Source organism: Seonamhaeicola sediminis (genome assembly GCF_004358095.2).
Taxonomy (GTDB): Bacteria; Bacteroidota; Bacteroidia; order Flavobacteriales; family Flavobacteriaceae; genus Seonamhaeicola; species Seonamhaeicola sediminis.
This window is the reverse complement of record NZ_SMZJ02000001.1, coordinates 1-57671: the sequence shown is the minus strand read 5'-3', so window position 1 is coordinate 57671 and position 57671 is coordinate 1. Positions and strand designations below refer to the sequence as shown.

At 32.7% G+C, this 57671-nt stretch carries 57 protein-coding genes, 5 tRNA genes and 2 pseudogenes (1 of these 64 running past the window's edge); 37 read left to right on the top strand and 27 right to left on the bottom strand.

Features of this window, described 5'->3' with window-relative positions; all coding sequences use genetic code 11:
• From trpB to E1J38_RS00290, 7 genes and pseudogenes are all read right to left on the bottom strand, one after another.
• Nucleotides 1–910, bottom strand: the 5' portion of a protein-coding gene (gene trpB / locus E1J38_RS15240; protein WP_369407147.1) for a tryptophan synthase subunit beta. Its footprint begins 275 nt before the window's first position; only the first 910 of its 1185 coding nucleotides appear in the window; it begins with the start codon at nucleotides 908–910; the stop codon falls past the left edge of the window.
• Nucleotides 911–943: 33 nt separating this feature from the next.
• A pseudogene (locus E1J38_RS15235) lies at nucleotides 944–1531 on the bottom strand (phosphoribosylanthranilate isomerase); the annotation flags it as partial.
• A gap of 17 nt (nucleotides 1532–1548) precedes the next feature.
• Nucleotides 1549–2334 (bottom strand): indole-3-glycerol phosphate synthase TrpC, encoded by a 786-nt coding sequence (gene trpC, locus E1J38_RS00310; RefSeq protein ID WP_133355032.1) that lies wholly within the window; start codon nucleotides 2332–2334, stop codon nucleotides 1549–1551.
• Nucleotides 2331–3323, bottom strand: a complete 993-nt coding sequence (gene trpD / locus E1J38_RS00305) for an anthranilate phosphoribosyltransferase (protein ID WP_133355034.1) — start codon at nucleotides 3321–3323, stop codon at nucleotides 2331–2333. The genes trpC and trpD overlap by 4 nt, the downstream gene beginning before the upstream one ends.
• 211 nt (nucleotides 3324–3534) lie before the next feature.
• Nucleotides 3535–4101, bottom strand: a complete 567-nt coding sequence (locus tag E1J38_RS00300; protein WP_133355036.1) for an anthranilate synthase component II — start codon at nucleotides 4099–4101, stop codon at nucleotides 3535–3537.
• A 2-nt stretch (nucleotides 4102–4103) separates the two neighbouring features.
• Nucleotides 4104–5510, bottom strand: a complete 1407-nt coding sequence (locus E1J38_RS00295) for an anthranilate synthase component I family protein (protein ID WP_133355038.1) — start codon at nucleotides 5508–5510, stop codon at nucleotides 4104–4106.
• Nucleotides 5511–5776: 266 nt separating this feature from the next.
• Nucleotides 5777–6241: a MarR family winged helix-turn-helix transcriptional regulator gene (locus E1J38_RS00290; RefSeq protein ID WP_133355040.1), complete on the bottom strand. Its 465-nt coding sequence runs from the start codon at nucleotides 6239–6241 to the stop codon at nucleotides 5777–5779.
• 123 nt (nucleotides 6242–6364) lie between these two features.
• Here E1J38_RS00290 and E1J38_RS00285 point away from each other — a divergent pair, with 123 nt between their 5' ends.
• The 5 genes from E1J38_RS00285 (at nucleotide 6365) to E1J38_RS00265 (ending at nucleotide 9136) form a co-directional block, all read left to right on the top strand.
• Nucleotides 6365–6889, top strand: a complete 525-nt coding sequence (locus E1J38_RS00285; protein WP_133355042.1) for a TlpA disulfide reductase family protein — start codon at nucleotides 6365–6367, stop codon at nucleotides 6887–6889.
• A 6-nt stretch (nucleotides 6890–6895) separates the two neighbouring features.
• Nucleotides 6896–7516, top strand: a complete 621-nt coding sequence (locus E1J38_RS00280; protein ID WP_133355044.1) for a thioredoxin family protein — start codon at nucleotides 6896–6898, stop codon at nucleotides 7514–7516.
• A 113-nt stretch (nucleotides 7517–7629) separates the two neighbouring features.
• Nucleotides 7630–7947, top strand: a complete 318-nt coding sequence (locus E1J38_RS00275) for a rhodanese-like domain-containing protein (protein ID WP_133355046.1) — start codon at nucleotides 7630–7632, stop codon at nucleotides 7945–7947.
• 4 nt (nucleotides 7948–7951) lie between these two features.
• Complete coding sequence (locus tag E1J38_RS00270; protein WP_133355048.1) at nucleotides 7952–8338, top strand: rhodanese-like domain-containing protein; 387 nt, start codon at nucleotides 7952–7954, stop codon at nucleotides 8336–8338.
• Between the two features lie 510 nt (nucleotides 8339–8848).
• On the top strand, nucleotides 8849–9136 hold the full coding sequence (locus E1J38_RS00265; RefSeq protein WP_133355050.1) for a hypothetical protein: 288 nt from the start codon (nucleotides 8849–8851) through the stop codon (nucleotides 9134–9136).
• Nucleotides 9137–9148: 12 nt separating this feature from the next.
• On the opposite strand, the gene E1J38_RS00260 is transcribed toward E1J38_RS00265, so the two are convergent.
• Complete coding sequence (locus E1J38_RS00260) at nucleotides 9149–9793, bottom strand: hypothetical protein (RefSeq protein WP_133355052.1); 645 nt, start codon at nucleotides 9791–9793, stop codon at nucleotides 9149–9151.
• An 85-nt stretch (nucleotides 9794–9878) separates the two neighbouring features.
• Between E1J38_RS00260 and E1J38_RS00255 the strand changes: the two genes are divergently transcribed.
• Entirely contained in the window at nucleotides 9879–10061 is a 183-nt protein-coding gene (locus tag E1J38_RS00255; protein WP_186525788.1) for a hypothetical protein, read from the top strand.
• A gap of 218 nt (nucleotides 10062–10279) precedes the next feature.
• On the opposite strand, the gene E1J38_RS00250 is transcribed toward E1J38_RS00255, so the two are convergent.
• The 4 genes from E1J38_RS00250 to E1J38_RS00235 all read right to left on the bottom strand — a co-directional run bounded on the left by E1J38_RS00250 (nucleotide 10280) and on the right by E1J38_RS00235 (nucleotide 13549).
• Nucleotides 10280–10708, bottom strand: coding sequence for a hypothetical protein (locus E1J38_RS00250; protein ID WP_133355054.1), 429 nt, complete (start codon nucleotides 10706–10708; stop codon nucleotides 10280–10282).
• Nucleotides 10709–10909: 201 nt separating this feature from the next.
• On the bottom strand, nucleotides 10910–11566 hold the full coding sequence (gene msrA / locus E1J38_RS00245; protein ID WP_133355056.1) for a peptide-methionine (S)-S-oxide reductase MsrA: 657 nt from the start codon (nucleotides 11564–11566) through the stop codon (nucleotides 10910–10912).
• 105 nt (nucleotides 11567–11671) lie between these two features.
• Nucleotides 11672–12451, bottom strand: coding sequence for a zinc ribbon domain-containing protein (locus E1J38_RS00240; protein ID WP_133355058.1), 780 nt, complete (start codon nucleotides 12449–12451; stop codon nucleotides 11672–11674).
• A 3-nt stretch (nucleotides 12452–12454) separates the two neighbouring features.
• Nucleotides 12455–13549 (bottom strand): Nif3-like dinuclear metal center hexameric protein, encoded by a 1095-nt coding sequence (locus E1J38_RS00235; RefSeq protein ID WP_133355060.1) that lies wholly within the window; start codon nucleotides 13547–13549, stop codon nucleotides 12455–12457.
• 53 nt (nucleotides 13550–13602) lie between these two features.
• Here E1J38_RS00235 and lpxK point away from each other — a divergent pair, with 53 nt between their 5' ends.
• Nucleotides 13603–14610 (top strand): tetraacyldisaccharide 4'-kinase, encoded by a 1008-nt coding sequence (lpxK, locus tag E1J38_RS00230; RefSeq protein WP_133355062.1) that lies wholly within the window; start codon nucleotides 13603–13605, stop codon nucleotides 14608–14610.
• On the opposite strand, the gene E1J38_RS00225 is transcribed toward lpxK, so the two are convergent.
• From E1J38_RS00225 to E1J38_RS00195, 7 genes are all read right to left on the bottom strand, one after another.
• Nucleotides 14607–16844, bottom strand: a complete 2238-nt coding sequence (locus E1J38_RS00225) for an ATP-binding protein (RefSeq protein ID WP_133355064.1) — start codon at nucleotides 16842–16844, stop codon at nucleotides 14607–14609. The two genes, lpxK and E1J38_RS00225, sit on opposite strands and share 4 nt — an antisense overlap.
• Before the next feature lie 28 nt (nucleotides 16845–16872).
• Complete coding sequence (gene gap, locus E1J38_RS00220) at nucleotides 16873–17889, bottom strand: type I glyceraldehyde-3-phosphate dehydrogenase (protein ID WP_133355066.1); 1017 nt, start codon at nucleotides 17887–17889, stop codon at nucleotides 16873–16875.
• A 2-nt stretch (nucleotides 17890–17891) separates the two neighbouring features.
• Complete coding sequence (lipA, locus tag E1J38_RS00215) at nucleotides 17892–18770, bottom strand: lipoyl synthase (RefSeq protein ID WP_133355068.1); 879 nt, start codon at nucleotides 18768–18770, stop codon at nucleotides 17892–17894.
• A gap of 63 nt (nucleotides 18771–18833) precedes the next feature.
• Nucleotides 18834–20063 carry an NRAMP family divalent metal transporter gene (locus tag E1J38_RS00210; protein WP_133355070.1) on the bottom strand — a complete coding sequence of 410 codons (1230 nt, stop codon included), beginning with the start codon at nucleotides 20061–20063 and terminating at the stop codon, nucleotides 18834–18836.
• The gene (locus E1J38_RS00205) at nucleotides 20060–20608 is read right to left on the bottom strand and encodes an RNA polymerase sigma factor (protein WP_133355072.1); all 549 of its coding nucleotides are present in this window, start codon (nucleotides 20606–20608) and stop codon (nucleotides 20060–20062) included. The genes E1J38_RS00210 and E1J38_RS00205 overlap by 4 nt, the downstream gene beginning before the upstream one ends.
• Nucleotides 20599–21711: a glycosyltransferase gene (locus E1J38_RS00200; RefSeq protein WP_133355074.1), complete on the bottom strand. Its 1113-nt coding sequence runs from the start codon at nucleotides 21709–21711 to the stop codon at nucleotides 20599–20601. Before E1J38_RS00200 ends, E1J38_RS00205 begins: the two co-directional genes overlap by 10 nt.
• A gap of 6 nt (nucleotides 21712–21717) precedes the next feature.
• On the bottom strand, nucleotides 21718–21921 hold the full coding sequence (locus E1J38_RS00195; RefSeq protein WP_133355076.1) for a membrane or secreted protein: 204 nt from the start codon (nucleotides 21919–21921) through the stop codon (nucleotides 21718–21720).
• Between the two features lie 141 nt (nucleotides 21922–22062).
• Between E1J38_RS00195 and aqpZ the strand changes: the two genes are divergently transcribed.
• Nucleotides 22063–22749 (top strand): aquaporin Z, encoded by a 687-nt coding sequence (gene aqpZ, locus E1J38_RS00190; RefSeq protein ID WP_133355078.1) that lies wholly within the window; start codon nucleotides 22063–22065, stop codon nucleotides 22747–22749.
• Nucleotides 22750–22824: 75 nt separating this feature from the next.
• Here the strand turns inward: aqpZ and E1J38_RS00185 are convergent, their stop codons facing one another.
• From E1J38_RS00185 to E1J38_RS00170, 4 genes are read right to left on the bottom strand one after another with little or no spacing between them, the layout of a single operon-like run.
• Nucleotides 22825–23613 carry an anti-sigma factor gene (locus E1J38_RS00185; protein WP_133355080.1) on the bottom strand — a complete coding sequence of 263 codons (789 nt, stop codon included), beginning with the start codon at nucleotides 23611–23613 and terminating at the stop codon, nucleotides 22825–22827.
• Nucleotides 23614–23624: 11 nt separating this feature from the next.
• Nucleotides 23625–24155, bottom strand: coding sequence for an RNA polymerase sigma factor (locus tag E1J38_RS00180; protein ID WP_133355082.1), 531 nt, complete (start codon nucleotides 24153–24155; stop codon nucleotides 23625–23627).
• A 48-nt stretch (nucleotides 24156–24203) separates the two neighbouring features.
• Nucleotides 24204–25217 (bottom strand): UDP-N-acetylmuramate dehydrogenase, encoded by a 1014-nt coding sequence (gene murB / locus E1J38_RS00175; RefSeq protein ID WP_133355084.1) that lies wholly within the window; start codon nucleotides 25215–25217, stop codon nucleotides 24204–24206.
• Nucleotides 25217–26407: a pyridoxal phosphate-dependent aminotransferase gene (locus E1J38_RS00170; protein WP_133355086.1), complete on the bottom strand. Its 1191-nt coding sequence runs from the start codon at nucleotides 26405–26407 to the stop codon at nucleotides 25217–25219. The genes murB and E1J38_RS00170 overlap by 1 nt, the downstream gene beginning before the upstream one ends.
• A 125-nt stretch (nucleotides 26408–26532) precedes the next feature.
• Here E1J38_RS00170 and E1J38_RS00165 point away from each other — a divergent pair, with 125 nt between their 5' ends.
• Complete coding sequence (locus E1J38_RS00165) at nucleotides 26533–27873, top strand: PDZ domain-containing protein (protein ID WP_133355088.1); 1341 nt, start codon at nucleotides 26533–26535, stop codon at nucleotides 27871–27873.
• A 143-nt stretch (nucleotides 27874–28016) separates the two neighbouring features.
• Here E1J38_RS00165 and E1J38_RS00160 read toward each other — a convergent pair whose 3' ends face one another.
• Nucleotides 28017–28442, bottom strand: coding sequence for a DUF1573 domain-containing protein (locus E1J38_RS00160; RefSeq protein WP_133355090.1), 426 nt, complete (start codon nucleotides 28440–28442; stop codon nucleotides 28017–28019).
• Between the two features lie 264 nt (nucleotides 28443–28706).
• Here E1J38_RS00160 and E1J38_RS00155 point away from each other — a divergent pair, with 264 nt between their 5' ends.
• A complete protein-coding gene (locus tag E1J38_RS00155) occupies nucleotides 28707–31340 on the top strand; it encodes a valine--tRNA ligase (protein ID WP_133355092.1) in 2634 nt (877 codons plus the stop codon).
• A gap of 142 nt (nucleotides 31341–31482) precedes the next feature.
• Here E1J38_RS00155 and E1J38_RS00150 read toward each other — a convergent pair whose 3' ends face one another.
• Nucleotides 31483–32343 carry a hypothetical protein gene (locus tag E1J38_RS00150; protein ID WP_133355094.1) on the bottom strand — a complete coding sequence of 287 codons (861 nt, stop codon included), beginning with the start codon at nucleotides 32341–32343 and terminating at the stop codon, nucleotides 31483–31485.
• A 173-nt stretch (nucleotides 32344–32516) separates the two neighbouring features.
• Between E1J38_RS00150 and E1J38_RS00145 the strand changes: the two genes are divergently transcribed.
• The 24 genes from E1J38_RS00145 (at nucleotide 32517) to E1J38_RS00030 (ending at nucleotide 54370) form a co-directional block, all read left to right on the top strand.
• Nucleotides 32517–33788, top strand: coding sequence for a DUF2851 family protein (locus E1J38_RS00145; RefSeq protein ID WP_133355096.1), 1272 nt, complete (start codon nucleotides 32517–32519; stop codon nucleotides 33786–33788).
• 36 nt (nucleotides 33789–33824) lie between these two features.
• Nucleotides 33825–34049, top strand: a complete 225-nt coding sequence (locus tag E1J38_RS00140; protein WP_133355098.1) for a PspC domain-containing protein — start codon at nucleotides 33825–33827, stop codon at nucleotides 34047–34049.
• 3 nt (nucleotides 34050–34052) lie between these two features.
• Nucleotides 34053–35087, top strand: coding sequence for a potassium channel family protein (locus tag E1J38_RS00135; protein WP_133355100.1), 1035 nt, complete (start codon nucleotides 34053–34055; stop codon nucleotides 35085–35087).
• A gap of 94 nt (nucleotides 35088–35181) precedes the next feature.
• Nucleotides 35182–36804: an alanine/glycine:cation symporter family protein gene (locus tag E1J38_RS00130; RefSeq protein ID WP_133355102.1), complete on the top strand. Its 1623-nt coding sequence runs from the start codon at nucleotides 35182–35184 to the stop codon at nucleotides 36802–36804.
• 17 nt (nucleotides 36805–36821) lie between these two features.
• Nucleotides 36822–37694, top strand: a complete 873-nt coding sequence (locus E1J38_RS00125) for a ComEA family DNA-binding protein (protein WP_133355104.1) — start codon at nucleotides 36822–36824, stop codon at nucleotides 37692–37694.
• A gap of 12 nt (nucleotides 37695–37706) precedes the next feature.
• A complete protein-coding gene (locus E1J38_RS00120) occupies nucleotides 37707–38876 on the top strand; it encodes an acyl-CoA dehydrogenase family protein (protein WP_133355106.1) in 1170 nt (389 codons plus the stop codon).
• Nucleotides 38877–39030: 154 nt separating this feature from the next.
• Nucleotides 39031–39225 (top strand): 30S ribosomal protein S21, encoded by a 195-nt coding sequence (gene rpsU, locus E1J38_RS00115; protein WP_116524139.1) that lies wholly within the window; start codon nucleotides 39031–39033, stop codon nucleotides 39223–39225.
• A 96-nt stretch (nucleotides 39226–39321) separates the two neighbouring features.
• A complete protein-coding gene (locus tag E1J38_RS00110) occupies nucleotides 39322–40209 on the top strand; it encodes a tyrosine-type recombinase/integrase (protein WP_133355108.1) in 888 nt (295 codons plus the stop codon).
• A gap of 37 nt (nucleotides 40210–40246) precedes the next feature.
• Nucleotides 40247–40552 carry a ribosome hibernation-promoting factor, HPF/YfiA family gene (hpf, locus tag E1J38_RS00105; RefSeq protein WP_133355110.1) on the top strand — a complete coding sequence of 102 codons (306 nt, stop codon included), beginning with the start codon at nucleotides 40247–40249 and terminating at the stop codon, nucleotides 40550–40552.
• Between the two features lie 109 nt (nucleotides 40553–40661).
• A tRNA-Thr gene (locus tag E1J38_RS00100) sits at nucleotides 40662–40735 on the top strand.
• A gap of 45 nt (nucleotides 40736–40780) precedes the next feature.
• Nucleotides 40781–40863 (top strand) — tRNA-Tyr (locus E1J38_RS00095).
• A gap of 146 nt (nucleotides 40864–41009) precedes the next feature.
• Nucleotides 41010–41082 (top strand) — tRNA-Gly (locus tag E1J38_RS00090).
• Between the two features lie 60 nt (nucleotides 41083–41142).
• A tRNA-Thr gene (locus E1J38_RS00085) sits at nucleotides 41143–41214 on the top strand.
• 68 nt (nucleotides 41215–41282) lie between these two features.
• Entirely contained in the window at nucleotides 41283–42470 is a 1188-nt protein-coding gene (tuf, locus tag E1J38_RS00080) for an elongation factor Tu (protein ID WP_133355112.1), read from the top strand.
• Between the two features lie 115 nt (nucleotides 42471–42585).
• A tRNA-Trp gene (locus E1J38_RS00075) sits at nucleotides 42586–42658 on the top strand.
• A gap of 14 nt (nucleotides 42659–42672) precedes the next feature.
• Entirely contained in the window at nucleotides 42673–42867 is a 195-nt protein-coding gene (gene secE, locus E1J38_RS00070; RefSeq protein ID WP_116523928.1) for a preprotein translocase subunit SecE, read from the top strand.
• Nucleotides 42868–42878: 11 nt separating this feature from the next.
• Nucleotides 42879–43433, top strand: coding sequence for a transcription termination/antitermination protein NusG (gene nusG / locus E1J38_RS00065; RefSeq protein ID WP_133355114.1), 555 nt, complete (start codon nucleotides 42879–42881; stop codon nucleotides 43431–43433).
• 73 nt (nucleotides 43434–43506) lie between these two features.
• On the top strand, nucleotides 43507–43944 hold the full coding sequence (rplK, locus tag E1J38_RS00060) for a 50S ribosomal protein L11 (protein WP_133355116.1): 438 nt from the start codon (nucleotides 43507–43509) through the stop codon (nucleotides 43942–43944).
• Nucleotides 43945–43961: 17 nt separating this feature from the next.
• Nucleotides 43962–44651: a 50S ribosomal protein L1 gene (gene rplA, locus E1J38_RS00055; RefSeq protein ID WP_133355118.1), complete on the top strand. Its 690-nt coding sequence runs from the start codon at nucleotides 43962–43964 to the stop codon at nucleotides 44649–44651.
• Nucleotides 44652–44674: 23 nt separating this feature from the next.
• Complete coding sequence (rplJ, locus tag E1J38_RS00050) at nucleotides 44675–45196, top strand: 50S ribosomal protein L10 (RefSeq protein WP_133355120.1); 522 nt, start codon at nucleotides 44675–44677, stop codon at nucleotides 45194–45196.
• A gap of 64 nt (nucleotides 45197–45260) precedes the next feature.
• Complete coding sequence (gene rplL, locus E1J38_RS00045) at nucleotides 45261–45641, top strand: 50S ribosomal protein L7/L12 (protein WP_133355122.1); 381 nt, start codon at nucleotides 45261–45263, stop codon at nucleotides 45639–45641.
• 125 nt (nucleotides 45642–45766) lie between these two features.
• The gene (gene rpoB, locus E1J38_RS00040) at nucleotides 45767–49579 is read left to right on the top strand and encodes a DNA-directed RNA polymerase subunit beta (protein WP_133355124.1); all 3813 of its coding nucleotides are present in this window, start codon (nucleotides 45767–45769) and stop codon (nucleotides 49577–49579) included.
• A gap of 30 nt (nucleotides 49580–49609) precedes the next feature.
• Entirely contained in the window at nucleotides 49610–53911 is a 4302-nt protein-coding gene (gene rpoC / locus E1J38_RS00035; protein WP_133355126.1) for a DNA-directed RNA polymerase subunit beta', read from the top strand.
• 141 nt (nucleotides 53912–54052) lie between these two features.
• Nucleotides 54053–54370, top strand: a complete 318-nt coding sequence (locus tag E1J38_RS00030) for a DUF3467 domain-containing protein (RefSeq protein ID WP_116523920.1) — start codon at nucleotides 54053–54055, stop codon at nucleotides 54368–54370.
• Between the two features lie 39 nt (nucleotides 54371–54409).
• Here E1J38_RS00030 and E1J38_RS00025 read toward each other — a convergent pair whose 3' ends face one another.
• Both E1J38_RS00025 and E1J38_RS00020 read right to left on the bottom strand, forming a co-directional pair.
• Nucleotides 54410–54643, bottom strand: coding sequence for a (4Fe-4S)-binding protein (locus E1J38_RS00025; protein WP_133355128.1), 234 nt, complete (start codon nucleotides 54641–54643; stop codon nucleotides 54410–54412).
• Between the two features lie 140 nt (nucleotides 54644–54783).
• Nucleotides 54784–56373 carry a peptide chain release factor 3 gene (locus E1J38_RS00020; protein ID WP_133355172.1) on the bottom strand — a complete coding sequence of 530 codons (1590 nt, stop codon included), beginning with the start codon at nucleotides 56371–56373 and terminating at the stop codon, nucleotides 54784–54786.
• A 119-nt stretch (nucleotides 56374–56492) separates the two neighbouring features.
• On the opposite strand from E1J38_RS00020, the gene idi reads away from it, so the two are divergent.
• The 3 genes and pseudogenes from idi to E1J38_RS15285 form a co-directional block, all read left to right on the top strand.
• A complete protein-coding gene (idi, locus tag E1J38_RS00015; RefSeq protein WP_133355130.1) occupies nucleotides 56493–57035 on the top strand; it encodes an isopentenyl-diphosphate Delta-isomerase in 543 nt (180 codons plus the stop codon).
• On the top strand, nucleotides 57016–57426 hold the full coding sequence (locus E1J38_RS00010; protein WP_133355132.1) for a 6-pyruvoyl trahydropterin synthase family protein: 411 nt from the start codon (nucleotides 57016–57018) through the stop codon (nucleotides 57424–57426). Before idi ends, E1J38_RS00010 begins: the two co-directional genes overlap by 20 nt.
• Nucleotides 57427–57553: 127 nt before the next feature.
• Nucleotides 57554–57671: pseudogene (locus tag E1J38_RS15285) on the top strand (IS200/IS605 family transposase); the annotation flags it as partial.

The window sequence follows — 57671 nt, the reverse complement described above, 5'->3', positions numbered from 1 at the left end:
TAGAATAGGGTTCTGTAATTTGACCATCGGCTGTTTGCATTAATAAGGTTTTACATCCGTGAATGATACCTTCTTTACCTAAAACAGAAGTAGCGGCACTTTCACCTGAGTCAACACCAAGACCAGCCGCTTCAACCGCAATAATTTTTACATCTTCTTCATGAAGAAAATGATAATAGGTTCCTGCTGCATTACTACCACCGCCAATACAAGCAGCAACATAATCTGGGTTTTCTCTACCTTCATGTTCTTTTAATTGCCATTTTATTTCTTCTGAAATCACCGATTGAAATCTTGTTACCATATCCGGATAGGGGTGTGGCCCGATAGCAGATCCAATAATATAGTGTGTATTTACAGGGTTGTTAATCCAATCGCGAATAGCTTCATTGGTAGCATCTTTTAAAGTACGACTTCCTGACAACGCAGGAATAACTTTAGCGCCTAACATTTTCATTCTAGCTACATTGGGTGCTTGACGAGCAATGTCAATTTCACCCATATATACAATGCACTCCAGCCCCATTAAAGCACAAACGGTAGCCGTAGCAACACCATGTTGTCCTGCTCCCGTTTCGGCAATAATTCTGTTCTTTCCTAAACGTTTTGCCATCAATATTTGCCCAATGGTATTATTAATTTTATGAGCTCCTGTATGATTTAAATCCTCTCGCTTAAGGTATATTTTTGTGTTATATTTTTCCGAAAGTCTTTTGGCAAAGTATAAAGGTGACGGTCTACCTACATAGTCTTTTAAAAGTTGGTCAAACTCTTTTTTAAATTTAGGTTCAGCCATGACCTTAAGGTAGTTTTCCCTTAATTCTTCTACATTTGGGTATAACATTTCGGGGATAAATGCTCCACCAAAATCACCGTAATACCCTCTTTCGTCTACGTTATATTTTTGCATTTCTTTGTTATTACTAAGTTTATTTATAAACTCTCTTAAAACTCCTACATTTTTAAGTCCAGGTTCTAATTCAAATTTACTATTTACATCTAAAGCGTAGCAATATTTTGAAACTTCACTTTCCTTGAACTTCTTAATATCATTTATTTGGTCTATGCCAATACCTCCACTTAAAAAGAAAGGTTTTGTTGATGGGTAATCATTTAAAAGACTCCAATCAAAAGCATAGCCATTACCACCGGGAAGTTTTCCTTTGGTATCAAACAGATAGTAATCACAAACGTCTTCATATTCATTCAATACCTTAAAATTGAAACCATCCATTACTGAAAATACTTTTATAACTTCTATAGGCTTTTTTAGAAGTGTTGTGGTTCTAAGCATATTGCAGTAGAAAGGAGCTTCTTCACCATGTAGTTGAACAGCTTGTAAATTGAATTCGTTTATTTTTTGAATAACCGTATTTAGATCCTCATTAACAAAAACCCCCGTTTTTTTAATATCATTGGAAATTTCAGGAATTTCAGTATCAAAATGCCGTGGTGTTTTATCATAAAAAATAAAACCAAGATAATCTGGTTGCAGTGCAGCAACTTGCTCAATATTATCTTGATATTTCATTCCACAAACCTTTATTTTCATAGCTCTAATTCTTTTATAAATTTTTTGGCGCTTGCACCTGGGTTATCTGTTTTCATGAAGTTTTCTCCAATTAAAAAACCTTTGTATCCATAGGGTTGTAATTCTTTAATGGCATCTATATTACTAATACCGCTTTCTGATACTTTAACGAAGTCATCTGGAATTATGCTGCTTAATGATTTGCTGGTTTCCAAACTAACCTCAAAAGTCTTGAGATTTCTATTGTTCACACCTAACATATCTAAACTTGGCATGATAGATTTATGTAATTCTTCTTCGTTATGAACCTCTAAAAGAACATTAAGGTTTAAGTTTTGTGCAAATTCTGAAAATTGCTTTATTTCTTCTCTAGTTAGAATAGCAGCAATTAATAAAATAACATCAGCTCCATAAGCCTTAGCTTCAAGAATTTGATATTCATCAATAATGAACTCCTTTCTAAGCAAAGGCAAATTACAACTAGCACGAGCAGTCAATAAATCATCTAAAGAACCTCCAAAATATTTTCCGTCTGTTAAAACAGACATGCCACAGACCCCAGCATTTTCATAACCGGCGGCAACATCTTGGGTATTTAAGTTGTTGTTTATTACAGATTTTGAAGGGGAGCGTCTTTTATGCTCTGCTATAATTCCAGATTTACTATTTTTTAATTTTTCTGCTAGAGATACTGTTTCTCTTGAAAATAAAATTGATTGCTCCAATTGAGAAGTGGGTATTAACCCTTTTCTTAAATCAACTTCTTTGCGTTTATCAAATACAATTTTATCTAAAATATTCATTTACTCAATTTAATTAAGGTGTCTAAACTTTGTTTTGCTTTACCAGAGAATAAGGATTCTTTGGCCATTTCAAATCCTTCTTTGTGAGATATTTGCTTAGATGTTGCAATAGCTAAACCAGCATTGGCACAAACTACATTGTTCTGAGCCTGGGTTCCGTTACCACTAATAATATCCATAAAAATTTTGGCTGCATCTTCAATGGTGTCACCGCCATAGATGGCTTCTTGTTTTATTTTGTTAAGTCCTAAGTCTTCAGGAGAAAATAGTTTTTCTGAATTATTAGAAACTATTTTAGCTTCACCAGTTAATGAGATTTCATCGTAGCCATCTAATGCATATACAATACTGTAATTTTTGTTAGTATTTTGATATAGAAAGCTATACAAGCGTAATACTTCTAAATTAAAAACACCAAGTGATTGGCTTTTTGGAAATGAAGGGTTTACCATGGGGCCAAGCATATTGAAAAAAGTTTTAACGCCTAATTCTCTTCTTATTGGGGCTACATTCTTCATAGCGGGGTGAAATAACGGCGCGTGTAAAATACATATGCCAGCTTTGTCTAAACAACGCTTTAAAAAATCTTCATCATTTGAAAACTTTACACCCAATTTTTCCATCACATTAGATGAACCCGATGTTGAAGATACTCCGTAATTTCCATGTTTTGAGACGTTAACGCCAGCTCCTGCGGTAATGAATGAGGACAAAGTAGATATGTTGAATGTATTTTTTCCGTCTCCACCAGTTCCAACAATATCAATAGCATTAAAGTCTTTCAAGTCAACAGCAACACACAACTCCAAAAGGGCATCCCTGAAACCTTGCAATTCCTCAATAGTAATACTGCGCATCATGTAAACAGAAAGGAAGCATGCAATTTGACTTGGGTTACACATATCATTTGATATGTTGAAAATAACCTGTTTAGCCTCCTCTGTAGAGATGGTCTCATGGTTTATTAATCTATTAAGTATATCTTTCATTCTTGTTATTCCTGTAAAGACAGGAATCTATTTTAAATTACACTTTATTACTTCCCATTCATTTTTTGCTTGTCAAAATCTAACTTTGTTCTCCTGATTTCGGAGCTTTTCTTCATCTATTCTTCGCCTTGGCTATCAATTCTACGAATTGAATTGGGAGTTGACTTTCTGTAAGTTTATTTTTCATTCAAACTATTTAAACTTTCTTCAGCTAACTATTAACCCAATTTTCTAATATTTTCTTTCCGTCTGGTGTTAAAACAGATTCGGGGTGATATTGAACACCTTTTACATCATATAGTTTGTGTCTTAAAGACATTACTTGTCCGTTGTGATCAAAAGATGTGGCTTCTAGACTTTCAGGTAGAGCAGCATTAACAACCCAAGAGTGATAACGACCAACCAGAATTTCTTTGTCTAGATTTTTAAAAATAGGTTCATCATCTACACATATTTCAACTTTGGTGGCTACACCATGGTAAACTTCATCAAGGTTTACTAAAGTACCTCCAAATACTTCACCAATAGCTTGTTGGCCTAAACAAACGCCTAAAATACTTTTAGTTGGTGCATATTTTTCTATAATGGCTTTCAACAAACCTGCTTCATCTGGTATACCTGGTCCTGGAGATAATACTATTTTATCAAAAGGTTCTACATCTTCCAATTCTAATTTATCATTTCTGTAAACCGTTACATCACAGTTTAAATCCTCTAAATAATGAACTAGATTATATGTAAAACTATCGTAATTATCTATTACTAAAACTCTTTTCATCACTAAATATCTTCTGCTAATTGAATAGCTTTGTTTAACGCTCCTAATTTGTTGTACACTTCTTGTTTTTCACTTTCAGGATTTGATTTTGATACCAATCCTGCTCCAGCTTGCCAGTTAAGTTTGTAATCTTTACTTAAAAATGTTCTAATCATAATGGCATGATTAAAATTACCTTCAAAATCCATAAAACCAATGGCACCGCCGTAAAAACCTCTGCTTGTCTTCTCATATTGTTCAATAAGTTGCATAGCTCTATGTTTAGGGGCGCCACTTAAAGTTCCGGCAGGAAATGTATCTGCAACCACCTGCATAGTTGAGGTAGTGTCATGTTTTTGTCCTGTTACCTTACTTACCAAATGGATAACATGTGAAAAGAACTGAACTTCTCTGTAGGTTTCTACTTTTACATTGCTACCATGACGACTTAAGTCATTTCTTGCTAAATCAACAAGCATAACATGTTCTGCATTTTCTTTTTCGTCTTTAACCAATTTATCAGCTAAAATGGCATCCTTTTCATCGTCTCCTGTTCTTTTAAATGTTCCTGCAATAGGGTGGATTTCAGCTAAACCATTGCTAACTATCAACTGAGCCTCAGGTGAACTTCCCATAATTTTAAAATTGCCATAATCAAAATAGAATAAGTAGGGTGATGGATTGATGCTTCTTAAAGCACGGTAAACATTAAAATCATCACCTGTAAATTCTTGAGAAAAACCTCTAGATAATACCAACTGGAAAACATCACCTCTGGCGCAATGTTTTTTAGCGTAATCTACATGTTGAAGAAATTCATTATCGGTTAGGTTAGACACTATTTCTCCTTTGGAACTAAAACTGAATGAAGCAAAGTTTTGGACGTTAATTAACTTATCTATCTCATCAATATTACTTTCAATACCTTCAAAGCAATGAGCAAATATGTAAGCTTCATTTTTAAAATGATTGATAGCAATGATATTTTGATAAACTGCATAATAAACATCTGGTATTTCAACCGAGTTTTCCTTTTTACCAATTTCTATATCTTCAAAATAACGTACCGCATCATAAGCTGTGTAACCAAAAATTCCGTTGTTGATAAACTTAAAGTTTTCTTCTGATGATACTTCAAATTGCTTGGTAAACTTGAAGATTTCATCAACAACATCAACATTGTTAGTGATATCTAATTTTGTTGAAGAGCCATCAGGAAATGTTTTATCGATAACTTCATTTTCAATTTTAATAGATGCAATAGGATTAAAACAGATATAAGAAAAGTTTTTATGATTTCTGTGATAATCACCACTTTCTAGTAAAATACTATTTGGGTATTTGTCTCTAATCTTATAATATACCGTAACAGGTGTTATGGTATCTGTTAGGATACGCTTATAATGGGTAAAAAGGTTAAATTTTTTCATTGTTAACAGAAAAAAGGCTTGTCGTGAATGACAAGCCTTTTTGATATTTTTTTAAATTTTAAATATACTAGGATTTTACTTCACGAATTTTAGTTTCGAGAGCACCACCACCAAGTATTGTTTAAAAAATTATTCATTGATTTTTAATTCTGATGGGTCAAATATAAAAATGAAAAAATAATTATACAACAGTTTAGATTATAAATTAAAAAAAACTGCCATATAATTTATATGGCAGTCTTGTACGATTATTAGTTTTAAGAGAATTATTTGTTTGCTATTAACCTAATCTTGTCTAATAATCTAATCATATTATAAGCCTCATCTTTAGTTAAAGAACTTATAATGTCTTTTTCGGTGCTATCAATCAATTTACTTATTTCTTCTAAAAACAATAAACCTTCATTGGTTATTGAAATATCAATTTTTCTTCTGTTGTCTTTATTTATTTTCTTTTCAACGTATCCTTTTTTAGCCAGCTTATCAATCAACCTAGTTGTATTACTCATTTTTGCAATCATTCTTTCTTGCACCGTAGCAAGAGTGACTGGAACTTGCTTTTGTCCTCTTAAAATCCTTAAGACATTGAACTGTTGTAAAGAAATACCATATGGTTTAAGAACGTTATTTAACTTACTATTTACTATACAAGTAGTATAAATAAGGTTTATTACAACTTCTTTAGATACTGGAAGATTGCTATTTACTTTAAGAACCTTCTTAATTTCCATACACCACTGTTGTATATACAAATATATAAAAAATATCTAATATTTAAATAATTGTTAAATAAAAGGCTATATATTATTGATTAACTAAATTTATATCTTAAATAATATTGAATTATAAACTTGATGAAATTATCAACCATTAGAATAGTATTTTTAGTTGGAATGTTGTTAGTTTTTGGTTGTTTAAACAAAAAGAAAGCACAGCTTATTGATGTTGCTGAACAAAAGACCCAATTGGAAATTTATGATTTTGATGGCCTAGAACCTATTTTAAAAAAAGAGGATAATACCGTTTATGTTATAAACTTTTGGGCTACGTGGTGTGCGCCTTGTGTTAAAGAGTTACCTTATTTTGAAGATTTATATGCTAGTTATAAACATAAAAATGTTGAAGTTATTTTGGTGAGTTTAGATTTTCCACATCAATATGAATCTAAACTTAAACCGTTTATTAAAGAACATGATTTAAAATCTAAAATAGTGGTTTTAGATGATGTAGATTCTAATAGCTGGATTCCTAGAGTAAACAAAGATTGGTCTGGTTCAATACCGGCAACCATTATATACAATAAGAACAAACGACAGTTTTATGAGCAATCATTTACATATAATGAGTTAGAGGAAGCGTTAAAGAAATTTTTAAACTAAAATAAAATGAGTAAAACAATTAAATTATTTACTGTAGCATGTTTGGTGCTAATTATTGGAGCATTTACCACTCCTGAAAATAATTTGGGAGAGGGTTATAAAATTGGTGATATCGCAGAAGATTTTTCACTTGAAAATATTGATGGTAACATGGTGTCCTTATCTGATTATAAAGACGCTAAAGGTTTCATTGTTACCTTTACTTGTAATACATGCCCTTATGCAGTGATGTATGAAGACAGAATTATTGCATTAGATAAAAAGTACGCGCCAAAAGGATATCCAGTTATTGCCATTATGCCCAATAACACCTCTATTAAACCAGGAGATAATATGGATGCTATGAAAGAAAGAGCAAAAAGTAAGGGCTTTACTTTTCCTTATTTAATTGATGCTAAACAAGAAGTGTTTCCAAAATTTGGAGCAACAAAAACACCACATATTTTTGTGCTTGATAAAACAGAAAGCGGATTAATTGTTGAATACATTGGCGCTATTGATGATAATTACAAAGATGCTTCTGCAGTAAATACAAAGTATGTAGAAAACGCAGTTGATGCTTTAATTGAAGGAAATGAGGTGCTGCAAAAAGAGACTAAAGCCATTGGATGCACCATAAAAGTTTAATAGATATTTCTCAAGTAAATTTTATTAAATCTGAGGTGTAATGCTTCAGATTTTTTTCGTCTATAAATTATTTAAGCACTAACTTTGTAATCATAATTAATTTAATTTTTTAAATGGAAGATTTAACACAAGAAGAGTGGGCAGAACAGTTGGCTAATGATGATAATGCCATTATACTAGATGTAAGAACTGATGCCGAAGTAGCAGACGGAATAATCCCAAACGCGATACAAATTGATTTTTATTTAGGCGAAGAATTTATAGATAAAGTTGACGAGCTTGATAAAAGTAAAAACTATTATGTGTATTGTCGTTCAGGTAATAGAAGCCATAAAGCTTGTGTGATTATGGAAGAATTAGGGTTTGATAATGCCTATAACCTTGAAGGTGGCATGTTGGATTGGACAGGTGATGTGGTTGACATAGAATAAAATTATGAAACATTTTTTAATTATTGGTTTTTTAGTTTTTGCGGCTTTTTTAGCATGTAATAATACTTCGCAGAGTAAAGCACTTATTTCTGCTGAAGAGATGAAAACAATGATAGAAAAAGAAACCCCTTTATTAATTGATGTTAGAACACCAAAAGAGTTTGAAGAAGGTCATATTAAAAATGCTAAGAATATAGATTTTTATTCAGAGACATTTAAAGAAGAAATGGCAAAACTAGACCCAAATGAAACCCTCTTATTGTATTGCAGAAGTGGAGGAAGAAGTGGTAAAACTGCTAAAATACTTCAAGAGATAGGTTTTAAAAAAGTGTATGATCTTGAAGGCGGTATTATAGAGTGGAAGAAAAAAGGTTTTAAACTTATAAAATAGAAAAGCTCTCAATTTTGAGAGCTTTTTTTATGACCTTATTCAAATAATAGTTTATTAGCTTCATTTTCAGTATTGTTTAAAAATTCTTATATTTGATAGGGTCCAAATAATTAAGCTTCTGTCTTAGGAAGTTTTTATAATGCATGTAGACAAGGTGACTTGGAAGATACATAGCGAGCAAAAATTGAGTAGATTTTGATGCTGTAGAAAACTTTATTAAAAACATTTGAAATGGGAGGAGGAGAAGATAATTGATAATCTTTTCTAGATATGGTCAAAGCCACTTTTTCAAAGCCATTGTACAAGAGGAGTAAGCCTACTATATTTGCATAAGTGGAAATTAAAAGGTTTGTAAAAAGAAATAAAGGATACTTAACCGCTTGTCGATGATTATTTCAGTTTTTTATCCTTTGTCTTGTTTTTGAGTTATTTAACTTAGAATTTTTAAGAGTAATAGTCTTTTCTTTAAGTTTATACTAACTAAACTGTTAATATTAAAACTTTTGAATTATGAATATGATGAATGGTTGGCTCATTTTGAGTATAGTTGCTTTGCTTTTTTTAAGCATGTATATTTATGCTTATATTTTTGTGTATTTCGAAAAAATTAAAAACAAAAAGTTTAAAAAACGAGAAGCTAAAAGAGCAGAAATAGAACTTCAGGAAAAAGTTAAGAAAGAAGAACTTAGAGCAGCTAAATTTGATAAGCTAAAAACGCGTAGTAAAGAAATAAAAGCGCAGCTTAAATGGCTAGAACAAATGAATAAAAATATAGCTAAAGAGCACAACATTAATTAGTCTGTTTTTTATTTAAAACTTTAGCTGAACACTTGTAAATTTTACACCCCCTTTACCATTAATTCTTTTATGGTCTAAGGCTAGTTTAATACCTTTGAAATCTTGGTAGTTTTCAAAAGTATTAATTAAAGAGGGCTCTTGTTTGTTGCCTTTTCTAAATACCCATTCTTTTATTATTAGGTCTTTGTCAAAATAAATATCATAAGCATCTCCTGGTGTATAACCACCTTCTTTTGGATATGTAATAGTAATTTTATTCATCATATTTTTACTAATTGGAGCTAATTCTTTAATAGGTTCTGAGATAGAAGCTGAAGTATCCCAAACCAATTGAAAAGGGATTAATAACCAAAACTTATCATTAATAAAAGCACGGTCTGTTTTTATATAATTAATATCTATGGACTTTCTATTATAAATTATGGTATCCTTATCTGTAATAAGCTTAATATCATCGGTTTTGGGATTCCAGTTCCAAAGTCGGTTTTTCCCAAATTTAAATTGAATTTCTTTAACCTTATCCCAATTTTCAAAACCATGGGCGTTAGCAATTTGTTTGGCAATAGATAATTTAGATGTTTCTTTAGCTTTTTCATCTATTTGTTTGCATGAGAAACAAAGTACTAAGAGACATAAAGAAAATACTGATTTTTTCATACATTGAAGTTTTAACAAAGATAGGTAACTTAAAAATGAGTAGTAACAAAATCTATTTTAATACCAACAAGGTTACCTGGAAACCATGGCATGGGGGGAAATAATATCGGCGCTAACTGAAGCAGGTTTGCACATTGAATACTTAAAAGAACATCATGAAACACCTTATAACGTATTGCCTAGATTAATTAAAACCGAAAATGGCCTTTTTGAAACTAAAGCTAAATTATCTCCACTTATTTTTGAGGTAAAGGTAGTAAAGTTATAAAAGGTGATTTGTTTAACGATTTGTGTATGGTTTTGTTACGCGAAAATCCACAAGAATTTTCTTCAGTAAACTGAAGATAGCAAATTTTCGAGGACTTTCTGATTAGTAAATTCAGCCGTTATTGTGCTTACACGTTGTTAGCTGTAGTTTTTATTTATTTTCAAATAGAAAAAGCTATCAATTCTGGCCTTTACAATACTTTATTTGTCAATTCGTTATTAGTTGCCAGCGCTTAAAGAATAACTTCCATCCCCGTTAAATGAAGTAATTGTAATTGTTACAGTCCAATTCCCAGGTTCTCCAGCTTGTGTAACTCCGTCAATACTGTCAGGTTCAGTTCCGCCATTCAAAGTTCTGTCTAGTACTACAGTTCCTTCGGAATCAGCAATTTCTATATTAAATGTTCCAGTTGCTGTGGCAGTAATGTCTGCATTATAATCGGCAGTTGCTAAATTATTAGTCCAATTAACTGTTCGGGAAGAATTTCCACCATTTCCAGTAAAATCACCACCAATATCGCCTGATGGTCCTTCGTTAACAGTTATGCTCGCATTTGGTCCGTTATCATCAGAACAGGATGTAAATGTTCCAACAAACAATACCATTGCGGCTAGAATTGTAAGTAATTTAAAATTTGGGGTTTTCATTGTAAATAATTTATGTTAATAATTCTAAGATGAAACAATTGAATTGTTATAATTCCCAGTTTGTAAAGATAAAATATTTTTAAAATTCAGTTAATCAGTATGTTATATTATCGTTCTTCAAATTACAGCCAACTTAGGGATAAGCGTCATTTATCCAATCTAAACTATAGTAATAGAAAATTTTTGTAGACAAAATGTGCGTTAGTGACTTTTTTTAAGTAACTCCTCAGAAAATTTAGTCTTAAACCTATTTAATCTTGGAATGGAGATACGCTGAATATAGGGGTGATTGGGGTGTAGTCTTTCATAATTTTGATGGTAATCTTCGGCAATCCAGAACTTTTGAAAAGGATATACTTCGGCTGCGATTTTAGCTTTTAACTGTTTTGCTAAAGCTGCTTTTTTCTCTAAAATGATTTGCTTTTGCTCATCGTTTTGATAAAAAATTATGGAACGGTACTGTGAGCCGTGATCTGGACCTTGGCCATTTATCTGAGTTGGGTTTTGCGAGGCAAAATATACATCAACCAAGGTTTCAAAATTTACAACTTTTGGGTCATAAATAACCTCAACCGCTTCGGCATGACCTGTGCGTCCTGTATTACTGGCTTCATAGGTTGGATTTTTCGTATATCCACCAGAATAGCCATTAATAACTTCGTCTACACCTCTAACACTTTCATATATAGCTTCAACACACCAAAAACAACCGCTTGCAAAATAGGCTCTAGCTTTACCATTTTCTAAAGGTACTTGGGTAGCCCTAGCGTTTTTAATGTTTTCTTGTTGTTTTGATTGCGCTGAGTTTTGACAACTAAATAATAAAGTAATAAATAAAAGTGTAATGATATTTCTCATAGTGTTTTATTATTAAGACGTATAAAAATATGAAACCTTAATTTATAAAATAAAAAAGCCTTCACAACATTTGTAAAGGCTTTCAAAATATTTACTTAAATAGATTTATAGTTTTGCAAACAGTTTTTCCATTTTAGTTTTTTGTTCTTCAGCAAGAACAGCATCTACTAAAATTCTTCCACTATGCTCATCTGTTATCACTTTTTTACGAGAGGCTATTTCAACCTGTACCTGAGGTGGTATAGTGAAAAAAGAACCTCCTGAAGCTCCACGTTCAATAGGAACAACCGCTAAACCGTTTTTAACACTGCTTCTAATTCTAGTGTAAGCAGCTACTAGACGGTCTTCTATCTGCTCTTTATAAGCCTCAGATTTCTCAATAAGCACTTGTTCTTCTTTTTCTGTTTCTGCTAAAATAGCATCTAACTCACCCTTTTTATGTTTTAAATGTGTTTCACGTTCTTTTAAACGCTCTTTAGTTTCAGAAATAACTTCTTTTTTCTGCTCAATTTGTGCTTTAAACTCTTTAATGTGCTTTTCAGCTAACTCTATCTCTAACTCTTGAAACTCAATTTCTTTTGATAAAGAATTGTATTCCCTGTTATTCCTAACATTTTTCTGTTGCTCGTTGTACTTTTTTATTAAAGCTTTAGACTCTTCAATAAGATTTTTCTTGGCATTAATATCATTATCAATAACCTCTAAACTTGCAACAAGTTTTTCAAGTCTGATGTTTAACCCTGCTACTTCATCTTCTAAATCGCGAACTTCTAAAGGAAGTTCACCTCTTACATTTCTAATCTCATCTATGCGAGAATCTATAAGTTGTAAATCGTATAAAGCTCTTAAGCGCTCTTCTACAGTTACTTCTTTCTTTTTAGCCATACTTTAAAAATACTTAACGGGATTGGTATTGGTGTTTGATAAAACGACTGCAAAATTAGTAATTTTTTTTGTAAGATACGTTACTAAAAGATTTTTTGTGAATTGTTCACTTTCATAATGTCCAATATCTGCCAAAAATATGGTGTTTTCTGCCATAAAAAAGTCGTGATACTTTAAATCAGAAGTCACATAAGCATCTGCACCTGCAGCTTTTGCTGCATTTATTGCAAAGCTACCAGAACCGCCTAAAACAGCTACTTTTTTTATGGTTTTATTTAAAAACGACGAGTGCCTAATACATTCTGATTTCATTTGTAACTTTATGTAAGCTAAAAAGTCTTCTTCACTCATTGGGTCTTTGAACTCTCCAATCATTCCTATACCAATATTTTGGTTCTTGTTTTCTATAGTCACCACTTCATAGGCAACTTCTTCATAGCTATGTGTATCAATAAGCGCTTTAATAACATCATGTTCTAAATGTTTTGAAAAAATAACTGATACTTGTGTTTCTGCTTCTTGATGGGTTTTTCCTTTTTCACCAAGTGTTGGATTAGAATTTTCATTTCCTTGATATGTTCCAATTCCATCTGTATTAAAGCTGCAGTTACTATAATTACCTATATTACCAGCACCAGCATTAAATAAAGCATTTCTTAATTGTTCTGCTTCATTTTTTGGAACGTATGTAGTTAATTTTTTTATAGTTTTAGATTGAGGTATTAAAATCTTTTTATTTACTAAATCAAGTTGATTGCATATCATATCATTTACTCCTTGTGAGGCATTATCTAAGGCAGTATGGATAGCATAAATGGCAATATTGTGCTGAATAGCCTTAAGAACTACACGCTCAACATAAGTATTACCCGTTATTTTTTTTAGTCCTTTAAAGATAATAGGATGAAAACTCACTATTAGATTACATTTTTTTGTAATGGCCTCATCTACCACACTTTCAAGCGTATCTATAGTAACTAAAACCCCTGTTAACTTTTGTTTTTTATCCCCAACCAAAAGTCCAACGTTATCAAAATCTTCGGCGTAAGCCAATGGTGCTAATTCCTCTAAATGATTAATGACATCTTGAATAATCATAATATTTACTGTATTTGATTATTAAACAAATATAAAATATTTACTTTGCTGTAATGAATTTAATTAGATACATTCTTTTTCCATTTGTACCCTTATACCATTTTATCACTTGGTTGAGAAATAAGTTATATGATTTGGGTGTTAAAAAATCAAGTTCTTATCCGTTTCCTGTTATCTGTGTTGGAAATTTAAGTGTTGGAGGTACTGGTAAAACCCCAATGATAGAATACCTAATAAATTTGTTGAAAAAGGACTATAAAGTGGCAACCTTGAGCCGAGGTTATAAGCGAAAAACAGAAGGTTTTCAATTAGCTAATAAAACTTCAAATGCTGAAACAATAGGAGATGAACCTTTTCAGTTCTACAGTAAATTTAAAAATGACATTCTTGTGTCTGTAGATGCTGATAGAAATAATGGTATTAAAACTCTTGAGTCTATTAAAAATCCACCAGAAGTTATTTTGCTAGACGATGCCTTTCAGCATAGAAAAGTAAAGGCAGGTATTAATATTTTACTGAGCACTTATAGTAACCCTTATTTTAGTGATTTTACCCTACCAACAGGTAATTTAAGAGAACCTAAAAGTGGTGCAACACGTGCTGATATTATTATTATAAGTAAGTGTCCACATAATTTAAGTGATGAAAAAAAGCAGGCTTTCATAAAGAAAATACATCCCAAAAAACATCAGCAAGTGTTTTTTAGCTCTATTGAATATTCAAATAGAGTTTTTTCTGAAACTGACTCAAAGAATATTAAGGAGTTACCAAAATTTACTTTGGTTACTGGAATTGCAAACGCATTACCACTGGTGAAATTTTTAAAATACAAAAACCTAGACTTTGAACACTTAAATTTTAAAGACCATTATAACTTCACTCAGAATGATATTGACGAACTTAACAATAAAGCGCTAATTATAACTACAGAGAAAGATTTTATGCGTTTAAAGCAATATGAACCCTTAAAAAGGAAATTGTACTTTTTACCAATTGAAGTTAGTATTGATAAAGAAACGTTATTTAATAATAAAATAAAAAACTTTTTACAAAACGCTTAAGCAGATTGCTCTTCTTTTGAAACTAATGCATTGTATAATTTTTTCTCAAATTCTTCTTGCTTGAATGGTTTTGGGATGATATCTGTAAACCCAGCTTCTTCAAACTCATGCATTTTATCTTCAATGGTTACGGCCGTTAACGCAAATATGGTAAGTTCTTTATCAAATGTTCTAACAATTTTAGTTGCCTCAATACCACTTATGCCTGGCATATGAATATCCATTAAAACAATATTGTAGTTGTTAGTTTTAATCATATCCACAGCATCAGTTCCATTGTCTATAATATCACATTTTAGATCCATTTTAGTGAGGATCTTTTTGGTAATCATCTGGTTAATTTTGTTGTCTTCAACTACCAAAATCTTAACGTTGGTTAAGTCTAATTTGTTGGTTTTTTTATCAAAATAAGACACTTTAGATTCAGCTTTGGTAGCTTCTTTAACAGTCGTGTGTTCCATTGGTATTTCAAAGAAGAAAGTAGTCCCTTTTTCTAATTCACTTTTTACATGAATCTGTCCTTTAAGAATATCAATAAGTCCTTTAACAATTGAAAGCCCTAATCCAGTACCACCATATTTTCTGTTTATTTGAATAGAACCTTGAGAGAAACTCTCAAACATTTTGTCTTGCTTTTCCTGACTTATGCCAATACCATTATCTTCAACTTCAAATCTAACTTTATATATATTGTCTTTTACTTCTAGTTTGTATATCCTAATCCAAATATCACCATCCTTAGTAAACTTAATGGAGTTACCTATTAAATTTATTAAAATCTGTGATATCTTAATTTGATCTGCTATGAAGTTCTCTGGTAAATCTTTATCAAACTCAAAATGAATTTTAACATTATTATCTTCTGCTGAATTATTTAAAGCTAAAATAATGTTGTTTATTTTTTTCTTAAGATTGAAAGGTTCTGGTTCTAAATCAACTTTATTGGCTTCAATCTTATTAATTTGAAGAATGTCATTAATAAAAGTTAGTAGATAGTCTCCAGAAAATTTTAATGATTTTAAATGCTGAATTTGGGAAGGTTTAGGATCTTCTTCTAATAACATATTACTTAGGCCAGTAACTGCATAAAGCGGCGTACGGAGTTCATGTGTTACTGTAGACAGGAAATTGGCTTTTGTTTTGGATGCTAATTCAGCCTTTTCTTTTGCAACAATAAGTTCACTGTTTTTTTTGTGAAGCATATTATTGGATTTTAATCTTATATTGTTGTTTTTGTATAGTGATAAGGTTAGAAGTGATAGAATTGTAATTAAGGCTACACTTAATATAGAAATCAAATTTCTTACACCATCATCTTCTTTTTCTTCTTGAGCTTTTTCTTTTAATATTTTAATTTCTTCATTGGCTTTATTTAAAAGAAATTCTATCTCTTGGTCTTTTGTATAGCTTACTCTTGTTAGATTTCTTATAGAATCTGATAGCGTTAAATGACTTTGTAAATACTCTCTGGAGAGTTGGTAATTACCAATCTTATTATGTAATTCACTTAACACTAAATAGGCATTATTTAAAATAGAAGTAAAGTTGTTCTGTTTTGCAATTATTAAACCTTGCTCAGATAACTCTATGGCTTTTTCTTTGTCTCCTAATTTATGATAAACCAAGCCCTGATTTACAAAGGCTTCACTTTGAGTTTTTAGCAACCCAGTTTTTTTTGCCAAAGCAGATGCTTGTTCTAATACAGATCTGGCTTTCCTGTAGTTTTTTAACAACATAAAGGTTTTACCTTCTAATAAGAGGGTTTCAGCAATACCTTCATCTAATTCTTCTTGTTCGAAAAGGCTTTTTGCAGATTTAAAATAATCAGAAGCTTGGAAGTAATCTTCTTTGGCAATGAAAACTTCACCCAAGGTTTTATACGAGTAAGCTAAATTAAGGTTATCATTAGTCTCGGTTTGTATTTTTATAGCTTTTCTTAATGAAGTTATGGCGTTATCTTCTTCTTCAATAATAAGTTGAAGTTTACCTTTTCTTGCACAAATAATGCCTATACTCTTTTTATTATCTGTTTTTAGCGCGAGTTTTAAAGCTTCATCAAGCTGATTTTGAGCTTCGTAATAATCGAATTTTTCTAAGGCAGTCTGGGATTGTTCAATACGAAAGTTTATGTTATTTTGCTGAATCTCAGGGTCATCTTCCATGGTTTTTTGAGACCATGCTAAGACATTTAATAACAAAGTACATGTTAATATATATTGCTTTATTTGGGACATTTTAATTCAATATTACTGACAAATATAATTATTTTATCGATAAAATACGTTTTTTTACCGATAAATTGCATAATAAATCAATAATTCGTTTAGAATATCCAGTTTCATTATCGTACCAACCAATAATTTTTACCATATTTCCAATCACTGAAGTCATTTGAGAATCAAACACACAAGAATTTGTATTGCCAATAATATCGATAGATACAATAGAATCTTCAGTGTATTCTAAAATATTCTTATAACTATTTTGAGCAGCTTCTTTAAAGGCTTTGTTTATATCTTTAATTGTAACTGTTTTTTTTACATTGAATGTAATATCAGTTAACGATCCATTAATTACAGGAACTCTAATCCCACAGCCACCAATAACATCAGATAATTCTGGAAAAATTTTAGTTAAAGCCTTGGCGGCACCAGTGGTAGTTGGAACAATAGATTGCCCTGCAGCACGAGACCTACGTAAATCTCTATGGGGTTGATCGTGTAAACTTTGATCTGTGGTGTAGGAATGTACCGTTGTAATATAGGCTTGATCAATACCACAAAGTTTATTGATAATATCAATCATGGGGGCCGCATTATTAGTAGTACATGATGCGTTTGAAATGATTGTTTCAGAGCCATCAAGACTCTCATCATTAACCCCTAAAACAATCGTTTTAATATCATCATCAAGAGGAGGAACACTTAAAATAATCTGTTTTGCGCCATTTGCTAAATGATGATTTAAGTCTAATTTTGTTTTAAATTTCCCAGTAGATTCTATAACAAAATCAACATTGTAAGGAGACCAATCAATATCTTTTGGATGTTTTTGGTTTAAAAGCGGAATGTTTTCAGTATTAACAATAATATGATTGTCACCAAACGAAACAGTACCGTTAAAAAGCCCATGAACACTGTCGTATTTAAGTAAATAGCTCAATGTTCTAGCGTCTGCTAAATCATTTATAGCAACCACTTTTATGTTTTTATAGTCTTGTAGTAATCTAAAAACACGTCTACCAATTCTACCAAAACCATTAATGGCAACCGTAATCATTTTTAATGAATATGTTTTTGAGCTCTATACGATGAACGCACTAGAGCGCTACTTTCTACATGACGGAAACCTAGTTTTAAGCCAATTTCTTCGTACTCTTTAAACTGATCCGGATTTATAAATTGCTTAACAGGTAAATGTTTTTTACTAGGTTGTAGGTATTGACCTATAGTAACAACATCCACGTCATTATCTTTTAAATCATGAAGTGTTTCTATAACTTCTTCTCTAGTTTCTCCTAAACCAAGCATGATACCAGATTTGGTACGCCTTTGTCCTGACTGTTTTAAATATTTAAGAACTCCTAGACTTCTATCATATTGTGCTTGAATTCTAACTTCTCTGGTTAATCGTCTAACCGTTTCAATATTATGCGATACTACTTCAGGAGCAACATCTACAATCCTATCTATATGCTGTTCTATACCTTGAAAGTCTGGTATTAGCGTCTCAAGTGTTGTTTCAGGATTCATTCTTCTTACTGCTTTAACAGTTTCAGCCCATAGGATACTTCCCATATCCTTTAAATCATCTCTATCAACACTGGTTAAAACAGCATGCTTAATATTCATGATTTTAATAGAACGAGCCACCTTTTCGGGCTCGTCCCAATCTACAGATTCTGGTCTACCGGTTTTAACACCACAAAAACCACATGAACGTGTACAAATATTACCTAAAATCATAAAGGTAGCCGTTCCCTCACCCCAGCACTCGCCCATATTAGGGCAACTACCCGAAGTACAAATAGTGTTTAATTTGTATTTATCTACTAATCCTCTTAATTCGGTATACTTTTTACCCGTAGGAAGTTTTACACGAAGCCATTTTGGTTTCGGTTTTCTTTCAGGTAATATATTAGAAGCGGTTTCCTTTTGCATAGTCAAAAAAATCAAACGCAAAAATACGTGATTTTTTTCAGAAGAAAGATATAAAGTATTCTTTTATAAAGTATAGAGATACCAAACACTAAAACCTATTAAAAAGATAATGCCACTCCAACTTAAAATATGCATTTTTTTATTAGGATGCCATTCTTTGGGTGTATGCTTTCCAGAAATTAATTTATAATTAATTATGGCATAAAAGGGCGCTGTTATGAATGAAAGAATGGTAGCAATTTCTATTAATAAACCCATTTCTGATGCGAAGAAGAAAAAAATACAAACAGTTCCAACAGTCAAGAGGAGTATCCACGCTAAATAGCCACGTTTATAGCTTTTGTTGAATATAAGCTCCAAAGTTTTGTCCATAGCTCTTGGAGAGGCATCTAAGCAGGTAAGCGTAGTACTGAACATGGTTGTAAAAGCCGCAATACCAATTAAAATGTAAGCCCAATCACCTAAGCTGCTAGTGTACATTTGTATAAGCTGACTTGAAAAACCTCCTGCAGAATCACTAAATGTTTCCCCACTTCCAAACATGACCAGACAACCTAATAACACAAAACCAATACCTAAAATAATAGTGCCAATATAGCCAACATTAAAATCGAATAATGCCGATTTAGATTTATACTTTTTATCACCTTTTTGCTTTTCAACCGACCATAACGAATGCCAAATAGAAATATCTAACGGTGCTGGCATCCAACCCATAAAAGCAATTAGAAAAGCAATTTGAGTTGTTTCCTTGGGCAAAACTTGCGTTAGTGAAATACGAGTATTATTTCCGTAAAGAGCCATAACTACAGCAGAAATTGTACTAATGGATAACAAAATAATTATAAGTTTTATTAGGTTATCCAGTAACTTATATTTTCCAACAACAAGCAATCCTAAACAAATAACTAATACTATTATCGTCCATATCTTTAAAGCTAAAACAGAATCAAAACCTAAATTCCCAAAGATAGAAGACGCTAAACCTGCTGTGACTATGGTGACTGCCGTTTGAATGGTAAACATAGTGGCAAATGTTAGAATAAAATATGTTGCCAATACTACTTTACCCATTTTTTTATAACCATCTAACAAACTTTCTCCTGTTGCAGCTGCATATCTGGGGCCATATTGAAAGAAAGGATATTTAAACAAATTAGCTAATAATAAAGCCCATAGCAAACCTAGACCAAAATCAGCTCCAGCTCTTGTGGATTGTACCAAATGAGACACTCCTATGGCGGCTCCAGCAAATAATAATCCAGGGCCTAAGTTTTTTAGTTTAGCTATCATTTTGATTTCTGAATGATTTCAGCTAATAATTTTTTAGCTCGCAACAATTTCACCTTCACATTGTTAATGGGTTCATTAAGCTCATCTGAAATTTCTTTATAGCTCAATTCTTGAAAGTAACGTAGATTTATAACTTTTTGATAGTGTGGTTTTAGTTTTTTTATATCGCGTAAAAGTTTTACCAAATGCTGTTCTGTAATTAATTTATCTTCGGCAGAAGGAGATTCATCTAAAATTTGAAGCACTGACTTTTCATCATTAGTAATAGTTTGCCTAATAGATTTTTTCTCTTTTCGTAATAAATCAATATGAATATTTTTAGAAATAGTAATTAGCCAGGTTTTAAATTTATAAGAATCATCAAAGGTTTCAATTCTGTCAAAAGCCCGAGAAAATGTTTGGATAGTAATATCTTCAGCATCATTTTCGTTTTCAATTCGTTTTAACTGAAATCCATAAACATCATCCCAAAAAGTATCTAGCAAGAAGTTAAACGCCTTCTGGTCGTTTTCTCTGGCGCGCTTAATAGCTTCGTTTATTTCCAATGGTTTGGTTTTGAAATAAGATTATTTATAAATATAACTAATTGTGTAAAAACTAAAAAAAATTCCAAAAAAGGTAATATCCGTAGTAAATCTTTCTCATCTAATTTTTTAGCTGAAAAACCATAAACCAAATACTGGACAAAAATTCTAGAAAAAAACAGTATTATTACAATCCTCCAATTGAATAAAGTAGGTAGCAATATTAAGGCTAATACCCAAAATAGTAGTGTAAAAGTATAAATAATACTGAGAAGTAATTTGTGTTTTACTTTGTAAAGTTTTGCGGTAGAAATGTGCCTTCTTTTCTGTTTAAACCAGTCTTTAAATGTAGTTTTGGGGATAGATTCAGTAAAACTATGTTTTGAGTAACAAATAGCTGTATTGTTTTTTGAGGCAACCTGATTAATAAACAAATCATCATCACCAGAACGCACTTGAATGTGATTGATGAAACCATTAGCATCAAAAAACTCTTTTTTGGCATAAGCCAGATTCCTGCCAACTCCCATATATGGTATACCTAATTTGGCAAATGAAAAATATTGAATGGCCGTCACCAAAGTTTCAAATCTAACTAATTTATTAAGTAACGAATTTTTAATTTTTGAATATGCTCCATACCCTAACACAATAGTCCTCTGATTGCTAAAATGAGCTGTCATATCTTTAATCCAGTATTTAGAAACAGGTTTACAATCTGCATCCGTGAATAAAAGATAATCATTTTTAGAAGCTTTAATGCCAAGTGTTAAAGCGTATTTTTTATTACCCCAAAAAGCTTCCACATTTTTTACATCAACTATTTTAATATTGTTGTATTCTTTTTTGAAAGCTTCCATGACCTTTAAGGTATTGTCTGTAGAAGCATCATTTATAAGGACAATTTCAAAATCTGGATACTCTTGTGAAATTATTGACGGAAGAAAGGTTTTTAAGTTTTTTGCTTCGTTTTTAGCACAAACAATCACTGAGACAGCAATTTTTTTAGCAGATTGCTTTTTTTGTTTTGAAAACGAGAACTTTCCAAAGAGAACAATATAAATAACTACTTGAATACTAACTACACTAAAAAATGCATAGTATACAAAATCAAGTAAGCTCATACAGGTTTATGAGTGTTGAGGTTCGTTACAATCGGCATATTGGTCTGGAGTTCTGCCACAAAATCCACAAGTTTCACCTTCCTTGTTTAACATGGGATTTTGGCTTGCGCAAGTACCAGCAAATTTACCATCTTTTTTTGCCCAAATTTTAATAGCTATTCCAGCAATGGCAAGCCCCAAAATAAGAATTGTAATTAAAAAAAGTTTCATGCGAATTATTTTGTACAAAGTTAACACTTTTATCAATTTTATAAGCTAATTACTTGTAACAAAACAAAAGTGACTAAGTATTTATTTCTGTGTCACATAAATAATTCTTAAATTGATTTGTTAACCAATTAAATTAAAATCATGAAAAAATTATTCGCAGAATTTTTTGGAACTTTTTGGCTCGTTTTTGGTGGATGTGGTAGTGCTGTTTTTGCTGCTGCATTTCCAGAATTGGGTATTGGATTTGCTGGTGTTGCACTGGCTTTTGGACTTACAGTACTTACAATGGCATATGCTGTTGGTCATATTTCGGGTGGACATTTTAATCCAGCAGTATCTTTTGGCTTATGGGCAGGTGGAAAGTTTGAAGCTAAAGATTTATTAGGTTATGTCATTGCACAGTTAATAGGGGCTTTGGCTGCAGCAGGATGTTTATATTTAATAATAACAAACAAAGCAGATTTTGATTCTGTTGGAGGTTTTGCAGCTAATGGATATGAGAACCTTTCTCCTGGAGGTTATTCTATGCCGGCTGCTTTAATTGCTGAGTTTTTATTAACAGCTTTCTTTCTTTTAATCATTTTAGGAAGTACCAATGAAAGAGCGCCCAAGGGGTTTGCTCCAATAGCTATTGGTTTAGGTTTAACACTAATACACTTAATTAGTATCCCAATTACTAATACGTCGGTTAACCCAGCTCGTTCAACAAGTCAAGCATTATTCGCTGGAGGAGAATATACTGTACAGTTGTGGTTGTTTTGGGTAGCACCAATTGCTGGAGCCATTGTTGCAGGAATTATTCATAAAGCTTTATTTGATAAAGAATAACTTTTGTTAAATACGTAAAAAAAGCCTCGTTTCTAAAGTTGAAACGAGGCTTTTTAGAATCAATAGATTTATGATTTATTGCAGGCTAACTTCTGCTACTTTATTCTCTAACGAGGCTATTTCATTACCTCCTTTAGGCTCAATGGTGATGTTTAATGCTAAAGCATCTTCTGCATAAGGGATGTTTATCAGCTGCCTATCAGCTTCATTTAAAATACCCAAACTAACCATTTTACCTTGTAATTCAGCCCAAATCTGGTAGCATTGTTCCTCTGGTAATTTTGGTAAAGACACCACATCTATCATGGATGTTTTTTCCTTGGGGTTAATATATGCAACCGTTTTTAGGTCTTTTGCTCTTTCATTACCATTAATGATGTATTTTGCTGTTTCAGGGTTATTAAGCTTTAATAATTGACGCATTACATTATCAAGCATTTTATTGTTTTGCGCTATATCACTTCTCAAATCAAATATTTCATCAACAACCACTTGATTTTCTTCAGCTAATTTCTGGTTTTGATTATAGAAAAGATATGCTGTACATGCAAAAATTAATGCGGCAACACTTGCTGCAATACTATACTTGTACCACTTTTGATATTTTTTAGAGCTACTCATTCTTATTACAGGAGTATCATCTAATTCTTCTAAAATATTATTTAAAATATGTTTTGGAGCTTCAGTAGCATTACTTTTGGCTACAATTTCCAGGTTATGCTGTAAAGTGTTATAAGCATTCTGTACTTCTGGGTATTTTGAAATATAAGTCTCAACCATTTCTGTTTCTACAGAAGTAGTTTCTCCTATTAGATATTTTTCTAAAAGGCCAGAATTTAAAAAAGTAGTTGTTTTCTCATTCATGACTTTGTTTATTAAGGATTGTAAATCTTTTTTAATTCACGCAATCCAATTTTTAATCTCGATTTTATAGTTCCTAGTGGAATATCTAATTCATCACTAGCTTCTTGTTGGGTCATGCCCTCAAAAAAGAGCGCATTAATAACAATCTGATATTTTTCATCAAGTGTTTTTAGATGTTTTTTTATATCTAATACATCTTGATTTATACTATCTGCTGTAAATGTATATACGACTGAAGTCTCAATTTGGACTTCTTTACCGCTTTTGTTTTTTAATGATCTTACTTTGTCAATAGCAGTATTATATGCAATTCTGTATAACCAAGTAAATAACTTAGCTTTTGTAGCATCATATTTCTTGGCGTATCTCCAAATTTTCACAAAACTTTCTTGAAGTACATCTTGTGCGGTTTCGTCATCACTAATTACCTTTTTTATAACACCATACAGAGCATCTGCATAATTCTCATAAAGCAAAGAAATAGCCTTTTTATCGCCTAACTCCAGAAGTTTTACTATTTCTTTTTCAATGGGTGCTATCAAGGATGGTTAGATTTAAATATGATGTCAAAGTTAGAAATTTCTCCGAGATTATAAGATATTTACTTCGGCTTCAATTGTAATACTGAATAATCTCTTTATGGTCTTTTGTATTAACTTAGATAGCCTTAAAATGTCTTCTCCTTTAGCATTGCCATAGTTCACCAAAACTAAAGCTTGATTTTTATGAACACCATAATCATTAAAACGCTTACCCTTAAAACCTGCTTTTTCAATAAGCCAACCTGCAGGAATTTTTACGTCATTTTCTGAAACAGGATAACTTGGGATATCACGGAAGTTTTCTTGCAGTGTTACATATAATTCCTTTGATATGACTGGGTTTTTAAAGAAACTACCACTATTACCAATTTCTTTGGGGTTAGGTAATTTGCTTTCGCGAATAGCTATAACAACCTTTGACACATCTTTTATTGTTGGACTCTTAACCCCCATGTTTTGTAATTCTGATGTTATAGCACCATAATTGGTGTTTAGTTTGTGATTTTGTTTAGTTAATTTAAAATCTACACTTGTGATAACATACTTTCCTTTGGCTTCGGTTTTAAAAATAGAATTTCTATATCCAAAGTTGCAATCTAACTTAGTAAAAGTTTTCATTGCCTGGCTTTGTATGCACATGGAATCACAAGACACAAATGCATCTTTTAGCTCAACACCATAAGCTCCAATATTTTGAATGGGAGCTGTTCCTACATTACCAGGAATGAGCGATAAATTTTCAATACCACCAAAATTGTTTTCTAAACACCAAAGTACAAACTCGTGCCAATTTTCACCTGCATTGGCCCTAACGATTACGTGTTGGGATGTTTCAGAAATTATTGTAATTCCTTTTAAATTTATATGTACTACTAGTCCATCAAAATCTTTTGTAAGTAGTATATTACTGCCACCACCAAGTATTAATTTATTTGGGAAATCTTGAAGCGTTAAAACATATTTTAAATCATCAATACTAGAAACTGAAACGAAAAATTTGGCATTAACATCAATACCAAATGTATTGTATGGTTTTAAAGATATGTTTTGATCAATATGCACTAGTATTTATAAACTTTTAAAGCTTCTTTTAATATGTTGGCCGCCTTTACTAAGCTTTCCTTATTAAGTACGTAAGCAATTCTTATTTGGTTTGAACCTATTCCTTCAGTAGAATAAAATCCACTAGCAGGAGCTACCATGACTGTTTCGTTATTTACATCAAAAGATTCTAAAAGCCATTGCGCAAAATGATCGGCATTTTTGACGGGTAATTCTGCAATGCAGTAAAATGCTCCCTTAGGTGTAGCTATTTTAACACCATCAATTTTATTTAACTCTGCAATTAACACATCACGTCTGTTAATATACATTTTCTTTACTTTGTTAAAATAACTTTGTGGCGTTTCTAAAGCCGCTTCACTAGCTATTTGGGCATAAGTTGGCGGACTCAACCGTGCTTGTGCAAACTTTAAAACGGTATGTCTCACGGTCTCATTTCTTGTAACCAGGCAACCTACTCTGGCTCCACACATGCTATAACGTTTAGAAACAGAGTCTATCATGATAGTATGCTCATCTAATCCCTTTAACTCAAGTATGGAGTAATGAGAATTACCATCATAGGTGAACTCACGATATACTTCATCTGAAATTAAAAATAAATCATGGCGTTTTACAATATCTGCCAATTGTTTAATTTCTTCTTCAGTATATAGACATCCGGTAGGGTTTCCCGGATTACAAATCATAATAGCTTTTGTTTTTGGTGTAATTAGTTTTTCAAACTCTTTAATAGGTGGTAATGAAAAATTATCATCTATTTTTGAAACAATTGGCACCACTTTTACACTAGCTGCTGTGGCAAAAGCAATATAGTTAGCGTAAAAAGGTTCACAAATAATAACTTCATCATTAACATCCATAATACTTCCAAAAATAAAAGCTATGGCTTCACTGGCACCAGTGGTAACAACAATATCTGTGTGAGATACATTAATATTATGATAATTGTAATAAGCGGCAAGCTTTTTTCTGTAAGTTTCTGAACCTTCAGAACGCGAATAAGACAAAACCTCTACGTCATTCTCTTTTACTGCTTTTAACGCTACCTCTGGAGTTTTGATATCAGGCTGACCAATATTTAAATGATAAATGTGTTTACCATTTTTCATAGCTTCTTCGGCATACGGAACCAATTTTCTAATAGGAGATTCCGGCATTAATTGTCCCTTTTTAGATATAGTAGGCATCAAATATAAAATTAGGGTGCAAAGTTGAGAAAATTATCTTAAAGTTTTTTTAAAAAACACCCTTAAATACTTTTACCAATTAAAAGATTTGTAAATTGATTAATATAAATAGTAAGTATTTCTTGATGAAAAAGTTCTTCATTTTTTTATTATTACTTTTCTATGGATTTTATTTTTTAGGTGCCCAAAATAAATTTCTAATTCAAAACAAACGTAAGACTGATAAAATTAACTTCAGGTTAATTAACAATTTAGTGGTAATCCCAGTTGAAGTGAATGGAGTGGAACTTTCATTTATTTTAGATACAGGTGTAAGTAAACCAATTATTTTTAACTTCTTAAACATCTCTGATAGTCTAAAAATAAAGAACACTGAAAAAATCTTTATTCGAGGTTTGGGAGAAGGGGAGCCTATAGAGGCTTTAAAATCATCTAATAATATTTTTAAAATAGGAGATGCTATAAAGTTAAATCAAGACTTATATGCAATTCATGAACTTGGTTTAAATTTTGCTCCTCGATTGGGGGTGTTGGTAAATGGGATTATAGGATTAGACTTGTTTAGAGATTTTGTTGTAGAGATTCATTATTCGTCTAAGTTTATCAAATTAACAGAGCCAACATATTATAATTACAAAAAATGTAAAAGTTGTGAGCGTTTTAGGTTAGAATTTTATAATGATAAGCCTTACATAAATGCTCAAGTTAGCTTAAACAATAAAAAGATTCCTGTAAAATTACTCATAGACTCAGGGGGTAGTGATAGTTTATGGCTTTTTGAAGATGATTCTCTGGGGATAATTTCAGGAGATAATTTTTTTAGAGATTTTCTTGGGCATGGTTTAAGTGGTAGTGTATATGGAAAGCGAGGAAAGACAGAGTCATTTTCCTTAAAAAGTTTTACTTTAAAAAAAGCCAACGTGGCTTATCCAGATGCCAACTCTGTGTTTTTTGCCAAAAAAGTAAAAGATAGAAACGGCACTGTGGCAGGTAATATTTTAAAACGATTTAACCTTACAATAGATTATAAAAACTCGTTAATCACATTAAAAAAAAATAAGTATTTCAAAGAAAAGTTCAATTATAACAAAAGTGGTATTGAGTTAGCTCACGATGGTGTTAGATTTGTAAAGGAGTATGAACATTTTATGTATAGGTTGAATGAAAATGAAGGCAATAATATTAATAGTAAAGGAGGAATAAAACTAGTTTTTGATAAAAAATATAAAATGAGTTTAAAACCAGCTTATGCTATTGTAGAGTTAAGAAATGACTCTCCTGCAGAAAAAGCTGGATTAAAAAAAGGAGATATCATTTTAACTATAAATGGTAAACCAACTCACCATCTTAAATTAGAGCAAATAATGTCTATGTTTTATGGTAACGCTGGCAAACAAATTAAGTTGAAAATTGAAAGAAATGAACAAGTTTTTAATTATAGTTTTAAACTAGAAAATTTATTATAATAAAAAAGAGGCTGTCTGAAAAGTCAAGACAGCCTCTTTTTTATTCGGGTAGGTGTAGGAGAGATTTTTCAAATACCCGATTCTCAAGGACTTAAAAAAACTTTTCAGACAGCCTCTTTAATTTTTTACAAAGTGTTTCTTCTTTATTTTTGTACTATACTTTTGTCCTTTTTTTCAAGAACACTAGCTTTACTTGAGTCTACTACCAAGCCTTTGATTTTAAGAGCTATAGTTGGCGTATCAGCATTGGAAATCACAGTAATAGTCTTTCTAATAGGATTTACTCTGTTAGTATCATATTTTACCTTAATTTCTCCAGTTTTACCGGGTAAAATTGGCTCCTTTGGTTTTGAAGGTATGGTACATCCGCAAGATGATTTAACATCAGAAATTATAAGAGGGGCATCACCTGTGTTAGTAAACTCAAAAACTCTTACACCATCCGATCCCTTTTCTATGGTTCCGTAGTCTATGGTTTCAGTTTTAAACTCTATTTTAGCTATTTTTTCTTGGGCATTTACAGAAAAACTGATTAATCCTATAAATAAAATTGTAATTAATTGTTTCATGGTTTTATTTTTTAATTACTGTTTTTACAATTTAAAAATGAACAAATAATAAAACTATTTGTCATAAATCTATGTCAAACATACTCACTTTTTGTACAATTGACAAAAAAATTAGACGTAATGCACACATGTTAACATAGTAAACTTAATTAAAGTATCAAATAAACGCTTCATTTTTATAAAAAAACCAATTAATATATAGTTTTCACAGAAAAAGAAATATAAGTACTTTTGCACATCAAAGTTCAAAAACTGTTCCAAAGTATGCAAATTCCGTCTAAATATGATGCCAGTAAGGTAGAAAGCAAGTGGTATGATTACTGGATGAAACATAATTATTTTCATTCAGAACCAGATGAAAGAGAGCCTTATACCATAGTAATCCCACCTCCAAATGTTACTGGGGTGCTACATATGGGGCATATGCTCAATAATACTATTCAGGATGTGTTAATTCGTAGGGCCCGTTTACAGGGTAAAAATGCTTGTTGGGTACCAGGAACAGATCACGCTTCCATCGCCACTGAAGCAAAAGTAGTAGCCAAATTAAAGGAACAGGGAATTGATAAAAATGACTTAACTCGAGACGAGTTTTTAAAACACGCTTGGGATTGGACGCATGAGTATGGCGGGGTAATCCTTGAGCAATTAAAAAAGTTAGGGTGCTCATGCGACTGGGAACGTACTAAGTTCACTATGGATGACGATATGAGTGAAGCGGTTATTAAGGTGTTTGTTGATTTGTATAATAAGGGCTTAATTTATCGTGGCTATAGAATGGTGAATTGGGATCCAGAGGCTAAAACCACTTTATCTGATGAAGAGGTTGAATATGTTGATAAACAGGGTAAATTATATCACATAAAATATCAGGTTGAAGATTCTAATGAATTATTGACCATTGCTACAACAAGACCAGAAACAATTTTGGGTGATACCGCAATCTGTATTAACCCCAATGATAACCGTCATTTTAGCCTAAAAGGTAAAAAAGCCATAGTTCCTATTTGTAATAGAGTTATTCCTATTATTGAGGATGATTATGTTGATGTAGAATTTGGTACAGGGTGCTTAAAAGTAACGCCAGCACACGACGAAAATGACAAGATTTTAGGTGATAAGCACAATCTTGAAGTGATTGATATTTTTAATGAAGATGCAACACTAAATAGTTACGGACTGCATTATGAAGGTCTAGATCGTTTTGAAGTTAGAAAAGCTATTGTAAAAGAACTAGAAGGTTTAGGATTAATTGCCAAAATTGAAGATTACAACAACCGTGTTGGTATTTCTGAGAGAACAAAAGCTATCATTGAGCCAAGGTTATCAGATCAATGGTTTCTTAAAATGGAAGATTTGGTAAAACCAGCTATTAAAGCAGTGTTAGGTAAAGAAAAAGATATTCAGTTATTTCCAAAGAAGTTTGAAAACACCTATCGCCATTGGATGGAAAACATCCGCGATTGGAATATTTCCCGTCAGTTGCTTTGGGGGCAACAAATACCAGCTTACTATTACGGTGATGGAAAAGAAGATTTTGTGGTTGCAGAAAATATTGAGGACGCAGTAAAACTAGCTCAAGAGAAAACCTCTAATCCACAGCTTCAATCTTCAGATTTAATTCAAGAAACAGATGCTCTAGATACATGGTTCTCTTCATGGTTATGGCCTATGAGCGTATTTGATGGTATTAGAAATCCAGAAAACAAAGATATTCAATACTACTACCCTACCAACGATTTGGTTACAGGTCCAGATATTTTATTTTTCTGGGTAGCCCGAATGATTATTGCTGGCTACGAATATAAAGGTAAAGAACCTTTTAAAAATGTGTATTTAACAGGTTTAGTTCGTGATAAGCAACGTAGAAAAATGAGTAAATCTTTAGGAAATTCTCCCGATGCCCTAAAATTAATAAGTGATTTTGGCGCGGGTGGTGTTCGTGTTGGTTTGTTATTGAGTTCTGCAGCAGGGAATGATTTATTGTTTGATGAGGCTTTATGTCAGCAAGGTAAAGCCTTTGGTAATAAAGTATGGAATGCCTTTAGACTAATTAATGGCTGGGAAGTAGCAGATGTAGCACAACCAAAATATGCCAAAGTTAGTGTTGACTGGTATACCAATAAATTTCAACAAAGTTTAGCGCTTATAGAAGATCATTATAGCAAGTACCGCATTAGCGATGCTTTAATGGAAACTTACAAATTAATTTGGAACGACTTCTGTTCTTGGCTATTAGAAATGGTAAAACCAGGCTACCAACAACCAATAGATAAAACTACCTACAATGCGGTTATTGGTTTATTAGAAGATAACCTAAAGATTTTACATCCGTTCATGCCTTTTTTAACCGAAGAAATTTGGCAATATATTTCAGAAAGAACATCAGAAGAGGCCTTAATAGTTTCTAAGTGGCCTGAATTAAAACCAGTTAATGAAATTTTGATTTCTGAATTTGATTTTGCTTCCGAAGTGGTATCTGGTATTAGAACCATCAGAAAAGAGAAAAATATTGCGTTTAAAGATACTATTGCTTTTTCAGTTGTCAATAATGAAAATACTACTAATACTTTTAATGAGGTAATAATAAAACTGGGCAACCTTGAAAGTATTCAAAATATAAACAGCCCTATTGATGGAGCGTTGACTTTTAGAGTAAAATCTAACGAGTATTTTATACCCATGGCTGGTGCCATTGATGTAGATGCCGAAATTGAAAAACTTAAAGATGAATTAATTTATACTGAAGGTTTCTTAAAATCGGTACAGAAAAAACTATCCAATGAACGTTTTGTAAACAACGCACCAGAACAAGTTGTTGCTAGTGAAAAGAAAAAAGAAATAGATGCTTTAGCTAAAATTGAAACTTTGAAAGCTAGTTTGGCGAGTTTGAAGTAAGTTTTGAAATTTGTGTATTTCAATAGTTGAGTCTCTTTTTTTTTTTTTTGATTTTTGAATTGTTTTCTTTTCATTTCCATAACTATAAAACTTAAAACATTATTAGTTATTATTTTTTTTGAAAAAGAAATAGAGTATTAGTTTAAAGACGAATTCGGTAAGATGCACTTAGTTTTACAAAAGGTCCGTCTCCCCAATTTATAGTAGAAAAATAGTCTTTGTTATTAATACCTTTTCGCATTTGTCTAAAAAGTCCATAACCAGGTTCAAAGGAGATACAGATTGTTTTAGTGAGATAGTAATCTAAATACAGTGAAATTTGGTTATCGTCAAGCCTAATGAATTCTGAATTAATAAGTTTGTAACTATTTGTTAAAGACCTAAATGTTGCACCTATATAAATCTTACTATTGTATTGATATTCATAACTAAGTCTTCCTGGTAAAATTCCAAAAAGATAATGCTTCTCTTTAATCTTCCAGTCAATTCCTATAAGTGGAACAACAAAAAGGCCAAAAAATTCTTTATTAGCGTATATGCCTAAACGAAATTTTTGTTTGGGATTTAACGTATATGAAGCAAAAGCAACGCTACCAAATTGCATGCTATCACTTTGAAAAAAATACTCACCATTCCATCGTAAGATTGGTAGCACAGTTATAGACCATTTCTGGTTTTTTAAAGGAAATACGATACCAGCAGCTAGAGCAAGGGATTCTAAGTTTGTTGAAATTTCATTATTGGTGTCAGATTCAATTTGCCAAAATTCAAAAAAGGGACTAAAAACCAAGTAGGTGTTTTTTTTAATCTCAATAGGAATATCGCTTCCTACCCATATATGTGTAAAAGGCGTTGCTTCTGCATTCCTGTTTTTCAAAGCATAGTTGTATCGTAATTGTAGTGGATCAACATAGGGTTGCGCAAAAACCTCCGAAGTAATTAATACTAGAAACAGAGCCGGTAATAGTATATTTTGTCTTAACCAATATTTTCTGAAAGTCACAATTTTAAGCATTTAAAATTAGTTACTTTAATTATGTTGCAAAGGTAGATTGTTGTATGCAAAAATCTGTTATACAGAAGAATGCAATATTACAACTAATATAGTTGAAAAATGGAGTTAAATCAAATCATATGTTTTTAAGGACTTTAGTAAGAATTTACTACCTTTAGTTTATGCAAGAAGACTTTTTACATTATATCTGGAAATACAAAAAGTTTCAATTCAATAATTTAAAAACAACTCAGGGAGAATTAATACAGATTAACTCGGTTGGACATCCAAATCAAAATTCTGGACCAGATTTTTTTAATGCTCAAATAAAGATAAACGACCAGTTGTGGGCCGGTAATGTTGAGGTACATATAAAATCATCTGATTGGTTTTTACATAACCATGAAACCGATAAAGCTTATGACAACGTTATTTTGCACGTAGTTTGGGAAGATGATACCGAAATATTCAGAAAAGATAACACGGTTATTCCAACTCTAGAACTAAAAGGATTGGTAAAAAACGATGTTTTAAATAATTATGGAAGGCTATTTTCAAAGCAAAACAAATGGATTAACTGTGAAAATGACTTTGCCAAAGTAGAAAATTTTATTTTAAGCAATTGGTTAGAGCGTTTGTATCTTGAACGTTTGGAAAGAAAATCCAAAGAGATAGACCAATTACTTCTACAATCTAAAAATGATTGGGAATCTGTGTTGTTTAAAATGTTAGTAAAAAACTTTGGATTGAATGTTAATGGCGAATCCTTTTTAAGTGTAGCGCAGTCTATCGATTTTTCAATTATAAGAAAAGTGCAATCCCATCAACCAACTTTAGAGGCCTTATTATTTGGACAAGCAGGTTTATTAAATGAAGACATTGAAGCCACTTACTTTTTAAGTTTAAAAAAAGAGTATCACTTTTTAAAACAAAAGTTCACTTTAAAAAATCATGGTATTATACCTTTAAAGTTTTTTAGGTTACGTCCGTTAAACTTTCCCACCATTAGGTTGTCTCAAATAGCAAGTTTATACCATAAGCAACAAGGACTGTTTTCAAAAATTATAGAAACCCAAGCTCTTGATGATTTTTATGAGTTGTTTAATGTAGCAACTTCAGAGTATTGGAAAAATCATTATACTTTTCAAAAGGAATCTAAACCAAGTACAAAGTGTCTAACAAAACCCTTTATAGACTTACTTTTAATAAATACCATTTTGCCAGTAAAATTTGCCTATTCAAAACAAAAGGGCGGCAATACCGAAAATATTATTATTGATATTTCTAACGCTATAAAATCAGAAAAAAATAGTATTGTTTCAACATTTAATAGCCTAAAACAAGTTTCAAAAACCGCATTACAATCGCAAGCCCTTATTCAACTTAAAAGTCAGTACTGTAATAATAATAAGTGTCTTCAATGTGCTGTAGGAAATACAATTTTAAATAAATAAACTTTTAAACTTGTGAAGTAAAGTTTAAATTGCAGCATGAATGTTTACAGACCATTATATTTTTTTCAAAAACATGGGTATTACGTATGTCAGCGAATAGCAGATAGGTTAGGAATTAGAGCAAAAGTGGTGCGTACTACTTTCATGTATTTAACTTTTGTTACAGTTGGTTTTGGATTTGCTTTGTATTTGTTTTTGGCGTTTTGGATGCGTATTAAAGATTTGATTTATACAAAGCGTTCATCAGTTTTCGATTTATAATTTATGAATAATCCGTTAATAAGACTTTTTAGGTCAAAAATATATGCAGCTCTAACACTATTAGTTGTTTTGATGCTGATTGGCATTGTGGGTTTTATGGTAATATCAGATTATTCATGGATTGACGCCCTTTACATGACCGTAATAACAATGACTACTGTTGGTTTTGGTGAAGTAGAACCACTAGATGAACAGGCTAAAATATTTACCATATTCTTAATTCTAGCAAGTGTCGTTATTGTAGGTTATGCCATATCAATCATTACAGAATACATTTTGAGTAAAAATGATATAGAAGAAATAAAACAAAAAAAGATGCAAAAACAAATTGATGGTTTTAATAATCACGTGATAATTTGTGGTTATGGAAGAAACGGCAAACAAGCTGCAAGAAAACTTACGGCACATAAAAAATCTTTTGTAGTAATAGAAAGAGATAAGGAAGTTGAAGAGCGTTTACGTTCTGATGATGTACCTTACGTAATTGGAAATGCCAATGAAGATGAAACTTTGTTGTTGGCTGGTGTAGACAGGGCTTCTAGTTTTATCTCAGCCTTACCTAATGATGCCGATAACTTATTTGTAGTATTATCTGCAAGACAGATAAACAATAAAATAAATATAATAAGTAGGGCATCTCAAGAATCGTCGTATAAAAAATTGAAGTTTGCTGGTGCCAATAATGTTATTTTGCCTGATATGATTGGAGGAGACCATATGGCCTCATTGGTTGTTGTTCCTGGATTAATGGAGTTTATTGATAATTTATCCATTGTTGGGGAGTCCAACATTAATATTGAGGAGGTAGCTGTTGAAAAGTTGTATAACTCTAGAAGAGCTAGAACCATTAAGGATCTAGATTTAAGAAGAAGAACTGGATGTACAATAATTGGGTATAAAGACTCAAAAGGAGAATACATAGTTAATCCAGAACCAGATATTATTTTAGAAACTAATTCAAAAATTATTGTTTTGGGTCGCCCCGAGCAAATAGAAGAGTTAAATACTGCCTTCGATATCGATATTGAAAAAGGTTAATTTTCCAACCTAATTTTATATAGTCAATTATTTTTAGCATCTTGCTAGTTTTACCAATAACTTTTTAAAAGAAAATTACAGAACCTTAAATATTATGAAGAAATATATTCTTTCTGTTTTAACACTCATTTTGCCACTTTTAACTTATGCTCAGGAAACAACTTCCGAAAAAATTGATAGAACTTTCAAAGATTATACTGGGTGGTTTGTTGATGCAATTTTTTACGAAATCCCATTTTCTGAAGAGTATCAAATACCATGGGTACTAATTGTGTTAATTGGAGGTGCTATATATTTTACAATATATTTTCGTTTTATAAATGTTTCGGGTTTTAGAACTGCTTTAAGAGTGGTTCAGGGTAAATATGAAGATATTGAAAAACACGGAGCCGATACCTTGTATGGAGACCCTACAGATAATGTTGATCATAATATTATTGAAACATTAAGAGATGATAGTGCTCATGGAGAAGTTTCACATTTTCAGGCTTTAACTGCAGCTTTGTCTGCAACTGTTGGCCTAGGTAATATTGCTGGTGTAGCTGTTGCTCTTTCTATTGGTGGGCCTGGAGCTACATTTTGGATGATATTAGCAGGACTTTTAGGTATGGCTTCAAAGTTTGCTGAATGTACTTTAGGTGTAAAATATAGAGATGTTGGTGAGGATGGGACGGTTTACGGAGGACCTATGTATTATTTAACAAAAGGTTTTGCTGAAAAAGGAATAAAGCCTCTTGGCAAAGTGCTTGCCGTGTTGTTTGCCATTTTTGTAATTGGAGGATCATTTGGTGGTGGAAATATGTTCCAAGCTAATCAGGCAGCAGCTCAGTTTATAAAACTTTTTAATTTTGAAAGTGATAATGCTGGTATGTATTTCGGAATTGTAATGGCAATAATTGTTGCAATTGTCATCATTGGGGGTATCAAACGTATAGCTTCGGTAACCGAAAAAATTGTTCCGTTTATGGCAGGGATTTATGTTTTAGCAGCTTTAATAATTCTTGGAGCTAATTGGAGCCTGATTGATGATGCTTTCAAACTGATATATGAGGGAGCTTTTTCAGGATTGGGAATAGCTGGAGGTTTAGTAGGTGTAATGATTCAAGGTATAAGAAGAGGCGCTTTTTCCAATGAAGCGGGGGTAGGTAGTGCTGCCATTGCGCACTCTGCGGTACGTACAAAGTATCCTGCTAGCGAGGGTATTGTTGCTCTACTAGAACCTTTTGTTGATACTGTGGTTATTTGTACTATGACAGCTTTGGTAATAGTGATAACTAATTTTGATGGTAGTTTTATGGAATACGGTGTGCCAATTAAAGAAGGTGTAGAACTTACAGCAATCGCTTTTGATAGTGTAATTCCTCATTTTTCAATCATTTTGACCATAGCTGTAATATTGTTTGCATTTTCAACAATGATTTCATGGTCTTATTATGGTATGCAAGGTTGGGTGTTTTTGTTTGGTAAAGGAAAAGTGAGCGATTTAATTTATAAAATATTGTTCTTGTTTTTTGTTGTTGTGGGTTCATCCATTAGTCTTGGTGCAGTTATAGATTTCTCTGATGCCATGATTTTTGCTATGGTAGTTCCAAACATAATTGGGGTAATTGTCTTGTCTCCAATTATTAGCAAAGAACTCAAAAAATATATGAAAGCCATAAATGTAAAGCATGATGCTCTAGATGAAGGTGCTGAGGATCTTACCAAACATATGTAACAATAATTTTGAAGGCTATGAAATCCCATTTCACGTTTACTAAAGAGCAACGAAAAGGGATTTTATTTTTGCTATTAATTATTGTTTTGTGTCAATGTGCTTATTTTTTTATAGATTTTGCTTCCAATGATATTGTAATAAATAAAGAAGAATTAGCAAGATTCCAAGAGGAGATAGATTCGCTTAAAAAAATTGAAATAGAGGCGAGAAAGCCAAAAGTATTCCCTTTTAATCCAAATTATATTACAGACTATAAAGGTGCTAATTTAGGAATGAGTACTGAAGAAATTGATAGATTAATCACGTTTAGAAATCATGGTAACTGGATAAATTCTGCAGAACAATTTCAACAAGTAACCAAAGTTTCAGATTCACTATTAAATATTATTGCACCTTACTTTAAATTTCCGGATTGGGTCTTAAATCCAGTTAGAGCTTCAAGTTGGAATGGTGAAATAAATGAAAACAGACCTCGGACGTTCGCTCAAAAGCAAGATTTGAATAAAGTCACAGCTCTTCAGCTTCAGAAAATAAGTGGTATTGGAGCGATTCTTTCTGAAAGAATTATAAAGTACAGAAACAAGTTTATTGGCGGTTTTATTGCGGATGAACAATTACAAGATGTTTATGGTTTAACTCCTGAAGTTATTGAGCAATTAACCAATGAGTTTACAGTAAAAACACCAAGGCAAATAAAAAAAATAAATTTAAATAAAGCTACGGTTGATGAACTTGTAACCATTCAGCATATAGACTACGAGATTGCCCACAATATAGTTGAACAGCGTGTGTTAAGAGAAGGCTTTGAGTCCATTAACGATTTAACAAAAGTTAAAGACTTTCCCTCAAATAAATTAGAGATAATTAAATTATATTTGTTGCTTGAATAAAAAACAATTGTTATGAGCAGTATGTACTTCACTGAAGAACATCAACTTTTTAGAGAAAGCCTGCGTAATTTTTTAAAAAAGGAAGTTGTTCCACACATAGATGAGTGGGAAAACAAAGGTGAAATTGACTTTAAAACTATTTGGAAAAAAATAGGAAATATGGGCTTTTTTGGTATTCATTATCCAGAAGCTTATGGGGGGTCAGACCTTGATATCTTTTACACAGTAATACTTCAAGAAGAACTACAAAGAATAAATTCAGGAGGGTTTGCAGCCGCTGTTTGGGCGCATGTTTATTTAGCAATGACTCATCTTAACGCTGAGGGAAGTGAAGCAATAAAGCAAAACTATTTAGTACCAAGTATTACTGGAGACAAGTTAGGTTGTCTTTGTATCACAGAACCTTCTGGAGGAAGTGATGTGGCAGGAATGAGAACTACTGCTGTTAAAGATGGAGACTCTTATATAATAAATGGTTCAAAGACTTTTATAACTAATGGGTTTTATAGTGACTATTTGGTATTAGCTGCGAAAACAAACCCAGAGATAGGTAATAAAGGGATAAGCATTTTTGTTATAGATAGAGATACACCTGGAATATCTGCAACAAAATTAAATAAGTTAGGATGGAGAGCCTCAGATACCGCTGAAATTGCTTTTGATAACGTAAAAGTACCAGCGATTAATTTGTTAGGTGAAGAAAATCAAGGTTTTTCGTATATAATGCAGCATTTTTCTATAGAACGTTTGGTAATGGGTATTAATGCACATGCCAGAGCAGAATTTGCTTTAGAATATACTTTAAATTATATGTCTGAAAGAACTGCTTTTGGTAAAGAATTGAATAAGTTTCAGGCGTTACGCCACAGATATGTAGATATGTATGCCGATATGGAAATTTGTAAAGCATACAATTACTCAATTGCGGCTAGATTAGATAAAGGTGAGTATGTGGTAAAAGAAGCTTCAATATCAAAACTGAAATCTACTAAAATGGCTGATGCAGTCATTTATGAATGCCTACAATTTTTAGGGGGCTATGGTTACATGGAAGATTACCCATTAGCAAGAATGTTAAGAGATAGTAGATTAGGACCAATAGGAGGCGGAACTTCTGAGATTCTAAAAGAAATCTTATCTAAGATGGTTATTGATAAAAAGGAATATAGACCCCAAATATAATTTTACTTTGGGCAAATTATGTATATGATGATAATCGCACTTTTGTAAACCAATAAATAAAATTGGTTTTTAATTGTTAATTATTAATTAGTTTTTATATTTGCAGCCCGTTTAGGAAATAGGCGGAATACTAAAAGAGAGGAGGTTAAGAACTATGTTAATTATACCAATAAAAGAAGGAGAAAATATAGATAGAGCGCTAAAGCGTTACAAAAGAAAGTTTGATAGAACTGGTACAAAAAGAGCATTACAAACTCGTAAGCAGTTTACTAAGCCTTCAGTAGCTCGTAGAGCACAAATACAAAAAGCGCAATACATCCAAAGATTAAGAGACGCAGAAGAAATTTAATTTCATGCAGCTTTATAAAATTGAATCCCGCATCAAGCGGGATTTTTTTTGTTCTTAAAACTTCGTATTTTTAACATTATTCATTTCATTCACAACATGCCTCTTAAATCATTTATAGATTATCTACTACTAGAGAAAAAGTATTCTCAGTTAACTGTAAATGCATATAAGAAAGATTTAGAAAGCTTTTCAGAATTTGTGAGTAAGGAATATCAAAATACTAACTTAGAAAGTGTAATCTACCCACAAATAAGAAGTTGGATTGTTTATATGGTAGAAAGTGGTATTACAAATCAAAGTATTAATAGGAAAATATCAGCACTAAACACGTTCTATAAATTTTTATTAAAAATAGGTGACTTAAAAACAAACCCACTGGCAAAACACAAAGCCTTAAAAACAAGTAAAAAAGTACAAGTACCCTTTTCAGAAACTGAAATAATTAATGTTTTAGATGAATTTCAAGAAAACGACTTTGAGAGCCTTAGAGATAAATTAATAATAGAGTTGTTCTATTCTACCGGAATTAGAAGAATTGAGTTGGTAAATTTAGGTCTGTCAAGTATAGATTTAAATAATAAAATGTTAAAAGTCTTGGGTAAAAGAAATAAGGAACGTCTAGTGCCATTATTAGGCTCAGTACATAGTACATTGCTAAACTATTTAGCAGAAAGAAAAAAGCTGGAAAATATTAAAGACAGAAATAACTTATTTCTAACAAAAAAGGGAGTAAAAATATACGAAACACTTGTTTACAGAATAATAAATAACTATTTTAGTAAGGCATCTTCTAAAGTCAAAAGGAGTCCGCATATTTTGCGACATTCTTTTGCAACACATTTGCTAAACCAAGGTGCCGATATTAATGCTGTTAAAGAACTTTTAGGACATTCCAGTTTGGCTGCCACACAAATATACACCCACAATAGTATAGCCGAATTAAAAAAAGTGCATATTAAATCGCATCCTAGAAGCAAAAAATAGCAGCAAGAAATTATTGTCTAACCAAAAAAAGAAACGTATGAAGGTAAACATGCAATCAGTTAATTTCAATGCAGACAAAAAGCTTTTAGATTTCATTCAAAAAAGAATGGATAAGTTAGATTTATTTTATGACAAAGTAATTAAATCAGATGTTTATTTAAAGGTGGAAAACACAAGTGATAAAGAGAACAAAATTTTTGAAGCTAGGCTTAGTGTTCCAGGAGATAGTCTTGTTGTTAAAAAGCAATGCAAAACCTTTGAAGAAGGTGTTGATATGGCAACTTCATCGCTAGAAAGACAACTTAAAAAACGAAAAGAAAAATTAAGAGCACATTTGAAGTAAATAATTAGGTAAAATTTTTTAAAAAATGTTTTGAATACAAAAATAAATCAATACATTTGCAGTCCGTTAGAAATAGCGGACTTTTTTTATGCACAAAAATGTATAAAAAGCCGATATAGCTCAGCTGGCTAGAGCAGCTGATTTGTAATCAGCAGGTCGTGGGTTCGAGTCCCTCTATCGGCTCAAAAGAAGAAAAAAAGTTCTTTAAAATATTGACAAACTTAACAAGGGAAGATACTCAAGCGGCCAACGAGGACAGACTGTAAATCTGTTGGTTTTCACCTTCGCAGGTTCGAATCCTGCTCTTCCCACATATAATTTCTGATAAAGAGCTGTCAAAAGTTCACTTTTGTAAAGCTGTGTTTAGAAATTATTTGGATAGGGTCACCAATTCAGGATCATCGAGCATGGTGAGATAATCCTAAATAAAACCAAGCAAGTTTTAAACTTGCAAAATGCGGGAGTAGCTCAGTTGGTAGAGCGTCAGCCTTCCAAGCTGAATGTCGCCGGTTCGAACCCGGTCTCCCGCTCTAAATTCCTGCGAAGGCAGGAATCTCATTTAATTATAAATGAGGATGTAAACACTTTACGCCGGCGTAGCTCAGGGGTAGAGCGTTTCCTTGGTAAGGAAGAGGCCACGGGTTCAAATCCCGTCGTTGGCTCAATTTTTTGGAAAAAGAATTTAGAATACACTAATATTATTATATAACTAAGATTAAATTATTTTAACATGGCAAAAGGAACTTTTGATCGTTCAAAACCACATTTAAATATAGGTACTATTGGACACGTAGATCACGGTAAAACAACTTTGACAGCAGCTATTACTAAAGTTTTGGCTGATGCTGGATTTTCAGAAGCAAAATCGTTTGACCAAATCGATAATGCTCCAGAAGAAAAAGAAAGAGGTATTACAATTAATACTTCTCACGTAGAATATCAAACAGCTAATCGTCACTATGCACACGTTGACTGTCCAGGTCACGCGGATTATGTAAAGAACATGGTTACTGGTGCAGCTCAAATGGATGGTGCTATTTTAGTGGTTGCGGCTACTGATGGTCCTATGCCACAAACTCGTGAGCACATCTTATTAGGTCGTCAAGTAGGTATTCCTCGTATCGTTGTTTTCTTAAACAAAGTTGATATGGTTGACGATGAGGAGCTTTTAGAGCTTGTTGATATGGAGGTTAGAGATTTATTAAGTTTCTACGAATATGATGGAGATAATGGTCCAGTAATTTCAGGTTCTGCTTTAGGAGCTCTTAATGGTGAGCAAAAATGGGTAGATACCGTATTAGAATTAATGGAAGCTTGTGATACTTGGATTGAAGAGCCTGTTCGTGATATGGATAAGCCTTTCTTAATGCCTATTGAAGATGTATTCTCTATTACAGGTCGTGGTACTGTTGCTACTGGTAGAATTGAAACAGGTATTGCTAAAACAGGAGATCCTGTAGAGATTATCGGTATGGGAGCTGAAAAATTAACTTCTACTATTACTGGTATTGAGATGTTCCGTCAAATATTAGATAGAGGTGAAGCTGGAGATAATGCTGGTATCTTGTTAAGAGGTATTGAGAAAACTCAAATCTCAAGAGGTATGGTTATTACTAAGCCAGGTTCTGTAACACCACATGCTAAGTTTAAAGCTGAGGTTTATATCCTTAAAAAAGAAGAAGGTGGGCGTCACACGCCATTCCATAACAACTATCGTCCGCAGTTCTACGTTCGTACAACTGACGTAACTGGAAACATTGCGCTTCCTGATGGAGTTGAAATGGTAATGCCTGGAGATAACTTAACTATTACTGTTGAGTTAATTCAACCAATTGCAATGAATATTGGTCTACGTTTCGCTATCCGTGAAGGTGGTAGAACTGTAGGTGCAGGTCAGGTAACTGAAATTTTAGACTAATACAGTTAAACATAGTGTAAGCTTAAGGTATTCCGTTTTTTCGGAATACCTTGACTTATATTTACGGGTTTAGCTCATCCTGAATACTATCAGGAGGCAAGAGCAAAACTCAAAAACGGGTTTAGCTCAGTTGGTAGAGCACTGGTCTCCAAAACCAGGTGTCGGGAGTTCGAGTCTCTCAACCCGTGCAAATAGAATTATAATGGCAGGATTTGTAAATTATATAAAAGAATCATTTAACGAACTTAAAACTAACGTAAGTTGGCCTACTTGGGCAGAAGCTCAAAGTTTAACAGTGTTGGTTGCCGTATTTTCAATTATTTTCTCATTAGCAATATGGGGAGTAGATGAAGTTTTTGCTACGGTTATTGGGTATTACTATGACTTGCTTAAATAATAAAAAAAGGTATGTCTGAAGTGAGTGAAAAAAAATGGTACGTTGTTAGGGCTGTAAGTGGTCAAGAAAACAAAATCAAAACTTATATAGAGAATGAAATTGCTCGTTTAGGTTTACAAGATTATGTTGATCAAGTATTGGTGCCTACAGAAAAAGTGATTCAAATACGTAATGGGAAAAAAATAAGTAAAGAAAAGGTTTACTTCCCAGGATATATAATGATTCAAGCTAATTTGTCTGGAGAGATTCCTCACATCATTAAGTCGGTTACTAACGTTATCGGATTCTTGGGTGAAACAAAAGGAGGTGATCCGGTGCCTTTAAGACAGTCTGAAGTGAATAGAATGTTAGGAAAGGTTGATGAATTATCTATAGAAGAAACGGCAAATGTAGCTATTCCGTTTACTAAAGGAGAAACGGTAAAAGTAATTGATGGTCCATTTAACGGTTTTGATGGTACTATTGAGAAAATAAATGAAGAAAAGCGTAAGCTAGAAGTAATGGTTAAGATTTTTGGAAGAAAAACCCCATTAGAATTAAGCTATATGCAAGTAGAAAAAGTATAATAATTGTTACATTATATAGGTACGTTCTTTTGCTTCCAAATAAAAAGAATCGTATCAAACTAAATTATTAAAAATGGCAAAAGAGTTAAGTAAAGTAGTTAAGCTACAAGTTAGGGGAGGTGCAGCGAATCCATCGCCACCGGTTGGACCCGCTCTAGGTGCTGCTGGAGTTAATATCATGGAGTTTTGTAAGCAGTTTAATGCTAGAACCCAAGATAAAGCTGGAAAAGTATTACCAGTTGTAATTTCGGTTTATAAGGACAAGTCTTTTGACTTTGTTATTAAAACCCCTCCGGCTGCAGTACAATTATTAGAAGCGGCCAAGGTGAAAAAGGGTTCTGGTGAACCAAATCGTAAAAAAGTAGCTAAAGTTTCTTGGGAACAGGTTAAAACCATTGCAGAAGACAAGATGCAAGATTTAAATGCATTTACTGTAGAATCTGCTATGAAAATGGTTGCTGGTACAGCAAGATCTATGGGAATCACTGTAACAGGGAAATTCCCCAATTAATCTTTAAAACATTAGAAATGGCAAGATTAACAAAAAAGCAAAAAGAAGCTGCAGCGAAAATTGAAAAAGGAAGACTTTATTCATTAGATGAAGCTTCAGCATTAATTAAAGAAATTACCAATACTAAGTTTGATGCATCAGTTGATATTGCTGTGCGTTTAGGAGTAGATCCCAGAAAAGCAAATCAAATGGTAAGAGGGGTTGTATCACTTCCTCATGGTACTGGTAAAGATATGAAAGTATTAGCATTAGTAACGCCAGATAAAGAAGCCGAAGCTCAAGAAGCAGGTGCAGATTATGTAGGTTTAGATGAATACCTTGATAAAATTAAAGGTGGTTGGACTGACGTAGACGTTATTATTACTATGCCTAGTGTAATGGGTAAATTAGGTCCTCTAGGACGTGTTTTAGGTCCTCGTGGTTTAATGCCTAATCCAAAAACTGGCACAGTAACTATGGATGTTGCAAAAGCAGTAAGTGAAGTAAAAGCTGGTAAAATTGACTTTAAAGTTGACAAAACAGGTATAGTTCATGCTGCTATTGGTAAAGCATCATTTAGTGCTGATAAAATTGCAGGTAATGCAAATGAATTGATTCAAACATTAATAAAACTTAAGCCAACTGCAGCAAAAGGAACTTACGTGAAGAGTATTTTTATGTCTTCTACAATGAGTCCTAGTGTAGCAATTGACCCTAAAGTTGGTTAATTTAAATAGTTAAAACTTTTATTATGACAAGAGAAGAGAAATCACAAGTAATTGAGGAGTTAACTGTAGAATTAGCTAACAATACAAATATCTATTTAACAGATATTTCAGGGTTAAATGCAGGAACAACCTCAGATTTACGTCGTGCTTGTTTTAAAGCAAACGTAAAGATGGCTGTAGTTAAAAACACATTACTTGAAAAAGCAATGGAAGCTTCAGATAAAGATTTTGGAGATCTTCCTACTGTTTTAAAAGGAAACACATCTGTGATGTATTCTGAAACAGGTAATGCACCAGCAAAGTTAATTAAAACCTTCCGCAAGAAATCAGATAAACCTTTATTAAAAGGAGCTTTTATTGAGGAAGCTATTTACATTGGTGATGAGCAGTTAGATGCCTTAGTAGATATCAAATCTAGAGAGGAATTGATTGGTGAAATCATTACGATTTTACAGTCGCCTGCTAAAAATGTTGTTTCAGCACTCCAATCAAGTGGTGGAAAACTTGCTGGTATTATTAAAACACTATCTGAAAAAGAAGGATAGTATAAAACAGTACGCACTTTTTACAAAATAAATTATTAAAAAAACATTTTAAAACGATAGAAAAATGGCAGATTTAAAAGATTTCGCAGAACAATTAGTTAACTTAACAGTAAAAGAAGTTAATGAGTTAGCTACTATATTAAAAGATGAGTATGGTATCGAGCCTGCTGCTGCAGCTGTAGCTGTTGCTGCTGGTGGAGGTGCTGCTGCTGGCGGAGAAGCTGCAGAAGAAAAAACTGAATTTGACGTAATCCTTAAAGCAGCTGGAGCTTCTAAATTAGCTGTAGTTAAGTTAGTTAAGGAATTAACTGGTTTAGGTCTTAAAGAAGCTAAAGGATTAGTTGATGAGGCACCTAGCGCTATTAAAGAAGGTGTTTCTAAAGACGAAGCAGAAGGCTTAAAAGCTTCATTAGAAGAAGCTGGAGCTGAGGTTGAGCTTAAGTAAGCTAAACAACCTAAAAACTCAAAGGTTTAGGTCTGGAGAGACGATCTCTAAGACCTAAACCATTTTGCGTATATAAAGAGTACATACGCTATTATTTTATTTTTTAATCAAAATTCCGTTCATTGATGTTGTCAACACAAGCTGAAAGATTAAATTTCTCGTCTATTGTAAATAGAACAGAATATCCAGATTTCTTGGATATTCAAATTAAATCCTTCCAGGATTTTTTCCAATTAGAAACAAAATCAGATGAAAGAGGTGACGAAGGTTTATATAATACCTTCATGGAAAACTTTCCAATCACAGATTCTCGAAATCAATTTGTTTTAGAATTTTTAGATTACTTCATAGATCCACCAAGATACACCATCGAAGAGTGTATTGAAAGAGGACTTACTTACAGTGTACCCTTAAAGGCAAGGTTAAAGTTATACTGTACAGATCCAGAGCATGAGGATTTCGAAACTATTGTTCAGGATGTGTACCTAGGAACTATTCCTTACATGACGCCTAGCGGAACTTTTGTAATTAATGGTGCAGAACGTGTTGTAGTGTCTCAGTTACACCGTTCTCCAGGGGTGTTTTTCGGGCAATCTTTCCATGCAAATGGAACTAAATTATACTCAGCAAGGGTAATTCCATTTAAAGGTTCTTGGATTGAGTTTGCCACAGACATCAATCAGGTAATGTATGCCTATATTGATAGAAAGAAAAAATTACCTGTAACAACGTTATTCAGAGCTATAGGTTTTGAACGTGATAAAGATATTTTAGAGATTTTTGATTTAGCTGAAGAAGTTAAAGTGTCAAAAACGGGATTAAAAAAATACTTAGGAAGAAAATTAGCAGCACGTGTACTTAATACATGGCATGAGGATTTTGTTGATGAAGATACTGGGGAAGTTGTATCTATCGAGCGTAATGAAATTGTGCTTGACCGAGATACTGTTCTTGATAAAGATAACATAGAAGAGATTTTAGAAGCAGAAGTCAAGACTATCCTATTACATAAAGAAACTTCTGAGCAAGGTGATTACGCTATTATTCACAATACGCTTCAAAAAGATCCAACAAATTCTGAAAAGGAAGCTGTTGAGCATATTTACCGCCAATTACGTAATGCTGAACCACCAGATGAGGAAACGGCTCGTGGAATAATTGATAAATTATTCTTTTCAGACCAACGTTACTCTCTTGGTGAAGTTGGGCGTTACAGAATGAACAAAAAATTAGGTCTTGATATTGGCATGGATAAGCAAGTGCTTTCTAAAGATGATATTATTACCATTATAAAATATTTAATTGAGCTAATCAACTCTAAGGCAGAGATTGATGATATTGATCACTTATCAAACCGTCGTGTACGTACCGTTGGTGAGCAGTTGTCATCTCAATTTGGAGTTGGTTTAGCACGTATGGCACGTACCATTCGTGAGCGTATGAATGTTCGTGATAACGAGGTGTTTACTCCTATTGATTTGATTAACGCGAAGACTTTATCTTCAGTTATCAATTCATTTTTTGGTACAAACCAGTTGTCTCAGTTTATGGATCAAACCAATCCATTAGCAGAGATTACTCATAAGCGTCGTTTATCAGCTCTAGGACCTGGAGGTCTTTCAAGAGAAAGAGCAGGTTTTGAGGTACGTGACGTTCACTACACACATTATGGAAGACTTTGTCCGATAGAAACTCCTGAGGGACCAAATATAGGATTGATTTCTTCACTATCAGTATACGCCAAAGTAAATTCTATGGGATTCATTGAAACACCCTATAGAAAAGTTACAGATGGTGTTGTAGATATCAAAAATAAGCCAACATATTTAAGTGCCGAGGAGGAGGAAGAAAAACTAATTGCCCAAGCAACTGTAGAGGTTGATGAATCTGGAAAAATTCTTCATGATAAGGTTATTGCACGTCAAGAAGGAGATTTCCCAGTAATTGATCCAAGTGAATTACACTATACAGATGTTGCTCCAAATCAAATTTCATCTATTTCAGCATCATTAATTCCTTTCTTAGAGCATGATGATGCAAACCGTGCTTTGATGGGATCAAACATGATGCGTCAAGCGGTACCATTATTAAGAGTAGATGCGCCTATAGTAGGCACTGGTCTTGAGCGTCAAGTAGCTTCAGATTCACGTGTTTTAGTTAATGCTGAGGGTTCTGGAGAAGTACTTTATGTTGATGCTAATGAAATTCAAATTAGATATGATCGTACTGAAGATGAAGCAAAAGTAAGTTTCGATTCAGACGTAAAAACATATCAATTAGTTAAGTTTAGAAAAACTAACCAAGGGACTTCAATCAACCTTAAACCTATTGTTAAAAAAGGGGATAAAGTTATTAAAGGTCAAGTACTTTGTGAAGGATATGCTACCCAACAAGGTGAGTTAGCGCTTGGTAGAAATATGAAAGTTGCTTTCATGCCATGGAAAGGTTACAACTTTGAGGATGCTATTGTTATTTCTGAAAAAGTTGTTCGCGAAGATATATTTACATCCATTCATATTGATGAATATTCTTTAGAAGTTAGAGACACCAAATTAGGTAATGAGGAGTTAACAAACGACATTCCAAATGTATCGGAAGAGGCAACAAAAGACTTGGACGAACATGGTATGATTCGAATTGGTGCCGAAGTAAAACCTGGCGATATATTAATAGGTAAGATTACTCCAAAAGGAGAGTCTGATCCAACGCCAGAGGAGAAATTACTACGTGCTATTTTTGGTGATAAAGCTGGAGATGTAAAAGACGCATCTTTAAAGGCTTCACCTTCATTGAACGGTGTTGTAATTGATAAGAAATTATTTGCAAGAGCTGTTAAAGATAAGCGTAAGAGAGCTCAAGATAAAGACGATATTTTAGCATTAGAAGCAGAATACGACAGAAAGTTTGATGACTTAAAAGCTGTTTTAGTTGATAAGTTATTTGCCATTGTAAATGGTAAAACAGCACAAGGTATCTTTAACGATTTAGGTGAAGAAGTATTACCAAAAGGTAAAAAATTCACTTTAAAAATGTTAAATGCTGTTGATGATTATGCACATTTAGTTGCAGGAAAATGGACTACGGATGACCACACTAATAAATTGGTTGACGATTTAATCCACAACTACAAAATAAAAGAAAACGATCTTCAAGGAGCATTAAGACGTGAGAAGTTCACCATTTCTGTAGGAGATGAGTTACCTGCTGGAATTATTAAGCTTGCTAAAGTTTACATTGCTAAAAAGCGTAAATTAAAAGTAGGTGATAAGATGGCGGGACGTCACGGTAACAAAGGTATTGTTGCACGTATTGTACGTCAAGAAGATATGCCATTCTTAGAAGATGGAACACCTGTTGACATTGTACTGAATCCGTTAGGAGTACCATCTCGTATGAATATTGGTCAGATTTATGAAACTGTTTTAGGGTGGGCAGGTCAAAAGTTAGGTAGAAAGTACGCAACGCCTATTTTTGATGGAGCTACAATTGATCAGATTAATGAATTAACTGATGAAGCAGGTATCCCAAGATATGGACATACTTATTTATATGATGGTGGAACAGGTGAACGTTTTGATCAGCCAGCAACTGTAGGTGTTATCTACATGTTGAAATTAGGACACATGGTTGATGATAAAATGCATGCACGTTCTATAGGTCCTTACTCATTAATTACACAACAGCCGCTTGGTGGTAAAGCACAATTTGGTGGTCAGCGTTTTGGTGAGATGGAAGTTTGGGCACTTGAAGCTTATGGAGCATCAAGCACCTTACGTGAGATTTTAACTGTAAAATCTGATGATGTAATTGGTAGAGCTAAAACCTACGAAAGTATTGTTAAAGGAGAGCCAATGCCTGATCCAGGTTTACCTGAGTCATTCAATGTATTAATGCATGAATTAAAAGGTTTAGGATTAGATATCAGATTAGAGGAGTAGTAAATAAAAAAATCATTTCATCCATATATTATGGCAAGAAAACAAGATAAAAATGCAGTTAAGAGATTCAATAAAATCTCAATTGGTTTAGCATCACCAGAATCTATTTTAGCAGAGTCTAGAGGTGAGGTTTTAAAACCAGAAACTATTAATTATCGAACACACAAACCAGAACGTGATGGTTTGTTTTGTGAGCGTATTTTTGGTCCTGTAAAAGACTACGAATGTGCTTGTGGAAAGTATAAAAGAATTCGATATAAAGGTATTGTTTGTGACCGTTGTGGTGTTGAAGTTACTGAGAAAAAAGTACGTAGAGATAGAGTAGGACACATAAACTTAGTGGTGCCTGTAGCACATATCTGGTACTTCCGTTCTTTACCAAACAAAATAGGTTATTTATTAGGCTTACCGTCTAAGAAATTAGATATGATCATTTACTACGAACGTTACGTAGTAATTCAACCTGGTAATGCTAAAAATGAAGAAGGTGAACCATTACAAAAAATGGATTTCTTAACAGAAGAAGAATACTTAAATATTCTTGAAACGCTTCCACAAGAAAACCAATATTTAGATGATTCAGACCCAGAGAAGTTTATTGCTAAAATGGGAGCTGAATGTTTAATTGAGCTTTTAGCTAGAATAGATTTAGAATCTTTATCATATGAATTACGTCATAAAGCAAATACTGAAACGTCTAAACAGCGTAAAACAGAAGCTTTAAAACGTTTACAAGTTGTTGAAGCTTTACGTGAATCTAACAATAATCGTGAAAATCGTCCTGAGTGGATGATTATGAAGGTTATTCCAGTAATTCCACCAGAATTACGTCCGTTAGTACCATTAGATGGTGGTCGTTTTGCTACTTCAGATTTAAATGATTTGTACCGAAGAGTAATTATAAGAAACAATCGCTTAAAACGCTTAGTTGAAATAAAAGCTCCTGAGGTAATTTTACGTAACGAAAAACGAATGTTACAAGAATCAGTAGATTCTTTGTTTGACAATACACGTAAGTCATCAGCAGTAAAAACAGATTCTAACAGACCATTAAAATCATTATCAGATTCATTAAAAGGTAAGCAAGGGCGTTTTCGTCAAAACTTACTTGGTAAACGTGTAGATTATTCAGCACGTTCTGTAATTGTTGTAGGTCCTGAATTAAAATTATATGAGTGTGGATTGCCTAAAAACATGGCAGCAGAACTTTATAAGCCTTTTGTAATTAGAAAATTAATTGAAAGAGGTATTGTAAAAACTGTAAAATCTGCAAAGAAAATTATAGACAAAAGAGAGCCTGTGGTTTGGGATATTTTGGAAAATGTTCTTAAAGGACATCCAGTATTACTAAACCGTGCTCCTACCTTACACCGTTTGGGTATTCAAGCTTTTCAACCTAAGTTAATCGAGGGTAAAGCAATTCAGTTACACCCATTAGTATGTACGGCATTTAACGCAGATTTTGATGGTGACCAAATGGCAGTTCACTTACCATTAGGGCCAGAGGCTATTTTAGAATGTCAATTATTAATGTTGGCATCCCATAATATCTTAAATCCTGCTAATGGATCACCAGTAACGGTACCATCTCAGGATATGGTTCTTGGGTTATACTATATGACTAAAGAGCGTAAATCAACTCCCGAAATACCAGTCAAAGGAGAAGGATTAACTTTCTATTCACCAGAAGAGGTTGTAATAGCTTTTAACGAGAAAAGAGTAGATTTAAATGCGGGTATTAAGGTAAGAACAATTGATTTAAATGAAGAAGGGAAACTTGATAGAATGATTGTTGAAACCACGGTAGGTCGTGTGTTATTTAACCAACACGTTCCTCAAGCTGCTGGATACATAAATCAAGTTTTAACTAAAAAGTCTTTAAGAGATATTATTGGAAATATCTTAAAAGTTACCTCAGTTCCTGAAACAGCAGATTTCTTAGATTCTATTAGAACGCTAGGATTTAAATTCGCCTTTCAAGGAGGGTTGTCTTTTAGCTTAGGAGATATCATTATTCCACCAGAAAAACAAGGAATGATAGACAAGGCTAATGGTTTAGTTGATGGTATTACAGGTAACTATAATATGGGACTTATTACCAATAACGAGAGATACAATCAGGTTATTGATATTTGGACTTCTACCAATGCCGAATTAACCGAGTTGTCTATGAAGCGTATTCGAGAAGACCAACAAGGGTTTAACTCTGTGTTTATGATGCTTGATTCTGGAGCTCGTGGTTCTAAAGAACAGATTCGTCAGCTTACCGGTATGCGTGGGTTAATGGCAAAACCAAAAAAATCTAACGCTGGTGGTGGAGAGATTATTGAAAACCCTATTCTTTCTAACTTTAAAGAAGGACTTTCAATTTTAGAGTACTTTATCTCTACACACGGAGCACGTAAAGGTCTTGCAGATACCGCTCTTAAAACAGCAGATGCAGGTTATTTAACGCGAAGATTAGTTGATGTGTCTCAAGATGTAATCATTAATACTGAAGATTGTGGAACTTTAAGAGGTGTTGAAGTAGAAGCATTAAAGAAAAACGATGAAGTTGTAGAAACCTTAGAAGAAAGAATTGTAGGTCGTGTTTCTTTAAATGATGTTCATAATCCATTAACAGATGAGTTATTGGTATCTGCTGGTCAATTAATTGAGGATGATATAGCAAAATCTATTGAAGATTCTCCAATTGAAAGTATTGAAGTACGTTCAGCATTAACTTGTGAGGCTTTACAAGGTATTTGTGCTAAATGTTACGGACGTAACTTGGCTACTGGTAAAATGGTACAACGTGGTGAGGCTGTTGGTGTAGTTGCTGCACAGTCTATTGGAGAACCTGGAACACAGCTAACCTTGCGTACATTCCACGTAGGTGGTATTGCAGGTAATATTTCTGAGGACAATAAGCTTGCTGTTAAGTTTAATGGTATTGCTGAAATTGAAGACTTAAAAACTGTTAAAGGTGTTGATAGTGAAGGAAATGACGTTGATATTGTTATTTCTCGTACTTCTGAAGTTAAGTTAGTTGATGAGAAAACAGGCATAACTTTAAGTACTAATAATATTCCTTACGGTTCAAATCTTTTAATAAAGAACGGACAAAAATTAAGTAAAGGAGATGTTGTTTGTACTTGGGATCCATACAACGGTGTTATTATTTCAGAATTTGCTGGTAAGATTAAATATGAAAATATTGAGCAAGGTATAACCTATCAAGTTGAAATTGATGAGCAAACCGGATTCCAGGAAAAAGTAATTTCAGAATCTAGAAACAAGAAATTAATTCCTACCATTCATATTGAAGATGCAAAAGGTGAAACTATACGCTCATACAATTTACCAGTAGGTGCACACTTAATGATTGATGATGGTGAGAAAATTAATGTTGGTAAAGTATTAGTTAAGATTCCTAGAAAATCAGCCAAAGCCGGTGATATAACAGGAGGTTTACCACGTGTTACAGAGTTGTTTGAAGCTCGTAATCCATCTAACCCAGCTGTTGTTAGTGAGATTGATGGCGTTGTTTCTTTTGGAAAAATCAAACGTGGTAATCGTGAGATTATAGTAGAATCTAAAACAGGAGATATTAAGAAGTACTTAGTTAAGTTATCTAATCAAATTCTTGTTCAAGAAAATGATTATGTAAAAGCTGGTATGCCTTTATCTGATGGTTCTGTAACTCCAGATGATATCTTAAATATTAAAGGACCTTCAGCTGTACAACAATATTTAGTGAATGAGGTACAAGAAGTATATCGTCTGCAAGGTGTGAAAATTAATGATAAGCATTTTGAAGTTGTTGTAAGACAAATGATGCGTAAGGTTAAGATTATAGACTCTGGAGATACTATTTTCTTAGAAGATCAATTAGTTCATAAAGCTGATTTTATCAAAGAAAATGATGATATCTTCGGAATGAAAGTTATTGAAGACGCTGGTGATTCTGTAAATCTTAAAGCGGGGCAAATGGTAACACCTCGCCAATTGAGAGATGAGAATTCTTTATTGCGTAGAGAAGATAAAAAACTTGTTGAGGCAAGAGATGCTAAACCAGCAACTGCAACGCCAATATTACAAGGTATTACTAGAGCATCACTTCAAACAAAATCATTTATATCTGCTGCATCTTTCCAAGAAACCACAAAGGTTCTTAACGAAGCTGCTGTAGCTGGTAAAATAGATACTTTAGAAGGACTTAAAGAAAATGTAATTGTAGGGCATAGAATTCCAGCAGGTACAGGTATGAGAAGTTATTCTGATATTATTGTAGGTTCTAAAGAGGAATTTGACGAAATGATGCAAGTAAAACAAGAGTTGAATTACAATTAATTATCTGTTATTCCCGCGAAATCGAAGATTCACGAATACCTTATTGTGAAGGTAAGTATCGATGAGTAATGCGGGAATCTAAAAAAACAAAAGCCTTCATGTATAATTTACTTGGAGGCTTTTTAATTAAAAAATAAAATTATGGCAGACGAAACTGATAAACCAAAACAAGGTCAGATAAATATTGAGTTAGATGAAAAAGTTGCAGAAGGGACTTATTCTAACTTGGCAATTATTAATCATTCTGTATCAGAATTTGTGGTAGATTTTGTAAACATTATGCCTGGGGTTCCTAAAAACAAAGTAAAATCTAGAATTATTCTAACACCACAGCATGCAAAACGGTTATTAAAAGCTTTAGCCGATAATGTGGCTAGATTTGAAAATGCACATGGTGAAATTAAAGATTACGAGCAACCACCAATACCATTGAATTTTGGTCCAACAGGGCAAGCATAAAATAAAAAAAGCCTTGAACTACATAGTTCAAGGCTTTTTTTATGAAGCTTGCATGCTTTTGTTTTTAAAATAATGTAAGGCTCCCGAAGGGCACCTCTTAACTTGTTCAATGATGCGTTTAGTTTCAGTGTGATCTAAATTCACCCAAGGAATAATAGAATTACTAAATACATCAGAGAGTTCTTTGGCACAAGTTCCAGATAAAATACATTTACATGGATCGTAGGTGACAGTAATATCTTTATTACTGAATTCGTTAGCTTTAACTTCCATAGGTAGAACATTTTTGGGGTTATATTCTTCATTAAATGTAGAAAACTATCTTTCTACAGATTTAAATTGCCGATTAAATGTATGAAAATATCGTTTAAAAACAAATTATTTCAGAAATTATCGATGAAATACATAGTAGGTTAATTAAATTCTGATGTAAAATGAAATTTAATACTCGGGTATTTTTGCTGGGTCATTTGTAATGAAAATAGTGAATCTGCAAAAAAGACCAATTGACCTTTTTTGTCTTTTGCAAGAAAACGCTGCTTAACTTGGATGAACTCTTTGTATTGATCATTTTTATCATCTTCTGGATCAATCCAACAAGCTTTGGCCACATTTAAGTTTTCATAGGTGCATTTGGCTCCATATTCATGCTCTAATCTATACTGTATTACTTCATACTGTAATGCTCCTACAGTACCAATTACTTTTCTACCGTTTAATTCTAATGTAAATAATTGAGCAACACCTTCATCCATTAATTGATCTATACCTTTAGCTAATTGCTTAGATTTTAAAGGATCTGCATTATTAATATATCTAAAATGTTCTGGTGAAAAGCTTGGAATACCTCTGTAATTTAAAACTTCACCTTCTGTAAGTGTGTCTCCAATTTTAAAGCTTCCAGTATCCTGTAAACCAACAATATCACCTGGATAAGATATATCTACAATCTCTTTTTTCTCCGCAAAAAAAGCATTTGGGCTAGAGAATTTTAGCTTTTTATTGTGTCTAACATGAAGGTAAGGGGTATTTCGTTTAAACTCTCCAGAAACAATTTTTACAAAAGCCAATCGGTTTCTATGATTGGGGTCCATATTGGCATGAATTTTAAAAACAAACCCTGTAAATTTGTTTTCTTCGGGTGTAACCAATCTAGTATCACTTTGTTTAGCTCTTGGGGTAGGTGCAATATCAACAAAGCAATCTAAAAGTTCTCTAACACCAAAGTTGTTTAGTGCAGAACCAAAAAATACAGGTTGTAAATGACCATTTCTATAGGCTTCTTTGTCAAATTCTGGATAGATACCCTCTACCAATTCAATTTCATCTCTTAAGGTGTTAGCAGAATCTTTACCTACCAAAGTATCTAACTCAGTAGACGATAAATCTGATATTTGAATAGTTTCTTCAATATCTTTTCTGCTGTCTCCACTAAATAGGTTTATGTTTTTCTCCCAAATATTATAAATACCCTTAAATTCATAACCCATACCTATTGGGAAACTTAGTGGTGTTACTTTCAAACCTAACTTTTGTTCAACTTCATCTAACAAATCAAAAGCATCTTTACCTTCTCTATCCAATTTATTTATGAATACAATCATGGGAATATTTCGCATTCTACAAACTTCAACCAGTTTTTCAGTTTGTTCTTCGACACCTTTGGCAACATCAATAACCACTATTACACTATCAACAGCAGTTAAGGTTCTAAAAGTATCCTCAGCAAAATCTTTATGACCAGGCGTATCAAGAATATTAATTTTAATGTTGTTATACTCAAATGCTAGTACAGATGTTGCGACCGAAATACCACGCTGTCTTTCAATTTCCATAAAATCACTAGTAGCTCCTTTCTTTATCTTGTTACTTTTTACAGCTCCAGCTTCTTGAATGGCACCTCCAAAAAGCAATAATTTTTCTGTTAAAGTAGTTTTACCAGCATCTGGATGGGAAATAATCCCAAAAGTACGTCTGCGTTTAATTTCTTTTAAAAAACTCATGTTGATATTCTTGAATGGCTGCAAAGATACTTTATAATTTAGTATTTCATAATTGGCATTTTTAGTTTTTCTTGTAAACATTGTAAATATTAATTATTACTTGGTATTTTTGTTTTACTATGGAAGAAGAAAAAGTAATTCTTGTTAATGAACAGGACGAGCAAATTGGGTTAAAGCCTAAAATGGAAGCTCATGAAAAAGCTCTGCTGCATCGTGCGTTTTCTGTTTTTGTTTTTAATCATAAAAATGAATTGATGCTGCAACAAAGGGCTTTAGATAAATATCACTCACCAGGACTTTGGACCAACACCTGCTGTAGCCATCAACGTGAAGGTGAAAGTAATATTGAAGCCGGAAAAAGGCGCTTGCAAGAGGAGATGGGGTTTGTGACAGAACTAGAAGAATCTATTTCGTTTATTTATAAGGCCTCTTTTGATAATGGATTGACCGAGCATGAGTATGACCATATTTTACTCGGAAAGTATCAGGGAGAGCCAAGTATTAACCCAGATGAAGTGGCCAATTGGAAGTGGATGCCTTTGGAGGATGTCAAAGCCCATATAGCTAAAAAACCAGAACTTTATACGGCATGGTTTAAAGTGATTTTTAAAAAATTCTACGAACATATAAACGTAACTACAAATGAGAGTAACAGTAAGTAGAAAAGCCCACTTTAATGCGGCTCATAGGTTATACAGAAAAGAATGGAGCAATGAAAAGAACGAATTGATTTTTGATAAATGTAATAATCCCAATTTTCATGGACACAATTATGAACTAATAGTGAGTGTAACAGGAGAGATTGACAAAGAAACGGGTTATGTTATTGATATGAAGGTACTCAAGTCTATTATAAAAGACGAAGTTGAAGACGCTTTTGATCACAAAAACCTGAATATTGAAGTGCCAGAGTTTGAAAACTTAAACCCAACTGCTGAAAATATTTCGGTGGTAATCTACAATAAAATGAGACCAAAAATAGATGCCAATTTAGATCTTGAAATAACGCTTTATGAAACACCAAGAAATTTTGTAACCTATTCTGGGAAGTAATTTTGTAGAATTATTTTCTATATTTAATCCAATAGAATTCCCCGAGGCTTGCCTCGGGTGTAGAAAAGGAAAAGTATGAAAAACGGTTGGTTTTTCATAACGCTTTGAAAAAGTGTATATTTCGATTGTGGAAGATGAGCATATATACAAGAGCCATAACAAGACATTATTGTTGTATCATTTGGTTTTTCCTTTGAAGTATAGGAAAGAGCTTCTTACCGAAGAGTCGGGAGGGACTTTGGTTT

Excerpts from the sequence above, each read along its gene's own strand:
- trpC (WP_133355032.1), bottom strand. The coding sequence starts at position 2,334 with ATGAATATTTTAGATAAAATTGTATTTGATAAACGCAAAGAAGTTGAT.
- trpD (WP_133355034.1), bottom strand. The coding sequence starts at position 3,323 with ATGAAAGATATACTTAATAGATTAATAAACCATGAGACCATCTCTACA.
- E1J38_RS00300 (WP_133355036.1), bottom strand. The coding sequence starts at position 4,101 with ATGAAAAGAGTTTTAGTAATAGATAATTACGATAGTTTTACATATAAT.
- E1J38_RS00295 (WP_133355038.1), bottom strand. The coding sequence starts at position 5,510 with ATGAAAAAATTTAACCTTTTTACCCATTATAAGCGTATCCTAACAGAT.
- E1J38_RS00290 (WP_133355040.1), bottom strand. The coding sequence starts at position 6,241 with ATGGAAATTAAGAAGGTTCTTAAAGTAAATAGCAATCTTCCAGTATCT.
- E1J38_RS00285 (WP_133355042.1), top strand. The coding sequence starts at position 6,365 with ATGAAATTATCAACCATTAGAATAGTATTTTTAGTTGGAATGTTGTTA.
- E1J38_RS00280 (WP_133355044.1), top strand. The coding sequence starts at position 6,896 with ATGAGTAAAACAATTAAATTATTTACTGTAGCATGTTTGGTGCTAATT.
- E1J38_RS00275 (WP_133355046.1), top strand. The coding sequence starts at position 7,630 with ATGGAAGATTTAACACAAGAAGAGTGGGCAGAACAGTTGGCTAATGAT.
- E1J38_RS00270 (WP_133355048.1), top strand. The coding sequence starts at position 7,952 with ATGAAACATTTTTTAATTATTGGTTTTTTAGTTTTTGCGGCTTTTTTA.
- E1J38_RS00265 (WP_133355050.1), top strand. The coding sequence starts at position 8,849 with ATGAATATGATGAATGGTTGGCTCATTTTGAGTATAGTTGCTTTGCTT.
- E1J38_RS00260 (WP_133355052.1), bottom strand. The coding sequence starts at position 9,793 with ATGAAAAAATCAGTATTTTCTTTATGTCTCTTAGTACTTTGTTTCTCA.
- E1J38_RS00255 (WP_186525788.1), top strand. The coding sequence starts at position 9,879 with ATGGCATGGGGGGAAATAATATCGGCGCTAACTGAAGCAGGTTTGCAC.
- E1J38_RS00250 (WP_133355054.1), bottom strand. The coding sequence starts at position 10,708 with ATGAAAACCCCAAATTTTAAATTACTTACAATTCTAGCCGCAATGGTA.
- msrA (WP_133355056.1), bottom strand. The coding sequence starts at position 11,566 with ATGAGAAATATCATTACACTTTTATTTATTACTTTATTATTTAGTTGT.
- E1J38_RS00240 (WP_133355058.1), bottom strand. The coding sequence starts at position 12,451 with ATGGCTAAAAAGAAAGAAGTAACTGTAGAAGAGCGCTTAAGAGCTTTA.
- E1J38_RS00235 (WP_133355060.1), bottom strand. The coding sequence starts at position 13,549 with ATGATTATTCAAGATGTCATTAATCATTTAGAGGAATTAGCACCATTG.
- lpxK (WP_133355062.1), top strand. The coding sequence starts at position 13,603 with ATGAATTTAATTAGATACATTCTTTTTCCATTTGTACCCTTATACCAT.
- E1J38_RS00225 (WP_133355064.1), bottom strand. The coding sequence starts at position 16,844 with ATGTCCCAAATAAAGCAATATATATTAACATGTACTTTGTTATTAAAT.
- gap (WP_133355066.1), bottom strand. The coding sequence starts at position 17,889 with ATGATTACGGTTGCCATTAATGGTTTTGGTAGAATTGGTAGACGTGTT.
- lipA (WP_133355068.1), bottom strand. The coding sequence starts at position 18,770 with ATGCAAAAGGAAACCGCTTCTAATATATTACCTGAAAGAAAACCGAAA.
- E1J38_RS00210 (WP_133355070.1), bottom strand. The coding sequence starts at position 20,063 with ATGATAGCTAAACTAAAAAACTTAGGCCCTGGATTATTATTTGCTGGA.
- E1J38_RS00200 (WP_133355074.1), bottom strand. The coding sequence starts at position 21,711 with ATGAGCTTACTTGATTTTGTATACTATGCATTTTTTAGTGTAGTTAGT.
- E1J38_RS00195 (WP_133355076.1), bottom strand. The coding sequence starts at position 21,921 with ATGAAACTTTTTTTAATTACAATTCTTATTTTGGGGCTTGCCATTGCT.
- aqpZ (WP_133355078.1), top strand. The coding sequence starts at position 22,063 with ATGAAAAAATTATTCGCAGAATTTTTTGGAACTTTTTGGCTCGTTTTT.
- E1J38_RS00185 (WP_133355080.1), bottom strand. The coding sequence starts at position 23,613 with ATGAATGAGAAAACAACTACTTTTTTAAATTCTGGCCTTTTAGAAAAA.
- E1J38_RS00170 (WP_133355086.1), bottom strand. The coding sequence starts at position 26,407 with ATGCCTACTATATCTAAAAAGGGACAATTAATGCCGGAATCTCCTATT.
- E1J38_RS00165 (WP_133355088.1), top strand. The coding sequence starts at position 26,533 with ATGAAAAAGTTCTTCATTTTTTTATTATTACTTTTCTATGGATTTTAT.
- E1J38_RS00160 (WP_133355090.1), bottom strand. The coding sequence starts at position 28,442 with ATGAAACAATTAATTACAATTTTATTTATAGGATTAATCAGTTTTTCT.
- E1J38_RS00155 (WP_133355092.1), top strand. The coding sequence starts at position 28,707 with ATGCAAATTCCGTCTAAATATGATGCCAGTAAGGTAGAAAGCAAGTGG.
- E1J38_RS00145 (WP_133355096.1), top strand. The coding sequence starts at position 32,517 with ATGCAAGAAGACTTTTTACATTATATCTGGAAATACAAAAAGTTTCAA.
- E1J38_RS00140 (WP_133355098.1), top strand. The coding sequence starts at position 33,825 with ATGAATGTTTACAGACCATTATATTTTTTTCAAAAACATGGGTATTAC.
- E1J38_RS00135 (WP_133355100.1), top strand. The coding sequence starts at position 34,053 with ATGAATAATCCGTTAATAAGACTTTTTAGGTCAAAAATATATGCAGCT.
- E1J38_RS00130 (WP_133355102.1), top strand. The coding sequence starts at position 35,182 with ATGAAGAAATATATTCTTTCTGTTTTAACACTCATTTTGCCACTTTTA.
- E1J38_RS00125 (WP_133355104.1), top strand. The coding sequence starts at position 36,822 with ATGAAATCCCATTTCACGTTTACTAAAGAGCAACGAAAAGGGATTTTA.
- E1J38_RS00120 (WP_133355106.1), top strand. The coding sequence starts at position 37,707 with ATGAGCAGTATGTACTTCACTGAAGAACATCAACTTTTTAGAGAAAGC.
- rpsU (WP_116524139.1), top strand. The coding sequence starts at position 39,031 with ATGTTAATTATACCAATAAAAGAAGGAGAAAATATAGATAGAGCGCTA.
- E1J38_RS00110 (WP_133355108.1), top strand. The coding sequence starts at position 39,322 with ATGCCTCTTAAATCATTTATAGATTATCTACTACTAGAGAAAAAGTAT.
- hpf (WP_133355110.1), top strand. The coding sequence starts at position 40,247 with ATGAAGGTAAACATGCAATCAGTTAATTTCAATGCAGACAAAAAGCTT.
- tuf (WP_133355112.1), top strand. The coding sequence starts at position 41,283 with ATGGCAAAAGGAACTTTTGATCGTTCAAAACCACATTTAAATATAGGT.
- secE (WP_116523928.1), top strand. The coding sequence starts at position 42,673 with ATGGCAGGATTTGTAAATTATATAAAAGAATCATTTAACGAACTTAAA.
- nusG (WP_133355114.1), top strand. The coding sequence starts at position 42,879 with ATGTCTGAAGTGAGTGAAAAAAAATGGTACGTTGTTAGGGCTGTAAGT.
- rplK (WP_133355116.1), top strand. The coding sequence starts at position 43,507 with ATGGCAAAAGAGTTAAGTAAAGTAGTTAAGCTACAAGTTAGGGGAGGT.
- rplA (WP_133355118.1), top strand. The coding sequence starts at position 43,962 with ATGGCAAGATTAACAAAAAAGCAAAAAGAAGCTGCAGCGAAAATTGAA.
- rplJ (WP_133355120.1), top strand. The coding sequence starts at position 44,675 with ATGACAAGAGAAGAGAAATCACAAGTAATTGAGGAGTTAACTGTAGAA.
- rplL (WP_133355122.1), top strand. The coding sequence starts at position 45,261 with ATGGCAGATTTAAAAGATTTCGCAGAACAATTAGTTAACTTAACAGTA.
- rpoB (WP_133355124.1), top strand. The coding sequence starts at position 45,767 with ATGTTGTCAACACAAGCTGAAAGATTAAATTTCTCGTCTATTGTAAAT.
- rpoC (WP_133355126.1), top strand. The coding sequence starts at position 49,610 with ATGGCAAGAAAACAAGATAAAAATGCAGTTAAGAGATTCAATAAAATC.
- E1J38_RS00030 (WP_116523920.1), top strand. The coding sequence starts at position 54,053 with ATGGCAGACGAAACTGATAAACCAAAACAAGGTCAGATAAATATTGAG.
- E1J38_RS00025 (WP_133355128.1), bottom strand. The coding sequence starts at position 54,643 with ATGGAAGTTAAAGCTAACGAATTCAGTAATAAAGATATTACTGTCACC.
- E1J38_RS00020 (WP_133355172.1), bottom strand. The coding sequence starts at position 56,373 with ATGAGTTTTTTAAAAGAAATTAAACGCAGACGTACTTTTGGGATTATT.
- idi (WP_133355130.1), top strand. The coding sequence starts at position 56,493 with ATGGAAGAAGAAAAAGTAATTCTTGTTAATGAACAGGACGAGCAAATT.
- E1J38_RS00010 (WP_133355132.1), top strand. The coding sequence starts at position 57,016 with ATGAGAGTAACAGTAAGTAGAAAAGCCCACTTTAATGCGGCTCATAGG.